General features: G+C 68.3%; 41 protein-coding genes, 5 tRNA genes and 1 pseudogene. 16 read left to right on the top strand and 31 right to left on the bottom strand.

Going from position 1 to position 53,460, the window contains the following annotated elements; genetic code table 11:
- Positions 1–222 precede the first annotated feature (222 nt).
- From TSH20_RS31550 to TSH20_RS31540, 3 genes are all read left to right on the top strand, one after another.
- The gene (locus TSH20_RS31550; RefSeq protein WP_109155673.1) at positions 223–1,917 is read left to right on the top strand and encodes a GMC family oxidoreductase; all 1,695 of its coding nucleotides are present in this window, start codon (positions 223–225) and stop codon (positions 1,915–1,917) included.
- Positions 1,918–1,967: 50 nt separating this feature from the next.
- Positions 1,968–2,558, top strand: a complete 591-nt coding sequence (locus TSH20_RS31545; RefSeq protein WP_109155667.1) for a mismatch-specific DNA-glycosylase — start codon at positions 1,968–1,970, stop codon at positions 2,556–2,558.
- 134 nt (positions 2,559–2,692) lie between these two features.
- On the top strand, positions 2,693–3,214 hold the full coding sequence (locus tag TSH20_RS31540; protein WP_199231863.1) for a hypothetical protein: 522 nt from the start codon (positions 2,693–2,695) through the stop codon (positions 3,212–3,214).
- 10 nt (positions 3,215–3,224) lie between these two features.
- Here the strand turns inward: TSH20_RS31540 and TSH20_RS31535 are convergent, their stop codons facing one another.
- Complete coding sequence (locus tag TSH20_RS31535; RefSeq protein WP_199231862.1) at positions 3,225–5,480, bottom strand: xanthine dehydrogenase family protein molybdopterin-binding subunit; 2,256 nt, start codon at positions 5,478–5,480, stop codon at positions 3,225–3,227.
- 3 nt (positions 5,481–5,483) lie between these two features.
- Positions 5,484–5,945, bottom strand: a complete 462-nt coding sequence (locus TSH20_RS31530) for a (2Fe-2S)-binding protein (RefSeq protein ID WP_109155666.1) — start codon at positions 5,943–5,945, stop codon at positions 5,484–5,486.
- A 187-nt stretch (positions 5,946–6,132) separates the two neighbouring features.
- On the opposite strand from TSH20_RS31530, the gene TSH20_RS31525 reads away from it, so the two are divergent.
- Entirely contained in the window at positions 6,133–7,047 is a 915-nt protein-coding gene (locus tag TSH20_RS31525; protein ID WP_109155665.1) for a LysR family transcriptional regulator, read from the top strand.
- Positions 7,048–7,104: 57 nt separating this feature from the next.
- Here the strand turns inward: TSH20_RS31525 and TSH20_RS31520 are convergent, their stop codons facing one another.
- Genes TSH20_RS31520 through TSH20_RS31510 form a run of 3 tightly spaced genes read right to left on the bottom strand, consistent with a single transcriptional unit; the run spans position 7,105 to position 9,830 of the window.
- On the bottom strand, positions 7,105–7,941 hold the full coding sequence (locus tag TSH20_RS31520; RefSeq protein WP_109155671.1) for an ABC transporter ATP-binding protein: 837 nt from the start codon (positions 7,939–7,941) through the stop codon (positions 7,105–7,107).
- 25 nt (positions 7,942–7,966) lie between these two features.
- The gene (locus TSH20_RS31515; protein ID WP_109155664.1) at positions 7,967–8,800 is read right to left on the bottom strand and encodes an ABC transporter permease; all 834 of its coding nucleotides are present in this window, start codon (positions 8,798–8,800) and stop codon (positions 7,967–7,969) included.
- A gap of 28 nt (positions 8,801–8,828) precedes the next feature.
- Entirely contained in the window at positions 8,829–9,830 is a 1,002-nt protein-coding gene (locus TSH20_RS31510) for an ABC transporter substrate-binding protein (protein ID WP_109155663.1), read from the bottom strand.
- 328 nt (positions 9,831–10,158) lie between these two features.
- On the opposite strand from TSH20_RS31510, the gene TSH20_RS31505 reads away from it, so the two are divergent.
- Positions 10,159–11,025, top strand: coding sequence for a 3-hydroxybutyryl-CoA dehydrogenase (locus TSH20_RS31505; RefSeq protein WP_199230878.1), 867 nt, complete (start codon positions 10,159–10,161; stop codon positions 11,023–11,025).
- Positions 11,026–11,166: 141 nt separating this feature from the next.
- On the opposite strand, the gene TSH20_RS31500 is transcribed toward TSH20_RS31505, so the two are convergent.
- Genes TSH20_RS31500 through TSH20_RS31470 form a run of 7 tightly spaced genes read right to left on the bottom strand, consistent with a single transcriptional unit; the run spans position 11,167 to position 19,089 of the window.
- Positions 11,167–12,276, bottom strand: coding sequence for a glycosyltransferase (locus TSH20_RS31500; protein ID WP_109155662.1), 1,110 nt, complete (start codon positions 12,274–12,276; stop codon positions 11,167–11,169).
- Positions 12,273–13,367, bottom strand: a complete 1,095-nt coding sequence (locus TSH20_RS31495; protein WP_109155661.1) for a glycosyltransferase — start codon at positions 13,365–13,367, stop codon at positions 12,273–12,275. The genes TSH20_RS31500 and TSH20_RS31495 overlap by 4 nt, the downstream gene beginning before the upstream one ends.
- Positions 13,364–14,488 carry a glycosyltransferase gene (locus TSH20_RS31490; RefSeq protein WP_109155660.1) on the bottom strand — a complete coding sequence of 375 codons (1,125 nt, stop codon included), beginning with the start codon at positions 14,486–14,488 and terminating at the stop codon, positions 13,364–13,366. Before TSH20_RS31490 ends, TSH20_RS31495 begins: the two co-directional genes overlap by 4 nt.
- On the bottom strand, positions 14,485–15,636 hold the full coding sequence (locus TSH20_RS31485; protein ID WP_109155659.1) for a glycosyltransferase family 4 protein: 1,152 nt from the start codon (positions 15,634–15,636) through the stop codon (positions 14,485–14,487). The genes TSH20_RS31490 and TSH20_RS31485 overlap by 4 nt, the downstream gene beginning before the upstream one ends.
- Positions 15,621–16,913, bottom strand: coding sequence for a TIGR04295 family B12-binding domain-containing radical SAM protein (locus TSH20_RS31480; protein ID WP_109155658.1), 1,293 nt, complete (start codon positions 16,911–16,913; stop codon positions 15,621–15,623). The genes TSH20_RS31485 and TSH20_RS31480 overlap by 16 nt, the downstream gene beginning before the upstream one ends.
- Complete coding sequence (locus tag TSH20_RS31475) at positions 16,913–17,980, bottom strand: SDR family NAD(P)-dependent oxidoreductase (protein WP_109155657.1); 1,068 nt, start codon at positions 17,978–17,980, stop codon at positions 16,913–16,915. Before TSH20_RS31475 ends, TSH20_RS31480 begins: the two co-directional genes overlap by 1 nt.
- Positions 17,977–19,089 carry an SDR family NAD(P)-dependent oxidoreductase gene (locus TSH20_RS31470; protein ID WP_109155656.1) on the bottom strand — a complete coding sequence of 371 codons (1,113 nt, stop codon included), beginning with the start codon at positions 19,087–19,089 and terminating at the stop codon, positions 17,977–17,979. Before TSH20_RS31470 ends, TSH20_RS31475 begins: the two co-directional genes overlap by 4 nt.
- A gap of 439 nt (positions 19,090–19,528) precedes the next feature.
- Here TSH20_RS31470 and TSH20_RS31465 point away from each other — a divergent pair, with 439 nt between their 5' ends.
- The 6 genes from TSH20_RS31465 to TSH20_RS31440 all read left to right on the top strand — a co-directional run bounded on the left by TSH20_RS31465 (position 19,529) and on the right by TSH20_RS31440 (position 25,535).
- Positions 19,529–20,533 carry a myo-inositol-1-phosphate synthase gene (locus TSH20_RS31465; protein ID WP_247871115.1) on the top strand — a complete coding sequence of 335 codons (1,005 nt, stop codon included), beginning with the start codon at positions 19,529–19,531 and terminating at the stop codon, positions 20,531–20,533.
- An 8-nt stretch (positions 20,534–20,541) separates the two neighbouring features.
- Positions 20,542–21,150 (top strand): histidine phosphatase family protein, encoded by a 609-nt coding sequence (locus tag TSH20_RS31460; protein ID WP_109155670.1) that lies wholly within the window; start codon positions 20,542–20,544, stop codon positions 21,148–21,150.
- Positions 21,147–21,932 carry a TIGR04290 family methyltransferase gene (locus TSH20_RS31455; RefSeq protein ID WP_109155654.1) on the top strand — a complete coding sequence of 262 codons (786 nt, stop codon included), beginning with the start codon at positions 21,147–21,149 and terminating at the stop codon, positions 21,930–21,932. The genes TSH20_RS31460 and TSH20_RS31455 overlap by 4 nt, the downstream gene beginning before the upstream one ends.
- Positions 21,929–22,858 carry a beta-xylosidase gene (locus tag TSH20_RS31450; RefSeq protein WP_109155653.1) on the top strand — a complete coding sequence of 310 codons (930 nt, stop codon included), beginning with the start codon at positions 21,929–21,931 and terminating at the stop codon, positions 22,856–22,858. The genes TSH20_RS31455 and TSH20_RS31450 overlap by 4 nt, the downstream gene beginning before the upstream one ends.
- A gap of 100 nt (positions 22,859–22,958) precedes the next feature.
- A complete protein-coding gene (locus TSH20_RS31445) occupies positions 22,959–24,362 on the top strand; it encodes an alginate export family protein (protein WP_109155652.1) in 1,404 nt (467 codons plus the stop codon).
- 90 nt (positions 24,363–24,452) lie between these two features.
- A complete protein-coding gene (locus tag TSH20_RS31440; protein WP_109155651.1) occupies positions 24,453–25,535 on the top strand; it encodes a potassium channel protein in 1,083 nt (360 codons plus the stop codon).
- A 101-nt stretch (positions 25,536–25,636) separates the two neighbouring features.
- Here TSH20_RS31440 and TSH20_RS31430 read toward each other — a convergent pair whose 3' ends face one another.
- Complete coding sequence (locus TSH20_RS31430; RefSeq protein WP_109155650.1) at positions 25,637–26,716, bottom strand: saccharopine dehydrogenase C-terminal domain-containing protein; 1,080 nt, start codon at positions 26,714–26,716, stop codon at positions 25,637–25,639.
- 240 nt (positions 26,717–26,956) lie between these two features.
- Here TSH20_RS31430 and TSH20_RS31425 point away from each other — a divergent pair, with 240 nt between their 5' ends.
- Complete coding sequence (locus tag TSH20_RS31425) at positions 26,957–27,745, top strand: NlpC/P60 family protein (protein WP_109155669.1); 789 nt, start codon at positions 26,957–26,959, stop codon at positions 27,743–27,745.
- Here the strand turns inward: TSH20_RS31425 and cobA are convergent.
- The 4 genes from cobA to nirB form a co-directional block, all read right to left on the bottom strand.
- Positions 27,641–28,435, bottom strand: coding sequence for a uroporphyrinogen-III C-methyltransferase (cobA, locus tag TSH20_RS31420; RefSeq protein ID WP_109155649.1), 795 nt, complete (start codon positions 28,433–28,435; stop codon positions 27,641–27,643). The two genes, TSH20_RS31425 and cobA, sit on opposite strands and share 105 nt — an antisense overlap.
- Before the next feature lie 166 nt (positions 28,436–28,601).
- Complete coding sequence (locus TSH20_RS31415) at positions 28,602–31,310, bottom strand: nitrate reductase (protein ID WP_109155648.1); 2,709 nt, start codon at positions 31,308–31,310, stop codon at positions 28,602–28,604.
- Positions 31,303–31,680 carry a nitrite reductase small subunit NirD gene (gene nirD, locus TSH20_RS31410; RefSeq protein ID WP_109155647.1) on the bottom strand — a complete coding sequence of 126 codons (378 nt, stop codon included), beginning with the start codon at positions 31,678–31,680 and terminating at the stop codon, positions 31,303–31,305. The genes TSH20_RS31415 and nirD overlap by 8 nt, the downstream gene beginning before the upstream one ends.
- A gap of 5 nt (positions 31,681–31,685) precedes the next feature.
- The gene (nirB, locus tag TSH20_RS31405; RefSeq protein ID WP_199231864.1) at positions 31,686–34,193 is read right to left on the bottom strand and encodes a nitrite reductase large subunit NirB; all 2,508 of its coding nucleotides are present in this window, start codon (positions 34,191–34,193) and stop codon (positions 31,686–31,688) included.
- Between the two features lie 808 nt (positions 34,194–35,001).
- Between nirB and TSH20_RS31400 the strand changes: the two genes are divergently transcribed.
- The 4 genes from TSH20_RS31400 (at position 35,002) to TSH20_RS31385 (ending at position 40,256) form a co-directional block, all read left to right on the top strand.
- Positions 35,002–36,396, top strand: a complete 1,395-nt coding sequence (locus TSH20_RS31400) for a CmpA/NrtA family ABC transporter substrate-binding protein (protein WP_109155645.1) — start codon at positions 35,002–35,004, stop codon at positions 36,394–36,396.
- A gap of 162 nt (positions 36,397–36,558) precedes the next feature.
- Positions 36,559–37,641, top strand: a complete 1,083-nt coding sequence (locus tag TSH20_RS31395; RefSeq protein ID WP_109155644.1) for an ABC transporter permease — start codon at positions 36,559–36,561, stop codon at positions 37,639–37,641.
- 13 nt (positions 37,642–37,654) lie between these two features.
- Complete coding sequence (locus TSH20_RS31390) at positions 37,655–39,319, top strand: nitrate ABC transporter ATP-binding protein (RefSeq protein WP_109155643.1); 1,665 nt, start codon at positions 37,655–37,657, stop codon at positions 39,317–39,319.
- A 100-nt stretch (positions 39,320–39,419) separates the two neighbouring features.
- Positions 39,420–40,256, top strand: a complete 837-nt coding sequence (locus TSH20_RS31385; protein ID WP_109155642.1) for an aldo/keto reductase — start codon at positions 39,420–39,422, stop codon at positions 40,254–40,256.
- A gap of 18 nt (positions 40,257–40,274) precedes the next feature.
- On the opposite strand, the gene TSH20_RS31380 is transcribed toward TSH20_RS31385, so the two are convergent.
- From TSH20_RS31380 to TSH20_RS31310, 14 genes and pseudogenes are all read right to left on the bottom strand, one after another.
- Positions 40,275–42,821: a multicopper oxidase domain-containing protein gene (locus TSH20_RS31380; protein WP_109155641.1), complete on the bottom strand. Its 2,547-nt coding sequence runs from the start codon at positions 42,819–42,821 to the stop codon at positions 40,275–40,277.
- Between the two features lie 517 nt (positions 42,822–43,338).
- Positions 43,339–43,413 (bottom strand) — tRNA-Val (locus TSH20_RS31375).
- A gap of 29 nt (positions 43,414–43,442) precedes the next feature.
- Positions 43,443–43,517 (bottom strand) — tRNA-Gly (locus TSH20_RS31370).
- A 4-nt stretch (positions 43,518–43,521) separates the two neighbouring features.
- Positions 43,522–43,598, bottom strand: a tRNA-Asp gene (locus TSH20_RS31365).
- Positions 43,599–43,671: 73 nt separating this feature from the next.
- Positions 43,672–43,747, bottom strand: a tRNA-Ala gene (locus tag TSH20_RS31360).
- A gap of 38 nt (positions 43,748–43,785) precedes the next feature.
- Positions 43,786–43,872, bottom strand: a tRNA-Leu gene (locus TSH20_RS31355).
- A 74-nt stretch (positions 43,873–43,946) separates the two neighbouring features.
- Positions 43,947–45,563, bottom strand: coding sequence for a phospholipase D-like domain-containing protein (locus tag TSH20_RS31350; RefSeq protein WP_199231861.1), 1,617 nt, complete (start codon positions 45,561–45,563; stop codon positions 43,947–43,949).
- 110 nt (positions 45,564–45,673) lie between these two features.
- Complete coding sequence (locus TSH20_RS31345; RefSeq protein WP_109155640.1) at positions 45,674–46,720, bottom strand: aldose epimerase family protein; 1,047 nt, start codon at positions 46,718–46,720, stop codon at positions 45,674–45,676.
- Positions 46,720–47,706 (bottom strand): galactofuranose ABC transporter, permease protein YjfF, encoded by a 987-nt coding sequence (yjfF, locus tag TSH20_RS31340; protein ID WP_085091061.1) that lies wholly within the window; start codon positions 47,704–47,706, stop codon positions 46,720–46,722. The genes TSH20_RS31345 and yjfF overlap by 1 nt, the downstream gene beginning before the upstream one ends.
- A complete protein-coding gene (locus tag TSH20_RS31335) occupies positions 47,703–48,746 on the bottom strand; it encodes an ABC transporter permease (RefSeq protein ID WP_109155639.1) in 1,044 nt (347 codons plus the stop codon). The genes yjfF and TSH20_RS31335 overlap by 4 nt, the downstream gene beginning before the upstream one ends.
- Positions 48,743–50,326 carry a galactofuranose ABC transporter, ATP-binding protein YtfR gene (gene ytfR, locus TSH20_RS31330; protein WP_109155638.1) on the bottom strand — a complete coding sequence of 528 codons (1,584 nt, stop codon included), beginning with the start codon at positions 50,324–50,326 and terminating at the stop codon, positions 48,743–48,745. Before ytfR ends, TSH20_RS31335 begins: the two co-directional genes overlap by 4 nt.
- A gap of 221 nt (positions 50,327–50,547) precedes the next feature.
- On the bottom strand, positions 50,548–51,519 hold the full coding sequence (gene ytfQ / locus TSH20_RS31320; RefSeq protein WP_109155636.1) for a galactofuranose ABC transporter, galactofuranose-binding protein YtfQ: 972 nt from the start codon (positions 51,517–51,519) through the stop codon (positions 50,548–50,550).
- A gap of 420 nt (positions 51,520–51,939) precedes the next feature.
- A complete protein-coding gene (locus TSH20_RS31315; protein ID WP_109155635.1) occupies positions 51,940–53,094 on the bottom strand; it encodes a porin in 1,155 nt (384 codons plus the stop codon).
- Positions 53,095–53,272: 178 nt separating this feature from the next.
- Positions 53,273–53,460, bottom strand: a pseudogene (locus TSH20_RS31310) (aldehyde dehydrogenase (NADP(+))); the annotation flags it as partial.

Raw genomic sequence — 53,460 nt, 5'->3', positions numbered from 1 at the left:
GTCGAGCGCGGCGGTCGTTCCCTTCCACCCGGCAGACTGGCCGGCCCCCCCCACCCATCCCCCACCCATCCGGACCACCCCGTCCGGTTCGTCCGGGGTGCCGCGCTTGTGTGCCGATTCGGCCAATGGGGACGCGCCGGGGGTATAGCCGAAAGAGCACTCGGCCTAGGCCGCGCGTCCGGGGCAAGAAGGGTGGTCTATGACCCCTGTTTGGAGGCCCGCTTGCTTCGTGACGCCCGCCATGTCCTGAACGGCACGCACATCGACTGCGATCTGTGCGTGATCGGTGGCGGTGCCGCCGGCCTGACCATCGCGCGCGAACTGGCGGGCGGCAGCTTGAGCGTCGTCCTGCTGGAAGGCGGTGGGCTGGAGGTCGACGGCATCTCCCAGGCGCTGTACGCCGGCCGCAACGTCGGCCTGCCCTACGAACGGCTGACCACCGCGCGCAGCCGCTATCTGGGCGGCAGCACCAATTGCTGGGGCGGCTTTTCCCGTCCGCTGGAGCCGGGCGATTTCGCCGAGCGCCCCTGGATGCCCGGCAGCGGCTGGCCGATCCCGCGCGACACGCTGATGCCCTATTACGAGCGCTCCCACGACGTGCTCGGCCTCGGTCCCTTCCAGTACGACAACGATTTCTGGATGGAGCGGGTCGGCGGGCCGAAAACGGCGCTGATCCCGCTGGAAAACGACGGCAATGGCGGCAGCGATTTCGAGAACCGCGTCGCCCAGCTCAGCCCGCCGATCCGCATGGGCGAGGCCTATCGCGCCGAGATCGGGCGGGCGGCCAACATCACCGCCTTCCTCAACGCCAACGTCACCGGGCTGGACACCAACCCGACCGCCACCGCGGTGGAACGGGTGCAGGTCCGCACGCTGGCCGGCCCCAGCTTCACCGTCGGCGCCCGGCTGTTCGTGCTGGGCTGCGGCGGGATCGAGAATGCGCGCATCCTGCTGCTGTCCAACAAGGTGCAGGCTGCGGGGCTGGGCAACGGCAACGATCTGGTCGGCCGCTATTTCGCCGACCACCCGCGCTTCAAGACCTCGCCGATCCGCCTGACCCGGCAGGGGCAGCACCGCACGCTCTACGACGTCAGCCTGTGCCTCGCCCGGCGGCGGCTGCGCCGGCCCCATCCGTCGATCGCGCTGGCGCTGTCGCCGACGGCGGAGCTTCAGGAACGGCACGGGCTGCCCAACTCGCGCACATATCTCGTCGCCTCCTACCATTCCGGGGCGCTGGACGCCTTCAAGGCGATGCGCGACCTGCGGCTCCTGCCCTCGCGCCACAGCTGCCGCCGCTTCGGCGTGTCGGAGGACGAGGCGGCGAGCCTGCTTCGCAATGCCGGCCCGCGCATCCTGCGCAGCCTGCCGCAGCTGACCCATGCGCTGTTCGACAGCACCATCGACCCCGGCTGGCTGTCTCGCCGCTTCACCCTGGAAACGGTGCTGGAGCCGGTGCCCAACCCCGACAGCCGGGTGACGCTGGACCACGCCACCGACCCGTTCGGTTGCAACCTGCCGCGGGTGGACTGGCGCCTGACCGATCAGGACCGCCGGGGCGCCACCGAGACCCAGCGCCTGCTGCGCGAGGACCTGCTGCACCGCGGCCTGATCACCGTGGAGGACGGGGGCGAGGCGTCGGCCGAGGCGACGATGGCCGATGTCGGCTGGTGCTGGCACCATATGGGCACCACCCGCATGCATGAATCGCCGCGCCACGGCGTGGTCGATCCGGACGGCCGGGTCCATGGCGTCGGCAATCTCTATGTCGCCGGCAGCTCCGTCTTCCCGACCATGGGGGCGGACCATCCGACCATGACCATCGTCGCGCTCGCCCTGCGGATGACCGACCGCATCCTCGCCCTGCTGCAGGACGAACGCAGCAGTCCGCCCGCTCCCGCGGTCGCCGCCTCGCTTTGAGCGGGGCGGCGGCATCCTATATTCCTCTCCTTCGCGGAGAGGATTTCACCATGGATCTGTTCGACGATGTCCCGGCCCCACGTCCGGAGGGGTTGCCGCTGCCGGACGGTCCGCTGCCGGACATCGTGGCGCCGGGTTTGGACTGCCTGTTCGTCGGCTTCAATCCCGGTTTGCGGTCGGGGGCGCTCGGCCATCATTACGCCGGGCGCGGCAATCAGTTCTGGCGCCTGCTGGCCGAGGCCGGCCTGACCCCGCGCCTCTACCGGCCGGAGGAGGACGTGACCCTGCCGGCCATCGGGCTCGGCTCCACCAACCTCGTCGCCCGCGCCACCGCCAGCGCCGCAGAGCTGTCGCGGGCGGAACTGCGCGGCGGGGTGCCCCGGCTGGCGCGGATCGTCGCCTTCGTCCGGCCGCGGGTGCTGGCCTATACCGGCAAGGGCGTCTATCTGGCGGCGACCGGCCTGCCCGACGCCCCCTGGGGCGTGCAGGACTGCGGCCTGTTCGACGGCGTTGCCGACGTGGTGGTGCCCTCCCCCAGCGGCCTCGCCCGCCTGCCCTTCGAGGAAAAGCTGCGCTGGTTCCGCGAGGTGCGGGCCGAGATCGGGCGGCGGCGTCCCGGCTCCTTTGCAATTCCTGGCTAGGCGGTAGAGATAACGATCCGGACGGGGAATGCCGGCAGGCGGTGGGGGAACGCGGGTGGCAATCCCCCTGCCCTGGCGGTTCGCCGGGAAAGGCTGGGGGCATCGGCACCGCCTTGAGCGATGCTGTGCCCCGCATGACCGCCATACACCGCCACAGCACCCGCCACGACCCACTGCCCGCGCCGGAGACCGACATGGTCGCCCGGCAGCTACGCCGCCGTCATTGGGCAGTGCTGGCGCTGGCCGTCCTGCTGCTGGCCGGAGTGCTGCGCGCCGCCTTCTACCTCACGGCGCTGACGCCTACCCTGACGGCGACCGGCACGGCGACCGCAGTAACGGACCCCTGGGGACCGCAACTTCCCCGGCCGTCTATTCCGGTCGTCCAATCCTTGCGGCTCGCCCGGCTTCTGCGCATCGAGCCTCCGCGCAAAAAAGAACCGGCGGAGACATCCGTCCCCACCGGTCCGATGCAGGTCGATCCCGCGGTGAGGCTGCTGGTGGACCAGGGGTGGCCCCGCCGCCGGGCGGTAGCGATTCCCGCCACCGCCCGGACTGCCAGCATAGGGGCGGTCAGCATCGCACCGCCCCCGCAACTGACCTCGGCCCAATCGGTCCCCGCCCAATTGACGGCGGAGACCAAGTCGGCCTCACCCTAGCCGCCCCTACTCAGCTGACGATGCCGCCACGGCTGAAGGGCAGCGTCTGCAGCGGCTGTCCGGTCACCGAGAAGACGGCGTTCGCCACCGCCGGCGCCACGGTCGGGACGCCGGGTTCGCCGGCGCCGGTCGGCCGTTCGTGCGACGGCACGATGTGGACCTCCACCACCGGCATGTCCGACATCCGCATCGGCAGATAGCTGTCGAAGTTGGCCTGATCCACCTTGCCGTCGGTCATGGTGATCTCGTCGCGCAGCGCATGGCCGATGCCCCAGCCGGCACCGCCCTCCATCTGCGCCTTGACGATGTCGGGGTTGACGACCTCGCCGCAATCGACGGCGACGACGACGCGGTCGACCTTGATCTGCCCCTTGGCGTCGACCGACACGTCGGCGACATGGGCGACATAGGTGTTGAAGCTTTCATGCACGGCGACGCCGCGGCCCTTGCCCTGCGGCAGCGGCTGTCCCCAGCCGGCCTTCTCCGCCGCCAGCTTCAGCACGCCGGCCAGACGCGGATGGTCCTTCAGCATCTCCATGCGGAAGGCCACCGGGTCCTTGCCGGCCGCCTTGGCGAGGCGGTCGATCATCACCTCCTTGGCATAAGCCGTGTGGGTGTGCCCGACCGAACGCCACCACAGCGTCGTGACCGGCGAGGCGACGGTGTGCGCGTCGACCGCGAGGTTCGCCACCGGATAGGCCATGTCCGAGGCGCCCTCGACCATCGTCGCATCGACGCCGTTCTTGACCATCACCGCCTCGAACGGCGTGCCGGCCATGAAGCTCTGGCCGACGATGCGCTGCTTCCAGCCGACCAGATCGCCCTTGGCATCGACCGCCGCCGTGACCCGGTGCAGGACCAGCGGACGGTAACGGCCACCCTTGATGTCGTCCTCCCGCGTCCAGACCAGATGCACCGGAGCCTTGGGATAGGCCTTGGCGATGGTGACCGCCTCGGCGATGTAGTCGGCGCTGGGGGTGGCGCGCCGGCCGAAGCTGCCGCCGGCCCACTGGGTCTCGATCTTCACCTGCTCCGGCTTGCAGCCCAGGATGTGGGCGGCGACCATCTGCTCGACCGTCTGGAACTGCGACCCGGCCCAGATGGTGCAGCCACCCTCCGGGTCCAGCGCCACCACGGCGTTCAGCGGCTCCATCGGCGCATGGGCGAGGTAGGGGAAGACGAACTCGCCTTCCACTACATGGCCGCCCTTGGCCTTGGCGTCGGCGATCGCCTTCTCCGCATCGCCCTTGGCGGCGGCGACGTCACCCGGCTTCTCCGCCGCCTTGCGGTAGTCGGCCAGCATCGCGTCGGTGCCGCGCGTCTCGGCCTTGGCGTCGTCCCAGGCGACCGTCAGCGCCTCGCGGCCCTTGATGGCGGCCCAGGTGTTCTTGGCGATCACCGCGACGCCGACCGGCAGGGTCAGCACCTCGATGACGCCCGGCACCTTGCGGGCGGCGGCGTCATCGACGCTCTTCACCGTACCGCCGAAGCGCGGGCTGCGGGCCAGCACCGCCGTCACCTGACCGGGACGGCGGATGTCCATGGCGAAGATGGCGGTGCCGTTGGTCTTGCTGACATGGTCCAGACGATGCAGGTCCGGATTGCCGATCAGCACATAGTCCTTCTGGTCCTTCAGCTTGACCTGCTGCGGCACCGGCAGCTTCGCCGCCTCTTCCGCCAGTTCGCCGAAGGTCAGGCTGCGGTTGCTGGCGGCATGGCGGACCACGCCCTTCGACACCGTCACCTCGCCGGCCGGCACGTTCCAGCGCGCGGCTGCGGCGGCGACCAGCATGGCGCGGGCGGCGGCGCCGGCCATGCGCAGCTCGTCCCAGCTGTTGGCGACGGCGGTGGAGCCGCCGGTGCCCTGCACGCCGAAGAAGTGGTTGGCATACAGCTTCTGGTTGGCCGGAGCGAAGGCGCCGCGCACCTGGGACCAGTCGGCGTCAAGCTCCTCCGCCGCGATGGTGGCGAGGCCGGTGACGATGCCCTGGCCCTTGTCCAGATGCTTGGCCAGCACGGTGACCGTGTTGTCCGGCGCGACGATGATGAAGGCGTGCGGGCGCGGGTCGGCGGGCCCGACGATCTTCGGCGCGGCTTCGGCGGCCAGCGCCGGCATGGGCAGATGCGCGCCGATGACCAGCGCGCCGGCCCCGACGCCGATGGCCTTCAGGAAGCCGCGGCGCGAGGGGGCCGGCAGCGGACCGGGAGCGAAACCGGACTCCGGAAACCCATGCTCGGCGGCGTGACGGATCAGATGATGCAGCATGGATCAGGCCCTCATCGTCTGGGCGGCATCCTTGATCGCCGCGCGGATGCGGACATAGGTGGCGCAGCGGCAGACATTGCCGTCCATCGCCGAGTCGATGTCCTGGTCGGTGGGGTTCTGGTTGTCGGTCAGCAGCGCGATGGCGCTCATGATCTGGCCCGACTGGCAATAGCCGCACTGGACGACGTCCAGCTTCTGCCATGCCGCCTGGACGGCCTGGGCGGCCTTGCCCTTCACGCCCTCGATGGTGGTGATCTTGCTGTCCGGCGTCAGCATGCTGACGGGGGTCTGGCAGGCGCGGGTCGGCGTGCCGTCGACATGGACGGTGCAGGCGCCGCACTGGGCGATGCCGCAACCGAACTTGGTGCCGGTCATGTTCAGCTCGTCCCGCAGAACCCACAGGAGCGGCATGTCCTCCGGAACGTCGACCTGACGCTCCTCGCCGTTGACGTTGATGCGAACCATGGCTCTTGCCTCTTTCTCCCTGAACGGAACCGCCGGCTTTTTGGGGGCGACGACAGGTCCGCTGCCCGGCTATGGGCGTTGGCTAGGAATTGAAAGTTTTTTGATTGTCGGCTGCTGGGTCAGCTCTGCCTCGACAGAATACACCGTCCAGTGCACAATGAAGTAGGTGGCTTTGGTTCATATCGTCATGAAGGCAATTCATAACCCTGCGCTCGACCTCAACCTCATCAAGGTGTTCGACGCGCTCTTGGAGACCCGCAACGTCTCCCGCGCCGCCGACGCGCTGGGTGTCAGCCAGTCGGCGGTCAGCCACGCGCTGGCCCGGCTGCGCACGCTGGTCGGCGACCCGCTGTTCGTGCGCACCGGCAACCGGATGGAGCCGACGCCGCGCGCCCAGCGTCTGGCCGAACCGCTGCGCGACCTGCTGGTGGGGGCCGCCCGCGCCCTGTCGGCGGAGGAGGATTTCGATCCCCAGCGGGAGGAGCGGAACTTCACCATCTCCACCTCCGATTCGATGCAGGCGGTGCTGCTGACCGGCATCCTGCGCGATGCGGTGGAGGGCAACCAGCGCGTCACGGTCTCGCTGCTCAGCCTCGATCCCGACGCCATGCTGAACGCGCTGGACGACGGCACGCTGGACCTCGCCATCGGCTATCTGCCGGAGCTGCGGCGCTGGCACGACCGGCAGGTGCTGTACCGGGAAACCCATGTCTGCCTGTTCAACCCGGCGCTCGTGCCCGTCACCCCGCCGATCGGGCTGGAGGATTACACCCGCTATCCGCACCTGATGCCGTCGTTGCGCGGCGGCCTGACCAGCTTCATCGACGACGAACTGGCGGCGCTGGGCACAAGGCGGCGCGTCGCCGCATCCACCACCCAGTTCCTGGCGATCCCGATGATCCTGACCCAGGCGCCGATGCTGACCTCGCTGCCCGCCCGGCTGGCCCAGTTGTGCGCCGATGCGCTGGGGCTCGCCACCAGCCCGCTGCCCTTCGACGTCGGCGACTACGAGGTGTCGATGATCTGGCACCGCCGCAACACCGGCTCCCCCTCCCACGGCTGGCTGCGGCAACGGATGGCCGAGGAAGCGGCGAAGCTCTGACATGAAAAGGGCGCCCACATCGGGGCGCCCCTCCTTTGCCGTCCTGTCCGCCGTCCCTCAATCCGCCGTAATCGACCGGATCTCGTCCTGGCTGAAGCGCTGCTGCTCCTCCATCACCATCTGGGACAGCTCGCGCTTCAGGCGGTTGAACTCCGGGGCGGAGCCGTCGCGGGGACGCGGCATGTCGACCAGCACGTCGCGCTTTATGGTGCCCGGCCGGTAGGTCATCACGATGATGCGGTCGGCCAGATAGATGCTCTCCTCAATGGAGTGGGTGACGAACAGGATGGTCTTGCCGACCTCCTCCCAGATGCGCAGCAACTCGTCCTGAAGGGTGCGGCGGGTCAGGGCGTCGAGCGCGCCGAACGGCTCGTCCATCAGCAGGATCGGGCTGTCGAGCGCCAGTACGCGGGCGATGGCGACGCGCTGGCGCATGCCGCCCGACAGATCCTTGGGGAAGCGGTTGCGGAAGTCCTGCAGGTGCAGCTTCTGCAGCAGCCACTCCACCCGCTCCGCGATCTCGGCCTTGGACATCCCCTTGATCTCCAGGCCGAAGGCGACGTTCTGCGCCACCGTCATCCAGGGAAACAGGGCATATTCCTGGAACACCATGCCGCGGTCGGGACCGGGTTCGGTGATGGTGCGGCCATCGACGGTGACGGTGCCCTTCGTCGGCGGCTGGAACCCGGCCACCGCGTTCAGCAGCGTGGACTTGCCGCAGCCCGACGGCCCCAGCAGGCAGACGAACTCGCCCTTGCGGATGTCGAGATCGATGTTCTGCAGGGCGACGATCTTCTGCGCACCGACGGAGAAGGTCTTCTCCACCCCGCGCACCTGGATCTGCACGGGCGCGGCGTCGGGAACGGGCGTGGTGTCGGCAACGGTCTTCAGCATGGACATCATCTCCAGTCCCTCCCCATCAATTCTCAAGCCCGCGGTGCCAGCGCAGAAGGTGGTTGTTCAGGCGGTTCATGCCGATGTCGATGGCGAGACCCAGCAGGCCGATGGTGAACATCCCGGCGATGATCTTGTCGGACCACATGAACTCGCGCGCTTCCAGGATGCGGAAGCCGAGGCCGGAGTTGACGGCGATCATCTCCGACACGATGACGACGATGAAGGCGGTGCCGATGCCGATCCGGGCGCCGGCCAGGATATAGGGGGTGGCGGCCGGCAGGATGACGCGGACGAACATGGTCAGCCGGCCGGCGCCCAGATTGCGGGCGGCGCGCAGATAGATGCCGTCGACATGGCGCACCCCGGCGATGGTGTTCATCAGCACCGGGAAGAAGGCGCCGATGGCGATCAGAAAGATTGCCGGCGGGTTGCCCAGCCCGAACCACAGGATCGACAGCGGGATGTAGGCGATGGGCGGGATCGGCCGCAGCACCTGCATCAGCGGATCGAACAGCGCGTAGATGCGCGGGTTGGCGCCCATGGCGAGACCCAGCGGAAGGGCCAGCCCGGCGCCGACGGCGAAGCCCAGCACCACGCGGTACAGGCTGGACCAGGCGTCGAACAGCATCTCGCCCGACAGCGCCCACAGGATCCAGCTGGATTGCGCCGGATCATAGGGCTCGGTCGGCAGCAGATAGGCCCACCAGCGCTCCACCACCGCGACGGGCGACGGCAGAACCACTTGATTGATCAGGCCGGAACTGGACAGGGCCTGCCACAGCGCGATGGCGAGGACCGGAACCAGGGCGCCGCGCGCGACGGCGGCGGGCGAGAAACGGGGCTTGGCTTGGGACATCGGGCGTCCTCCTTCCGCTGGGTGTGGCTCAGTTCGCCTTCACGGTGCCGGCATCAGCCGCCTTGGTGGTGGCCTTCGCCTTCTCCAGCAGGTCCAGCTTCACCCAATCCTCGGCCTTCGGCGGGGTGTCCATGCGGCCGACGCCGAACTTCTGCATCATGTCGGTCGTGACCTGCACGTGATGGACCGAGATGTCGTAGCTATAGGGCGAGTTGCCGATGGCGTCCTTGAAGTCCTGGCTGCTCAGCTGACCCTTGAACATCTTCTCGCGGACATAGGTCTCGGCCAGATCGGGGTTGGCGATGAAGGTCGCCGTCGCCTCGACGAAGCAGCGGACCAGCCGCTGGGCGACGTCCGGCTTCTTCTTGTAGAAATCCTCGGTGACCACCAGCGACCGCACCGGCTCGCCCAGCTCGGTGTCGTAGGGCTTCACCACCTCGACGCCGAAGCCCTTGTTGATGGCTTGGCTCGACTGCGGTTCGGACTGCGACATGGCGTCGATGCTGCCGGCCAGCAGGGCCTGATTCATGTCGGCGTAGGCCATGTAGACGATCTGCACGTCCTTGCCCGGACGGTCGGACCAGCTCAGCCCATGCTTCGACAGCTCGGCCAGCAGGATCAGCTCCTGGGCGCCGCCGCGCGGGGTAGCGACCTTCTTGCCCTTCAGGTCGGCGATGCTCTTGATGCCGGCGTCCGGTTTGGCGACGATGCGGGCGCCACCCTTGGCGAAGCCGGCCACCGCATAGATCGGCACGCCGGACGCGCGGCCGGCGATGGCGGCGTCGACGGCGCTGGCGGCGACGTCGATCTCGCCCGCCACGATGGCCGGCAGGATGTCGATGCCCTTGGCGAAGACCCGCTCCTCGATCTTCAGGTCGTACTTGCCGGCGATCTCCTTCATGTAGGAAACCGCGCCGTAATGGGCGAATTTCAGGTTGCCGAGTCGGACCAGATCGGCGGCCGAGGCGGCCTGGGTGGCGAGCGCGGCAGCGGCGAAGGCGGTGGCGGCAAGCAGGGTCTTCCTGAGCATCTGGTCTCTCCCATGGGGCTTGGTCCGCGACCCGTCGCCGCGGTTGACCAGGAAGAGAGCAAGCGGCGTGCCATAATCAGTTCGCTGCGCAAACAGTTGAAAAGCCTGGACCCGGCCTTTCCGGTCACAGCTTCTTTCGGCGGAAATCCGCCGTCGCGGCTCCAGCAGTCGGCGGATTTCCGCCGATGGCAGGGCTGCGGCAGGTCGCCGCGCCAGGTGGAAGCCCGCCTTGCCGCATACGACAAGTCATCGCAGCGCAACGAAAAAACGTGTAGAAGATGCTGCATCTGCGAACCAACGCACGCGCTCAACGATAGGGACAAGAAACATGGCCGAGAGCATGGGAATCGAGACCATCGGCGTCATCGGCGCCGGACAGATGGGTAACGGCATCGCCCAGGTCTGCGCCGTCGCCGGCCTGACGGTGGTGATGACCGACATCTCCGAAGCAGCGGTGCAGCGCGGCCTGTCGACCGTTGCCGGCAGCCTGGACCGTCTGGTCAAGAAGGAGAAGATGACCGCCGCCGACCGCGAAGCGGCCCTGGCGCGCATCACCGCCACCACCGACAAGTCGAAGCTGGCTGCTTGCGATCTGGTGATCGAGGCCGCGACCGAGAACGAGGACCTGAAGGTCAAGATCCTGAAGGATCTCTGCGCGACCCTGAAGCCGGAGGCGCTGGTCGCCACCAACACCTCGTCGATCTCCATCACCAAGCTGGCGACGGCCACCGACCGTCCGGACCGCTTCATCGGCCTGCACTTCTTCAACCCGGTGCCGCTGATGGCGCTGTTGGAGATCATCCGCGGCATCCAGACCAGCGACGACACCCACGCCAAGGCGATGGCCTTCGCCAAGCGCGTCGGCAAGTCGCCGATCACCGCGAAGAACAGCCCCGGCTTCGCCGTCAACCGCATCCTCTGCCCGATGATCAACGAGGCGATCTTCGCGCTGCAGGAAGGCATCGCCACGGCCGAGGACATCGACGCCGGCATGAAGGCCGGCTGCAACCACCCGATCGGCCCGTTGGCGCTCGCCGATCTGATCGGTCTGGACACCATGCTGTCGGTGATGGAGGTCTTCTATGAAGGCTTCAACGATCCGAAGTACCGCCCGGCCCCGCTGCTGAAGGAGATGGTCGACGCCGGCTTCCTCGGCCGCAAGACCGGCCGCGGCTTCTACGACTACAGCAAGTGAGCTAAGGGGGTGGGGGAAGTTAGACCCCCACCCTAACCCTCCCCCGCTCTCAGCGGACCTACGGTCCGCCTGTCGCGTCAGCACAAAGCGAAGCTTTGTGCGAGAGCTTCGCAGGGGAGGGGACTGCCGCCACTGTTCCGCTCAAGCGCCTGCCCCCTCCCCCGCCCAGCGGGGGAGGGTTGGGGTGGGGGCACGCCCGCGCTCCATCGCCGCGACCAGTTCGCGCTCCAGCGTCTCGGCCCGGTGCGCCGCCGTGTGCGCGGCCAGGATGCGCCGACGCGCCTGCTCGCCGATCTCGCCCTCCGCCGCCGGGCGGCGCAGCACCTCCAGCACCTCGCCGGCGCTTTCGGCCAGGATGATCTCCCGCCCCGGCTCCAGCAGCGTGTCGATGCCGTCCCAGATGTCGGAGATGATCGGCGTGGCGCAGGCTGCCGCTTCGAACAGGCGGACGCTGGGGCTGTAGCCGGCGCGGATCATGTCCTCGCGCGTCACGTTCAGCGTGAAGCGGCTCGCCGCGTAGAAGGCCGGGTGGTCGGCCGGCGGCACATGGTGCAGCCGCTCCACATTCGCGGGCCAGACGATGTCGTCGGGATACTGCGGCCCGGCCACGACGAAGCGCAGCTCCGGCGCCCGGCGTGCCGGCTCCAGCAGCAGGCGGTCCAGCGTCGGCTGGCGGTCGATGCTGTAGGTGCCGAGATAGCTGAGGTCCCAACGCTTGGACACCGGCATCGGCGCATAGGCCTCCGCATCCACCGAGCAATAAAGCGCCCGCGCCGCCGGCGAGCCGTACCGCTCCATCAGCCGGTCGAGCGTCGGCCCGCCGGTGAAGGAGAAATACACATCAAAGCCGGGGATGACCTCCGGGGCGAGATACTCGTAGTCGCCGCGCTCCAGCTTCGCCAGCGTCACCGGCGTGTCGATGTCGTAGAAGGCCACCACGCCCCGCGCCGTCTCCTGCGCCCAGCGTCCGACCGCGACACCTTCCGGCACGTAAGATCCCACCAGCACCGCATCCGCCCCGGCGACCGCAGCGGTGAAGCGCTTCAGATCCTCAAGGTCGGTGTAGAAGGCCAGTTCGCACCAGCCCGGATTCGGCAGGTCGCGGTTGTCGGCGTACCAGGGAACGTCCCGCTCCAGGAACAGGATCTCGTGCCCGCGCGCCGCGAAGGATTTCAGCAGCGCGCGGAAGGTGGTGGCGTGGCCGTTGCCCCAGGAGGAGGACAGGCTGAGCCCCAAAACGACCAGCTTCATGCCGCGCTCCGTTCCCGGCGGGCGGCCAGCGCGCCGCGCAACAGCTGGTCCACCTCGACCGCCCGGCGGGCATAGGTGTGGCCGGCCAGGATGCGGCGCCGCGCCGCCTCGCCGATGGCGCGGGAGCGTTCCGGCGTCAGGGCGCGCAGATGCTCGGTCACGTCCTGCCCGTCGCGGGCGACCAGCACCTCCTCATCCGGGGCCAGGAACAGTTCCACCCCCTCCCAGGCGTCGGTGATCAGGCAGGCACCGGCGCCGGCCGCCTCGAACACGCGGGTGGCGGGGGAGAAGCCGACCTCCGCCATGCTGTCGCGTGCGATGTTCAGCACCGCCTTGGCCGAGGTGTTGAAGGCGTTGTGGTCGGCGGTGCCGACATGGCCGATGTGGGTGACGTTGGCCGGCAGCCCCTTGGTCTCCCAGCCGCTGCCGCCGATGATGTAGCGGGCGTCATGATTGCGCGCCGCCGGCTCCAGGAAGAAGCGTTCCACCCGCGCCTCGCGGTCGGGCAGCCGGTTGCCGAGGAAGTTCAGGTCGGCGCGGAAGCGGTCCTGCGGCGGCACCGGATGGTGGGTCGACGGGTCCAGTGCGTTGTAGACCGGCCGGCAGACCGGCGCCCCCATCGCCTCATAGGCCGTCACCACCGGCGGCCCGCCGCCATAGGTCAGCACGAAGTCCAGCTCCGGCAGGCGGCGGCGCAGCACATGGTCGGGCGCCTGCCGCAGCTCCGCCAGCGTCGCCGGGGCGTCCACGTCCCAATAGATGCGCAGCGCCTGCGGGTTGGCGGCATCCATCACGCCGTCCAGCAGTTCGTCGTCGAAGACGCCGACGCCATTCGCCTTCACCACCACGTCGGCCTTCACCGCTTCGGCGATCACCGCACGGCAGGCCTCGGGCGTGGCGTCATAGACGACGACCTTGGCGTAGTCCGGCGGCTCGATGTCGCGGTGCTTCTGGCGGTCGAAGGCGTCCGGCTCGTAAAAGGTGATGTCCCAGCCATGCTTGGCCAGTTCGCTCAGCATGCCGCGGTAATAGGTGGCCGCGCCGTTCCAGTATGAGGACAGCAGGCTGGACCCGTAAAAGGCCATCTTCATCGGGCGGACTCCTCAAGGACCGGTTCTTTTTCATTGCCGCGCAGGCTGCCGACGATGGTCAGCAGCTCATCGACGCGGTGGGCGCAGGTGTGGCGGGCGCGGATCGTCTCCAGCCCGTTGCGGATCAGCTCGGCGCGCAGCCCCTCGTCCCGGTCGATGGCACGCAGGTGGGCGGCCAGCTCCTCGCCGTAGCGGGCGAACAGGAAATCGCGGCCGGGGCGGAACAGCCCTTCCGAATCGCTCCACGGCGCGCTGACCAAGGGGATGCCGCAGGCCAGCGCCTCGAACACGCGGATGGTCGGGATGCCCGGCAGCATGTCGACATAGAAGCGGCGCGGCACATGGACGGTGACGCGGTGGCGGGCGAAGATCTCCGGCGCCCGCGCGTTCGGCAGCCAGCCCTTGTAGGCGATGCCGTAGCGCTTCAGCGTTGCCAGCGCGGCGGCCGGATAGCGCACGCCGTAGATCTCCAGCGGCAACCCGGCGTCCCTGGCCGGCGCGAAGAGGAAGCGTTCAAGCTCCTCCGTCCGCTCGCCGTCGCCCCAATTGCCGATCCACACCGCGCCGCTGCGCGGCCCTTCTTCGGCCGGCGGGTGGAACAGCCGGATGTCGGCGGCTTCGTGCCAGACGAAGACGCGGCCTTCCCAGCCCCAGCGGCGGTAGACCGCCGCCAGTGTCTCGCCGAAGGCCAGCACGCCGTCATAGCCGGACAGGTCGAAGGCGTTGATCGCCTTGGGATCGCTGACCGCGCGGTGATGGGTGTCGTGGAACAGCAGGGTGAAGCGCCCGCCGCGCTTGCGCGCTTCGCCGACGGCCGCGACCAGGGCCGGGTCGTTCCATTCATGGACGATCACCAGATCGGCGCCGTCGCAAGCCGCCTCCACGTCGAAGCCCTTCGGCATGGTGCGCGAGGACAGCTCCGGATACAGCGTGCGATAGGCGTCCAGCCCCGCCTCGCCATGGTCGGCAAGCAGGTTCTGCAGGCTCCAGGCCCCTTCCGGTTCCAGCACCTGCACGTCATGGCCGCGGGCGATCAGGTCGCGCAGGACACCGCGCAGGAAATGGGCGTTGCCGTGGTTCCAGCAGGAGGCCAGCGAATGGGTGAAATAGACGATCCTCACGCGATCACCTCCGAACGCACGGGATGCGTCACCGACCGATAGACGTCGAGCATCCCGGCGGTGAGCCGGTCCATGTCATAGCGGGCGGAGCGGCGGCGGGCGGCGGTGCCGAGCCGCCGGGCCTCCAGCGGGTCGTCGAGCAGCCGGCGCAGGGTCGCGGCCAGCGCCTTGGCATCGCCCGGATCGGTGAAGATGGCGGCGCCGTCCCATAATTCGCGGAAGCTGGCGATGTCCGACAGCACCAGCGCGCAGCCGGCCTGCGCCGCCTCCAGCACCGTCAGCCCGAACGGCTCGTAGAGCGGCAGGGAGGCGAAGACCGGCGCCCGTGCCATCCATCCGGCGACCGACGCGCCGTCCAGCCGCCCCAGCGCCCGCGCGTGCTCCAGCCCCACCCGATGCCCGGTCGGGCTTTCCAGCGGCCCGGCGGCGAAGACCGGCACATCCAGCAGCTTCGCCGCCGCGTCCAGCAGCGCGACGTTCTTGCCGCAATCCCACAGCCGCCCGGCGGTGAAGACGAAGCGTTCCCGCCCCATCGCGGCCCGCCGCGGTCCGGCCTTGCGGGCATAGCGCCCGTTGCGCACCACCACCGGCGCCGCCACGCCATACAAGGCGGCGGTCGCTTCGGCAAAGGCGGCACTGGGCGCCACCAGCACGTCGCAGGCCTGATAGCCGCGGCGCAGCAGCTCCGTCCGCCAGCGGAAATCCTCCGGCATCCCGCCGCCGCGCACCGCCACCCACCAGCTCGCCATGCAGGAATGGCAGACGCCGACGACCGGCATGGTGAAGCCGGCGTCGGCGGCCAGCGCCGGACTGTTCAGATGCACCACGTCGGGACCGAGCCGCGCGGCCAGATCGCCCAGCGCCTCCGCCGTGCGGCGCACGGCCGCCTCGTCGGGAGCGGTCCAGTCCAGGGCCAAGCCGGTGTCGATCAGTTCCAGCCCGTCCACCGCCGCGGCGGCGGCGATCTGGTCGGGGTGGGGCGACGGCCCCAGCACCGCCAGCGTCACCCGCGTCCCCTGCCCTGCCAGTTCACGCGCCAGATCCAGCGCATAGGTCCACACCCCGCCGACACTGTCGGCCGTCATCAGCACGTATGGGGGTTCTGCAGGCAGCGGTTTCTTCTGGGCACCAGTCAGCGGCAGGAGCATGCCGCCTCCAGTTCCGTCAGCGGCAAGGGCTCGTCCTCCTGGATGTCGCTCAGGTGTTCGAACTGGCCAAGGTAATGCTCGTGTGCCCGCTCCCACGCCCGGTCGTCCGGCTCGCCCCACAGGCGGCGGTAGTCCGGCGAGGCCGGATAGGGGTAGAGCGGCACCGGGTCGTTGGCCCACACCCCGGCGGCAAGCAGCTTCTCCCGCCAGGTCCTGACCATGTCGGCGTCGTCGCCGGCCACGGCGATCAAATTGGCCTGGACGAAGGGCACGCTGCGCCGGGCATGGATCAGCCGGTCGGCCAGATCGTCGGTGCTCATCCGGCATTTCTTGTCGAGCGAGGCGCGGCCTTCCTCGGTCAGGCTTTCCACCCCGGCCTCGATCGACACGCAGCCGGCCGCGCCCAGGAGGTCGAGCATGTCCGGCTTCCACAGATCGATGCGCGTCTGCACGCCGAACTGGATCGGCCGCTCCACCAGCGCTTCCAACAGGTCGCGCCGGGGCAGGAAGATCTCGTCGATGAAATAGACGTAGCGGACGCCGGCCGCGATCAGCCCGTCGATCTCCTCCAGGATGAGGACGGTGTCGCGCCGCCGGTACTGGTCGCGGAAATCGATCTTGGCGCAGAAGCTGCAGTTGTAGGGGCAGCCGCGCGACGCCTCCACCTCCGCCCCCGGCCCGACCGGCTCGGTGCCATAGCGGTGGTGGTGGTGCGGATGGCGCTGCAGCCACTCCGCCGGCCAGGATAGCGCCGGCAGATCGGTGAAGCGCGCCGCGTGCGGCCCGCCGGTCACCACCAGATCGCCGTCGCGGCGGAAGGCCAGCGCTGGTATGTCGTCCAGCGCCCCGCCGTCAGCCAGTTTGGCGACGATCTCCTCGCACTCCCCGCGCACCACCAGATCGACGCCGAGCTTGCTCAGCGTCGGAGCCGGGGTGGTGGAGCCGTGCGGCCCAACCGCGACGGTCCGCCCGCCCCGGCCGTCGAGCGCCGCCAGGAACTCGCGCGGCACCCGCAGCTCCGGCTGGGCGCAGCGCCAGAACAGGTAGGTCGGCGCCGTGGTCAGCACGGTCATGGTGGGGGCGAAGGCGGCGACCCGCTCCGCCATCTCCGCGTTCGACAGGCCGTCCAGCGCGCCGTCGAGCATCAGCACCTCGTGCCCGCCCTGCTCCAGCAGCGCTTTGCTGTATCCCAGCTCCAGCGGCAGATGCGCTTCGCGGCATCCGAAATAGATGCTGTGGTCGAAGCTCCAGGCCGGGTTGACCAGCGCGACCCTCATCAGGCCGCCTCCACCGACGGGGTGGCTTCGGGCAGGCCGCTCTTCTCCGCCCGCAGCCATTCGGCCAGCAGAGCCACGCCGCGCTTCCACTCCGTCGGCGCGGCCAGTCCCAGCGCGTCGCGCACCGCGCGGGTGTCCGACACGTAATAGCGCTGGTCGCCCGCTCGCCAGTCGCCGTAGCTGACCTCCACCTTGCGGCCCATCAGATATTCGATGTGCGCGATCAACTGGCGCAGGCTGATGGCGTTGGCCGCCCCGCCGCCCAGGTTGAAGGCGCGGCCCTTCACCTGCTCGATCCGCTCCCAGGCGGAGACATAGGCCTGCACCGTGTCGGCGGCGAACAGCACGTCGCGCACCTGCCGGCCGTCGCCGTAGATGGTGATCGGCTCGCCGTTCAGGGCGCGGATCAGGAAATGGGCGACCCAGCCCTGATCCTCCGTTCCCATCTGGCGCGGGCCGTAGATGCAGCTCATCCGCAGCACGGCGGTCGGCAGGTCGAAGCTGCGGGCGTAATCCAGCACATACTGGTCCGCCGCCCCTTTCGAGCAGCCATAGGGCGTGTGGAAGTCGAGCGGACGCGCCTCCGACACGCCATGCGCGCGGATCGCCGGATCCACCGGCGCATAGGCGTCGTTCACCAGTTCCAGGGGCACGTCGGCGAGGTCGCCATAGACCTTGTTGGTGCTGGCGAAGATCACCGGCGTGCGCCTGCCGGTTCGGCGAACCGCCTCCAGCAGGGAGAGCGTGCCGCGGATGTTCACCTCGAAATCATCGACCGGGTCGACCATGCTGGTGGTCACCGCGACCTGGGCGGCCAGATGGAACACCGCCTTGGCGTCCTTCGCGGCATCGGACAGCGCCTGTTCGTCGCGCAGGTCGGCGGTGACGGCGCTGATGCGCGACGGGTGGCGGGCCTTCAGCCAGCGCAGGTTCCGCTCCACCCCCGGACGGCGCAGCGCGTCGAAGATCAGCACGTCATGCCCGTCCGACGCCAGCCGGTCGGCAAGGTTCGATCCGATGAAACCGGCACCGCCGGTGATCAGAACCGGGTTCTTGGTTGCGCTCATGCCACCAGACCCCGCTCTTCCAGTTCGCGGCGGGCGTCGGCGACGCGGTCCTGCGCCTCCTGCCGGGCGACCCACTCGGCCAGTTCGGCCAGCCCTTCGGAGAAATCCTCCTTCCGGTCATAGCCCAGCACGGTGCGCGCCTTGGTCAGATCGGGAATGTTGTGGCGGATGTCGCCGGCGCGCGCCTTGCCGGTGATGTCCGGCGCCAGGTCCGGCCGGCCCATCGAGGCGGCCTGCATCAGCGCCACCTCCTCCACCGTGCGCTCCTCGCCGGAGCCGATGTTGAAGACCTCGCCGTTGGCCGCCGGGTTGTCCAGCGCCAGCAGGAAGGCGCGGGCGACGTCGCGGACATGCACGAAGTCGCGGCGCTGCTGCCCATCCTCGAAGATCATCGGGCGCTGGCGATTGGCGATGCGGGAGGCGAAGATCGCCAGCACACCGGTGTAGGGGTTCGACAGCGCCTGCCCCGGCCCATAGGCGTTCCACAGCCGTAGCGCCGATCCCTCCATCCCATACTGCGCGGTCAGCGTCAGGGTCAGCCGTTCCTGCACGTACTTGCCGATGGCATAAACCGACTTCAGCGCCGGGCGCTTGCTTTCCGGGGTGCGCACCGGCACCAGCGGCCGGCCCTGCTGGTCCAGCGGATCCCAGGTCCCATCCGGATTGCGGGCGCCGCGGACGACGTCCTCCATCAGCGTGCCGTCGGCGGTGCGGTACAGCCCCTCGCCATAGATGCTCATCGACGAAGCGACGACCACCCGGCGCACCGGCTTATCGATCAGGCGCTGGAACAGCACGGCGGTGCCATAGTCGTTCACCGAGGTGTAGCGGTCGACCGCATACATGCTCTGGCCGACGCCGACCTCCGCGGCGAGGTGGATCACCGAATCGACGCCTTCCAGCGCCTGGGCCACCATCGCCTCGTCGCGCACGTCGCCGACCAGCAGCTCCACGTCGGGGTCCAGTTCATCGGGGCGCTGCTGCGTCGGGTGCACCTGTTCGATCAGGCTGTCCAGAACCCGGACACGGTCGCCGCGGGCAAGCAGGGCCTTGGCGACGTGGCGGCCGATGAAGCCGGCTCCGCCAGTGACGAGAACGGTCTCTCCCACAAGTCCCTCCGAGGAATTTCAAACATTCTTGACGTTGACGTGCGGAAACAAGGGGCAGGGCCTGCGGACATCGACACCGCGAGCCCCCCGCTCGTCCCCGCAAGTTGCCCAGGGCACCCTGTGCGGTTTTATTTCAGGACCGGCTCGCAACTCATTGTCGGAGTCACGTCGGCCGTACTGTCGACGTTAACACCGGCGTGAAAAATTGCGCACCTCGTCCAAAAGGCTTGCTACCAACGACCGATCTTCCGATGACTCCTTTTAAAGTCTACAAATATCCGCGCTCCGTGAAATGACGTGCATTTAAGGACGGGAGATCTCAGTGACTGGGAAAAAGCTCCGGGTAGCAATCGCTGGTGTCGGGAATTGTGCATCATCTTTTGTACAAGGGATATGCTATTATGCTGACGCCAAAGCCAATGAGCCGCCCCCGGGGCTTATGACTGTCGACATCGGCGGTTATCACGTTGGAGACATCGAGATTTCTGCGGCCTTCGATGTTGCAGCCTCAAAAGTGGGATCTGATGTCGGAGAGGCTATTTTCGCACCTCCTAATAATACTTTCCGCTTCGCCAAGCCGCCGCGCTTCGGCGTGCAGGTCGACCGTGGGCCGACGCTGGACGGCATAGGAAAATACCTCGCCGGAGACATCACCGAATCGGAGCAGCGGCCGGTGAACGTGGCGGAAACGCTGCGCCGCACCGGCACCGACATCCTGGTGTCCTACCTGCCGGTCGGGTCGCAGCAGGCCACGGAATTCTATGCCGAACAGGCGCTGGAGGCCGGCTGCGCCTTCGTCAACTGCATACCCGTCTTCATCGCTTCCAACCCCGTCTGGGCACGGCGCTTCGCCGAACGCGGGCTGCCGATCATCGGCGACGACATCAAGAGCCAGGTCGGCGCCACCATCGTCCACCGCATGCTGGCCAACCTGTTCCGCGAGCGCGGCGTGCGGCTGGACCGAACCTACCAGCTGAATTTCGGCGGCAACACCGACTTCAAGAACATGCTGGAACGCGAGCGTCTGGAATCGAAGAAGATCTCCAAGACCCAGGCGGTCACCAGCCAGCTGGACGTGCCGCTCGATCCGGATGACGTGCATGTCGGCCCCAGCGACCATGTGCCGTGGCTGACCGACCGCAAATGGGCGCATATCCGGCTCGAAGGCACGACCTTCGGCGGCGTGCCGCTGAATGTGGAGCTGAAGCTGGAGGTGTGGGACAGCCCGAACTCCGCCGGCATCGTCATCGACGCGGTGCGCTGCGCCAAGCTGGCGCTCGACCGCGGCATCGCCGGCCCGCTGGTCGGCCCGTCCAGCTACTTCATGAAGTCGCCACCGGAACAGTTCACCGATCACGAGGCGCGGGAGCGCACGCTGCGCTTCATCGCCGGCGAGCCGCCTATGGATTTCCCGCGGGAGCCCAAGCCGACCCGCCTGATGTGAGCGGCGGCATGGAAACCATCTTCATCCTGATCCGCCACGGCTCGCATGACCGGCTGGGCTCGGTCCTGTGCGGCCGCATGGCCGGCGTGACGCTCAGCGCCCAGGGCCGGGCGGAGGCCGACACGCTGGCCGACCGCCTGTCGGGACAACGCCTGGCCGCCGTGCTGTCCAGCCCGCTGGAACGCGCGGTCGAGACCGCCACCCCCATCGCCGAACGGCAGTCCCTTCCCCTGACCATCGAACCGACGCTGAACGAACTCGACCTCGGCGCCTGGAGCGGCAAGCGGTTCGAGGAACTGCACGGCGACCCCGCCTGGGACCTGTGGAACCGGGCGCGCAGCCATGGCCGCCCCACCCCCGGCGACACGCCCGGCGAGTCGATGGCGGAGGCGCAGACCCGGATCGCGGCGCTGCTCGACCGGCTGCGCCGCGCCAACCCCGGCGGCACGCTGGCCCTGGTCAGTCACGGCGACATCATCAAGGCGGCGCTGGCCCACGCCATGGGCCTGCCGCTGGATTTTTACGGACGATTCGAAATCAGCCCGGCTTCCCGCAGCGTCCTGATCGCCGGCGATTGGGGGCTGAAGGTCCACAGCATCAACGAGGGTGCGGCATGACGAGCCTGACGGCCGACCAGATCCGCGAACGGGTGACAGAACTCGGCGACTGGTTCCACAACATCGACCTCAACGGCGTGCGCACGGCGCCCAACCATTTCCTCAACGACTACCCGAACGTGAAGTGGAAACGCTTCGAGCATGCGGTGCCGAAGGATCTGACCGGCCGCACCGTGCTCGACATCGGCTGCAACGGCGGCTTCTACTCGATCGAGATGAAGCGCCGCGGTGCAGACCGGGTGGTCGCCATCGACTTCGACGACCGCTATCTGGCCCAGGCGAAATTCGCCGCCGAGGTGACCGGCCAGGACATCGAATTCCACAAGATGTCGGTCTACGACGTCGCCAAGCTCGGCGAGAGCTTCGACGTCGTGCTGTTCATGGGCGTGCTCTATCACCTGCGCCATCCGCTGCTGGCGCTGGACCTGATCCACGACCATGTCGCCAAGGACCTGATGATCTTCCAGTCGATGCAGCGCGGCTCGGCCGAGGTGGCGCCGGTGCGCGCCGACTACGACTTCTTCGAACAGGATCACTTCGACGATCCCGGCTATCCGAAGCTGCATTTCATCGAACACGACTACGCCCGCGACTGGACCAACTGGTGGGCGCCCAACGCCGCCTGCGCCGAGGCCATGCTGCGCAGCGCCGGCTTCGCCATCACCGAACATCCGGAACGCGAGGTCTATGTCTGCCGCCGTGTCGACCGCCCGACCGAGGCCGGGGCCGTCTATCCCGCCCAGCCGAAAGAAGACGCCGTGAAGAAAGGGACCGAGGGATGATCGAAGCCGCCAAGATCTGGAACGAGCCCAACAACAAGTCGCACTGGGACCCCAACCTCGACCCCGAATGGGACCTGTTCGCCCGCATGACCATCCTGGCCGGGCAGGCGATCCGGGCGGAGAACTCCACCATCACCCGCGTGCTGGGCGGCATGTCCCCCATCGACCCGTCCTTCGTCCGCCGGCTCGACGAGCGCGGCGTGCTGGAGGAGGTGGACGTGGTGGCGGTCCACGGCTTCCCGCTCGACTGGAATCTCTGGCAGATCCACGAGTGGCCGAACAAGATCGACGAGATCCGCGCCGTCACGGACAAGCCGATCTGGGTGACCGAGGCCGGCGTCTCCTCCTTCGGCGCCGAAGAGGTGCAGGCCTGGGGCGTCAAGCGCACCGCCGAGCTGCTGATCGGCAAGGTGCCGCGCATCCACTGGTACAGCCTGTACGACCTGCCCAGCCACTGGGAGGCCACCACCCGCCACAAGGAGGCGGAGGGGTCGTCCTACTACCGCCATTTCCACATGGGGCTTCTGCGCGCCGACGGCACGCCGAAACCGGCGGTGGAGGCCTTCGCCCCCTATGCCGGCCAGATGGGCATCTGCCAGTGGTTCCATTACGAGGATCACCGGCTTGACGAGGCGGTGGCGTGGCTGAAGCGGCTGGGTGTCCGCCACCTGCGCACCGGCCTGTCCTGGGCCGACAGCTTCCGCCCCAATGCGCTGGATTGGTTCGACCGCCAGATGGAGGCGCTGGCCGATTTCGACGTCACCGTCACCTTCTGCTTCACCCCGGAACACCGCGGCGTCGAACCCCACCACACCAGCCCGCCCCAGGTGGCCGAGGAGTTCGCCGAGTTCTGCGCCGCGATGATCCGCCGCTACGGCACCACGCGGACGGCCGATTCGGCAGCGTCGATGGCGGCAGTGGGGTAAGCCGCGCGCAGAACCGGCAAAAGCGGTTCGGAAGGAGCAATCACGCCGCCGGGCATCTCCCTAGGATCGGTGCAGTCCAGCGCCCTAACGGAGATGCCCCATGTCGGCCCGCCTTCGCGCGGCGGCGGTTGCCCTTTTGCTGTGGATCGGTCCGGCCTATGCGGCCCAATCGACAAATCCACCGCCGCTGACCAACACCCGCTTCGACGAGGATTACCGCTACCTGCTCTCGCCCGTGGCCCGCTCCGGCGCCTTTTGGGAGCGGTTCAAGGCCATCCCGGTCACCGGCGACGGCACCGCCTCGCTCTCCACCGGCCTGGAGCTTCGCCTGCGCGGCGAAGCCATCCGCAACAGCAGCTGGGGCCAGGACGAGCCGCGCAACGACGCCTACGGCCTGTGGCGCGCCCTGCCCTATGCCGACCTGCGCGTCGGCCAGAGCTTTCGCCTGTTCGGCCAGCTCATCATGGCCGGCACGGCGGGCAAGCTGGATCCGCTGGCGCCGCCGGACGCCGACCGCATCGACCTGATGCAGGGCTTCGCCGACCTGAACGCCCCGCTCGGGGATGCCCAGGGCACGCTGCGCGTCGGCCGCCAGATGCTGGCCTATGGGTCGGAACGGCTGATCTCCATCCGCTATGGCGCCAACGTGCCCCGCTCCTTTGACGCGGTGAAGGGGATCGTCAGCGCCGGCCCGTGGCGCATCGACGCCTTCCTAGGCCGCCCGGTCCAGCCGACGCCGGAGCTGTTCGACGACGGCCGCGACGCCAAACGCACCGCTTGGGCGCTTTATGCCACGCGGCCACTTGATTTCGGTTGGACCGACAGCGCCGGCCTGGACGCCTACTACATCGGCTACCGCAACCGCAGCGCCAGCTTCGACTCAGGACGCGCCAGCGAACTGCGCCACACCATCGGCCTGCGCAGCTTCGGCAAGGCCGCCGGCTGGGATTGGAACTGGGAGGCGATGGGCCAGTTCGGCCGCTTCGGCAGCGGGTCCATCCGTGCCTGGTCGCTCGCCACCGACAGCGGCTATCGCTTCACCACGCTGCCGTTGCAGCCCCGCCTCAGCCTGAAGGCCAACATCGCCAGCGGCGACGGCGATCCGCGCGACGACCGGCTGGAGACCTTCAACCCCCTGTTCCCGCGCGCCAAATATTTCGGCGAGCTGACGCCGATCGGTCCCTATAACCTGATGAACCTGCACCCGACGCTCGACCTCGCCCTGACCGACGAGTTCAGCCTGTCCGCCTCCGCCATCGCCTATTGGCGCGAAAGCCTGGATGACGGGGTGTACGACCTGACCGGCGGCCTGCTGCGCTCCGGCGCCGCGTCACGGGCGCGCTATGTCGGCACCCAGGGCGAACTGGTGCTGTCCTACAGCTCCGGCCGCTCCTTCGAGGGGCTGGTCTCCTATTCGCTGTTCCGCCCCGGTCCCTTCCTGAAGGACAGCGGCCCGGCCAAGACCATCCATTTCGCCGGCATGGAGGCGGTCTTCAAATTTTAAAGGCGCGGCTCCCGCGACCCGAACGCGGTTTCGCGCGTTCAGACTATCGGGCGGAAGGCCTGAACGGACGAACAGCGGAAACAGGGCGCGGTGGAGCGGCGAATACAGGACAGAAGACGAGGCAAGCCGTCCCTGAAGAAGGGGCGGCTGCTCCATGTCCGCTCCGGCCTGTCGGCGGAAAAGACCCTGCTGCTGCGCATCGGGATCGTCGCGGTCCTGATCGCGCTGGTCATCGCGGTGTTCTGGTTCGACCGTGACGGACTGAAGGACCAGATCGACGGCACCATCAGCTTTCCCGACATCCTCTATTTCGCCATGATCACGGTGACCACCGTCGGCTATGGCGACATCGTGCCGGTCAGCCACTCCGCCCGCCTGATCGACGCCTTCGCCGTCACCCCCATCCGCATCTTCATCTGGTTCATCTTTCTCGGCACCGCCTACGAGCTGGTGGTGCAGAGGATCGTGGAGGAATTCCGATTGAGCCGCATTCAGAAGCAGTTGCAGGGCCACATCGTGCTGTGCGGCTTCGGGCACAGCGGATTCATCGCGGCGCAGGAGACCGTCTCGAAGGGCCATCCCGCCGACCACATCGTCGTCATCGACGATTCGGAGGACCGCATCCAGCTGGCCGCCGACGCCGGCTTCATCGGCCTTCTCGGCGACGGCACCAGCGAGGAGACGCTGACCAAGGCCTGCGTCGGCAAAGCCAAGGCGGTGATCGTCAGCACCGGGCGCGACGACACCACCATCCTGGTGATCCTGACCGTGCGCCACCTGTCCGCCGCCACCAAGATCGTGGCGAACATCAGGCAGGAGGAGAACATCAAGCTCGCCAACCTCAGCGGCGCCGATCTGGTGGTGTCGCCGCCGAAGATCGGCGGCTACCTGATGGCCGATGCGGTGGAGACGCGCCACGCCACCCCCTTCCTCTGCGACCTGATGTCGACCGGCGGCCAGATGGTGCTCAGCGAACGCCGCGCGGAAACGGACGAGGTCGGCCTGACCATGGCGGAGGTCACCGCCGGCATGGTCGTCCAGGTCCACAGCCACGGCCGCGACATACCCTTCACCGAACGCAACCGCTACATCATCCAGGCGCAGGACACGCTGCTGATCATCAGCCCACCGGGCGAGAGAAACATCCCCTCTCCCCCCCGGGGAGAGGGTTAGGGTGAGGGGGTCGCGCGGCGAGGATTCTCGGGATGGTCACGCAGTGCATCCCCCTCACCCCGACCCTCTCCCCGGGGGGAGAGGGGGACATCCCCACACGCTCAGCCCTTGTAATGCCGCCCGAAGCGGTTGTTCAGGAAGGCGTCCAGCGGCACCTGTTCCTGGCGGATGAAGCCGGCCTGCGGGATGGAGCCCTCGCGCAGCAGGTCCAGCACGGCGCAGATGCCGGCGGCAGTGGTGACCTGGATGGCGCTCCAGGTGCGGCCGGCGATCTGCTTGCTGTAGATCTTGGTGGCGAAGGTCTCCTGCCGCAGTTCGCCCTCCTGCACGCCGGTGGCGGTCGCCAGCACCAGAACCACGTCCTGCAGAGTCAGCGGCACCGCCGTCTCCAGCACGTCCTTCAGCAGATGGCGCCGCTCGCCCAGCCGCAGGTCGCGGATCAGCAGGCGGACGATGTCGCGGTGGCCAGGATAGCGCACGGTCTTGTAATCGAGGTTCCGCACCTTGCCGGCCAGCGTCTCGCACAGCGACCCCAGCCCGCCCGAGGTGTTGAAGGCCTCGTAATCGACGCCGTCCAGTGCGAAGCGCTCGTCGCCCTCCAGCGGCATCACCTCGTGCGGGCGGCCGTCGACGATGGCCTCGCACGGGTTGCAGTATTCGTTGATGAGCCCGTCGGTGCTCCAGGTCAGATTGTACTTCAGGGCGTTGGTCGGGTACTGCGGCAGGGCGCCGACCCTAAGGTGCAGGTTGTGCAGCTCGTCGAAGCGGCGGGCGAGGTCATGACCGACGATGGAAATGAAGCCCGGCGCCAGACCGCATTGCGGGATCAGCGCGCTGTTGGCGGTCTCCGCCAGCGACTTCACCTTGCGGGTGGCGGCGACATCCTCGGTCAGGTCCAGGTAATGGGCGCCGGCCGCGACGGCGGCGGTGGCGATGGCCGGGGTCAGGGTGAAGGGGCAGGCGCTCAACACCGCATGCTGGCCTTCCATGGCGGCGCGCAGCGACGCGGGATCCTCCACATCGACGCGCATCACCCGCAACCCGGCATGCTCGGCGCGGTACAGCAGCGCCTCGTCCCGGTCACCGATGGTGACGGCGAAATCGTCGGTCTCGGACAGCAGCGTGCCGATCATCGACCCGATCTTGCCGGCCCCCAGAACCAGAACCTTCATCGTTGCCATCTCTCGCGCTCCTCTGTTCAGCCGTATCCGTGTTGGCGAGCCAAGCTGACGATTTGGCTCGCACACAAAAGGTGCCGGCGGATGTGGCCGAGCTGAACCGGGCAATGCGCCGGTGAGGCGGGAGATTTCCGTCGGAATGACGGATACTCCGTTGAAATGACGGATGCGCTTTATCCCTCGCGCAGCGTCGGCACCGGCGCTAAGGTCGCAGCCGGTTTTCACGAAGTCCGGCCCGCACCCATGACCACGCGCCAACTGACCGCCCCGCACGCCGTCCTGCTGGAGGAGCCGCAACAGGGCGTCCCTCAGACCAGCGAGATGATCTGCGGCGAACGCTTCCGCATTCTGGAGGAGCGCGACGGCTGGCTGCGGGCGGAGAACGCCTTCGACGGCCATGTCGGCTGGCTGCCGCCGGGCACCGCGCATCGGGAGCCGGTGGCCCCCACCCACCGCGTGCGGGCTCTGCGCGCCGACCTGCATCCCGGCCCGACGCACCGGGCGCCGCCGGTGGCGACGCTCAGCTTCGGGTCGCTGGTGACGCTGGACGGCCGGGCCGAGAATGGCTGGGTCGGCACCGACGACGGGCTTTGGCTGTTCGCGGGCTGGCTGGAGCCGGTGGACGCCCCTCCCGCGACCGACCATCTCGCCACCGCCCTGCGCTTCCTGGAGACACCCTATGTCTGGGGCGGACGCAGCAGCTTCGGCATCGATTGTTCCGGGCTGGCGCTGACCGCCATGGCGGCGGCCGGCGTGGTCTCCCACCACAGCAGCGGCATGCAGCGCAAGGACGAGCGGCTGGGGGCGTGGGTGTCCGACGATGGCCGCGACGTGGAGTATCAGCGTGGCGACATCGTCTTCTTCCCCGGCCATGTCGGGCTAATGGTGGACGGGGCGAACCTGCTGCACGCCACCGTCTTCACCATGTCAGTCGTGATCGAGCCGCTGAGCGAAGTCGCCAAACGCGCGGAGATCAATGGAGTCCGCCGTCCCGGCCAGGGCGTCCGCCGCCCCGACCTGACGCGGGCGTAGCGCCTCGCCCACCAGCAGCAGGGTCGGCCCCTTGCCGGCGGCCACCCCTTGCTCCGCCATGGCGCCGAGCGTCGTCCAATAGCGGCGCTCGTCGGGCCGGCAGCCGTTTTCCACCGCCAGAACCGGCGTGTTGGCCGGCAGCCCGGCCCCGGTCAGGCCCTGGCCGACCGCGCGCGCCTGCTCGCGTCCCATATAGATCGCCAGCGTGCCCTGCGGATCGGCCAACCGTGCCCAGTCGGGCTCGAACCGCTCGCCGTCGCGGCCATGGGCGGTGACGAAAGTGACGGCGCGCGACACCCCGCGCCGGGTCAGCGACAGCCCCGTCGAGGCCGCACAGCCGAGCGCCGCGGTGATGCCGGGGACCACGCGAACCGGAATGCCGAGGCTGTCGAGATGCTCGATCTCCTCGCCCGCCCGACCGAACACCATCGGATCGCCGCCCTTCAGCCGCACCACCCGCTTGCCGCGCCGGGCATGGAAGGCGATCAGCGCGTTGATCTCCCCTTGCGGCAGCGAATGCCGGCCGGAGCGTTTGCCGACGCAGATGCGCTCTGCCTTCGGGTTGGCGAGGTCGAGGATGCCGTCGCCGACCAGCGCGTCGTAGAGCACGACCTCGGCGGCGGCAAGTGCCTTCACCGCCGCGACGGTCAGCAGGTCGGGATCGCCGGGGCCGGCGCCGACGAGCGCCACTTGCCCCCACCTATCCTCCCCCGCTGGGCGGGGGAGGGACTGCCGCAGCTTTCCCGCCTTAGTACCGATCCCCTCCCCTGCGAAGCGGGGGAGGGTCAGGGTGGGGGCACCGCCGCCGGCGCCCGCGACACGCGGGACCAAGAGGCGCACCAACGCCGCGAGACCATCACGCCACTTCGCGCTGATGAGCATGACGAAGCACCTCCTTGAGTTCTGGCACGCAGGAACCACAATTCGTCCCGGCCTTCAACGCCGCACCGATCTCCGCCACGCTGGTCAGCCGCCGGTCGCGGATGGCGCCGGCCAGCCGGTTGATGCCGACGCTGAAGCAGGCGCAAACGATCCGCCCCTCATCCGCGGCAGCTCCCGGTGCCCGTCCGGCGAGCAGCCCGGCCCGCGCGCCGTCGTCCAGACCGTCGGCCTCCAAGAGCCCGGCCAGCCAGCCGCGCGGCGGCAGGCGCCCGTCGGCGGCGACGAACAGGCAGGCGTCCAGCCGGTCCCCGTCCATCCAGGCCATCCGCAGACCGCCGCGCGCGTGGTCACGGAACTCCACCACCGCCTCGGCCGGGTCGAGACCGGGCAGCCACGCCGCAACATCGGGGATCGCCCCCGTCCCGGCCATCTCCACCAGATGTCCGCCGCTCACCGCCCGCCGCGCCCAATAGCCGCCATGCCCAGGCTCAACCGGCCGGCGGGTCAGCAGGAAGGCGGTCCAGTGCGGCCGCCAGGGCTCCACCGTCGCCGGCATCCGCTTCAGATCCGGCTGGCCGGAGACCGGGTCCACCGCCTCGTCGTCGATCAGCCGGCCGATGACACAGGCGCCGGTGAAGCGGTCGGTCCAATGCATCGGCAGGAAGATCGTGCCTTCGCTTTGGGCATCGGTGACGCGGACCCGCGCCAGCGCCTCCCCCGCCGCCGTGGCGATGCGAGCCAGCCCGCCATCGTCCACGCCCCGCGCCGCCGCATCCGCCGGGTGAATGTCCAGCCGCGGTTCCGGCACATGGGCCGACAGCCGCGCCGACAGTCCGGTGCGCGTCATCGTGTGCCACTGGTCGCGCAGCCGCCCCGTGTTCAGCAGCAAAGCGCCTTCCGGCACCGCACGCGGCATCGGCTTCGCCGTCACCGCCAGCATCCGCGCCCGCCCGTCGGCGGTGAAGAATCGGCCGTCGCCGAACAGCCGCTTCTGCGGCTCGCCCCCGGCGCGCCAGGGCCAGGGGAAGGGCGCCAGGGCGTCGTAACCGGCATCATCCAGTCCGCTCAGCGCCCCGATGTCGAAGGCCCGCGAACCGCCATTCTCGAAATCCGACAGCGCCGCATGCTCGCGGAACACCGCGGCGGCGGTCTCATACGGAAAAGCATCGGCGAAGCCCATCCGCCGCGCGACCTGCGTCACGATCCACCAATCGGCCCGCGCCTCCCCCTCGCCATCCTTGAAGGCCCGCTGCCGCGAGATGGTGCGGTCGGAGTTGGTGACGGTGCCGTCCTTCTCGCTCCAGCCCTTGGCCGGCAGGCGAATATGGGCGAAGCGGCCGGTGTCGGTGTCGCGGATGCAGTCGGAGACCACCACGGTTTCACACTTCGCCAGCGCCCGGCGGACCCGCCCGGCGTCGGGCATGCTGACCGCCGGGTTGGTCGCCATGATCCACACAGCCTTGACCGAGCCGGCCTCGATGGCGCGGAACAGATCCACCGCCTTCAGCCCCGGCTTGTCCGCTATGCGCGGCGCGCTCCAGAAACGGCCGACCCGCTCCACCTCCTCCGCCGTGAAGCCCATATGCGCCGCCAGCTGGTTCGCCAGCCCGCCGACCTCGCGCCCGCCCATGGCGTTCGGCTGCCCGGTGACGGAGAAGGGACCGCAACCCGGCCGGCCGATGCGCCCGGTCAGGAAATGCACGTTCAGGATGGCGTTGACGGTGTCGCTGCCTTGGGACGACTGGTTGACGCCTTGCGAATAGACCGTCACCACCCGTTCCGTCGCCGCGAACTCGGCATAGAAGGCGGCGACCTCTGCCTCGGCCAGCCCGCAACGGCGGGCCACCGTCTCGATATCGGCCGCATCAGCGCGGGCGGCGGCCAGCGCCTCCTCCACCCCCTCGGCATGGGCGGCGACGAAGCCGGCATCGCGATGGCCACGGCTGTCCAAATAGGCCAGCAACCCGTTGAACAGCAGCGCATCTGTGCCGGCGTTCAGCGCCAGATGACGGTCGGCGGCATCGACGCAATCGGTCCGCCGCGGATCGACCACGACGATGCGCGTGCCGCGCTCCGCCCTCGCCGCCAGCAGCCGCTGGTTCAGCACCGGGTGGCACCAGGCGAGGTTCGACCCCACCAGCACCACCAGATCGGTGCACTCGAAATCCTCGTAGCTCCCCGGCACCGCATCGGCGCCCAGCCCGCGCTTGTGCCCGACCACCGACGAGGCCATGCACAGCCGCGAGTTGGTGTCGATGTTCGCCGAGCCGATGAAGCCCTTCATCAGCTTGTTGGCGACGTAATAATCCTCGGTCAGCAGCTGGCCGGAGACGTAGAAGGCGACCGAGTCCGGCCCATGCTTGGCGATGGTGTCGGAAAAGCGCCGAGCCACCTCGTCCAGCGCCTCGTCCCACGACACCCGGCAATACCCATTTTCTGGGCCGCCGATCTCCGGTTGGAGCAGCCGCCCCTCCGGCACCAGCGTGTCGGCCAGCGCCGATCCCTTGGAACAGAGCCGTCCCCGGTTCGCCGGATGGTCGGCATCGCCGCGTACGGTGACGGCGCCATCGGCCGCCACCCGCGCGATCACCCCGCACCCGACCCCGCAATAGGGACAGGTGGTCTTCACCTCCCGTTTCGGCCCGGAGGACGGCCCCCCAATAGGATCGGGTCCATCAAACATGGCCGCAGGCCTTGCGGCAGCCGCCGCGAGACAGCTTGGCCTCGCCGAGCGCGATGGCAACGCTGCGCCCCTCGACCCGCACCGGAACATGGCCGGTGCGGCCCTCGTCGGGGGCGACGGCCTCGCCGGTCGCCAGCTCGATCACCCAGTTGTGCAGCGGGCAGGTGACGCGGCGGCCATGGACGATGCCCTGGGACAGCGGCCCCTGCTTATGCGGGCAGGCATCCTCCAACGCGAAGACCTCGTCGGCCGCCGTGCGGAACAGGGCGATGTCGCCGCCGGGCGTGCGGACGACGCGCGAGCCCAGCACCGGGATGTCGTCGATGTTGCCGACCTGGGTCCAGACGGTTTCCATGATGATGCTGTCCATGATCCTTACCCCACTTCGGCGAGCAGATTGAATTCGTGACGGTCGACGCCCTTGGCGGCGCGCTCCGCCCAGGGGTCGTCCTGCGAGAAGGTCTGCGAGAACAGGAAACGCGCGTTCAACGCCCGCCGCCGCTCCGGATCATCGACCAGCGCCGCCTTGATGTGGTCCAGACCGACCCGCTCCACCCACGGCGCGGTGCGCTCCAGATAGCGGGCCTCTTCGCGGTACAGCTGCATGAAGGCGCCGGTGTACTCCAGCACCTCCTCCTCGGTCGCCACGCGGACCAGCAGGTCGCAGGCCCGGACATGCAGGCCGCCGTTGCCGCCGACATGCAGTTCATAGCCGCTGTCGATGCAGACGACGCCCAGATCCTTGATGGTCGCCTCGGCGCAGTTGCGCGGGCAGCCGGACACCGCCAGCTTGACCTTGTGCGGGGTCCAGGTGCCCCAGGTCATGCGTTCCAGCTTCACGCCCAGCCCGGTCGAGTCCTGCGTGCCGAAGCGGCACCATTCCGACCCGACGCAGGTCTTCACCGTGCGCAGACCCTTGGCATAGGCATGGCCGGACACCATCCCGGCGGCGTTCAGATCGGCCCAGACCGCCGGCAGATCCTCCTTCTTCACGCCGAACAGGTCGATGCGCTGGCCGCCGGTGACCTTCACGGTCGGGATGTTGAACTTGTCCACCACGTCGGCGATGGCGCGCAGCTCGGCGGCGTTGGTCAGGCCGCCCCACATGCGCGGCACGACCGAATAGGTGCCGTCCTTTTGGATGTTGGCGTGGGCGCGCTCGTTGATGTAGCGGGACTGATAGTCGTCCCGGTACTCGCCGGGCCACGCGCACAGCAGGTAGTAGTTCAGCGCCGGCCGGCAGGACGCGCAGCCGTCGGGCGTCGTCCATTCCATCGCCTGGAACACCTCGGCCATGGTCTTCAGCCCGTGCTCCACGATGGCCGCCCGCACCGCGTCATGGGTGTGGTGGGTGCATTTGCACATCGGCTTGACCTTGGGCGCGGCCGTGAAGCCGTCGCCCAGCGTCACCGCCAGCAGCCGTTCCACCGTGCCGGAGCAGCCGCCGCAGGAGGCCGAGGCCTTGGTGTGCGCCTTCACCTCGTCCAGGCTGGTCAGGCCCTTTTCGGTGATCGCCTTGACGATGGTGCCCTTGCACACGCCGTTGCAGCCGCAAATCTCGGCGCTGTCGGGCAATGCTGCGATGGCGGCGTTCGGGTCGCCCGCATCGGCACCGCCGAAGCCCTGCCCGAAGATCATGGTGTCGCGCTCAGCCGACACGTCGGCGCCGTCCTTCAGCAGCGAGAAGTACCAGGCGCCGTCCTTGGTGTCGCCATACAGCACGGCGCCCAGCAGCTTGCCGTCCTTCAGCACCAGCCGCTTGTAGACGCCGCGCGCCGCGTCGCGGAACACGATGTCCTCGGTCCCCTCCCCGCCCGAGAAATCGCCGGCGGAGAACACGTCGACGCCGGTGACCTTCAGCTTGGTCGAGGTGACGGAGCCGGTGTAGGCCGCACCCTCCCCGCCCGCGAGGTCGTGGGCCAGCACCTTCGCCATCTCGAACAGCGGGGCGACGAGGCCCCAGGTGACGCCGCGATGCTCGACGCATTCGCCGACCGCATAGATCGACGGATCGCTGGTGCGCATCTGGTCATCCACCCGGATGCCGCGCCCGCACTCCAGACCGGCCGCCTTGCCCAGCGCCATGTTCGGGCGGATGCCCACCGCCATGACGACGATGTCGGCCGGCAGCTCGCGACCGTCCTTCAGCCGCACCGCGCGGACCCACTCGTCGCCAACAATCTCTGCCGTGTCGGCGCCGGTCAGCACCTCGATGCCGCGGCGCTCCAGCTCGCGCTGCAGCAGCATGCCGGCCGACGGGTCGAGCTGGCGCTCCATCAGCGTCGGCATCAGGTGGACGACGGTAACCTCCATGCCCTTGACCCGCAGGCCGTTGGCTGCCTCCAGACCCAGCAGGCCGCCGCCGATCACAACGGCGCGCCCGCCCTTCGCCGCCGCCGCCAGCATGGCGTCCACGTCCGCCAGATCGCGGAAGCCGATGACGCCCGGCAGGGTCGATCCCGGCACCGGGATGATGAAGGGCATCGACCCGGTGGCGATCAGCAGCTTGTCATAGGGAACGACGCGGCCGGACTGCGAGACCACCGTCTTGGCCGCGCGGTCGATGCCCTCCACCGGCTCGCCGGTCAGCAGGGTGATGCCGTTGGCGTCGTACCACTCGCGGCTGTTCAGCACGATCTGGTCGAAGGTCTTCTCTCCCGCCAGCACCGGCGACAGCATGATGCGGTTGTAGTTCGGATGCGGCTCGGCCCCGAAGACGGTGACGTCAAAGCGGCCCGGCGCCTTGGCCAGCAGCTCTTCCACCGTCTTCATGCCGGCCATGCCGTTGCCGACCACCACCAGCCGCTCCCTGGCCGGGCCGGCACTGCGCAGTTCGGCCTCGTTCAGTTCAACGACGGGCCCGTTGTTCGATGAGAGATGCATGTCCATGGCGCGTCTGCCTCGTCAATCGTGTCCGGCCTGCCGCAAAGTCAGGCACGGGGCCAAAAAGAAAGGCGTCCGAACGGGCCGTCTCCCTGCCCCGCGAGTGGATCGCGAAGGAGGGTGCAGACCTGTTCGGACGCCGTTGTCCGGGCGGTTCGTCGTCGAACCAGAGCCAATTCCGCACGTCGTCGCACGGCTTCGGCCGATGTCGCGGGTTTCGGCGACGTTGCCGGCACCCGCTGCTGTCTCGCCACTCCCTTCGCAATCCGTGTGCCAATCGCCCCGCCAGCAGGTCGGCGCAGGAAAACTCCAGGGAATCCGCGGAGTCCTGCCCGGATCCGCACCCAAGACCTAGGTGCCTGTTTTTGGATCATCCATAGGTGCTGCACAAAGGATGACCATGCGGGCTTGTGTGCGCCGCAAAAATCGGCAGGCACACCGCGGCCCTGTCAGGTGCTTCATACCTTCCGCCGGGTCATAGCCAGCAAAATCAACCTCTGCGGCTCGATTTCCGGCAAAACCCATCCTTTGGCATGAGGCTTGCGTAGAGGGAGGCCAGAGACGCGCCAACGACGGTGCGTGCATCCCAAGCGTCCAATGATGGGCCAGCCCCCGGCAGTGTTGCCGATCCCGGTATCGACACGCTTTTCCGGTCGATCCCGCTGGACGCTTTCGACGGCCAAGGTGCGCAAGAGCCATCTGCCCGAAAAACAGCCAGTCCGGGACCTGCCCAGAAAATCGCCAAGGTTCGAGACCGGTGTCGCCCCACCCGGCCGCTGGCCCGGATTTCAGAGATGGAGCAACCGACGTGGCTCATACCTCCCGCACCACCTTCCGCCAGCTTCTCGCATCCGCTGCTGCGGTTGTCGCCCTGACCGCAGGCGTCTCTGCCTATGCCGCCCCGCTCGACGTGGAGAAGGAGCAGCTGAAACTCGGCTTCATCAAGCTGACCGACATGGCGCCGCTCGCCATCGCCGTCGAGAAAGGCTTCTTCGAGGATGAAGGACTTTCCGTCACGCTGGAGCCGCAGGCGAACTGGAAGGTCCTGCTCGACCGCGTGATTTCCGGCGAACTGGACGGCGCCCACATGCTGGCCGGCCAGCCGCTGGGCGCCACCATCGGCTTCGGCACCAAAGCGCACATCGTCACCGCCTTCTCCATGGACCTGAACGGCAACGGCATCACGCTGTCGAACGATGTCTGGCAGAAGATGAAGGCCAACGTGCCGAAGGGTGCCGACGGCAAGCCGGTCCACCCGATCAAGGCCGACGCGCTGAAGCCGGTGATCGCCCAGTACAAGGCGGAGGGCAAGCCCTTCAACATGGGCATGGTCTTCCCGGTCTCGACCCACAATTACGAACTGCGCTACTGGCTGGCCGCCGGCGGGATCAGCCCCGGCTTCTACAGCCCGACCGACGTGTCGGGCCAGATCGGCGCCGACGCGCTGCTGTCCGTCACGCCGCCGCCGCAGATGCCGGCGACGCTGGAGGCCGGCACCATCTACGGCTACAGCGTCGGCGAGCCGTGGAACCAGCAGGCCGTGGTCAAGGGCATCGGCGTCCCCGTTATCACCGACACCGAAATCTGGAAGAACAATCCGGAGAAGGTCTTCGGCGTCACCGACGATTGGGCGAAGAAGAACCCCAAGACCCATCTGGCCGTCGTCAAGGCGCTGATCCGTGCCGCCCAATGGCTGGACGAGAACAACAACGCCAACCGCGCCGAAGCGGTGAAGATCCTGGCCAAGTCCGAATATGTCGGTGCCGACGCCAAGGTCATCGCCAACTCGATGACCGGCACCTTCGAGTATGAGAAGGGCGACAAGCGCGACGTTCCCGACTTCAACGTCTTCTTCCGCTACAACGCGACCTACCCCTTCTATTCCGACGCCGTCTGGTACCTGACCCAGATGCGCCGCTGGGGCCAGATCGCCGAGGCCAAGCCCGACAGCTGGTACGACCAGACCGCGCGCAACGTCTACAAGCCGGACATCTACCTGCAGGCCGCCAAGCTGCTGGTCGAGGAAGGCAAGGCGAAGGAAGCCGACTTCCCGTGGAAGAGCGACGGCTACAAGCCGGTCGACAACGGCTTCATCGACGGCATCCCGTATGACGGCCACAAGCCCAACGACTACCTCGCCAAGCAGCCCATCGGCCTGAAGGGCGACCAGAAGGTCGAAGGCGGTCAGGTGGTGGGGGGCTGAGCGCCCGCAGCACTTCCACCCGCCAAATCCCCCTCTCCCCCCCGGGGAGAGGGTCGGGGTGAGGGGGATCCGCTTCGAGGATCTCTTCGGCTGCGCCGAACCCCCTCATCCTAACCTTCTCCCCAGGGGGGAGAAGGGACCTTGCCGAAGGGACACCCCGCCATGACCAGCCTGACCGACAGCACCGCCTCCGACCTCGCCCGCGCCCAGCGCAAGGCGCGGCGCGCCCACGCCCTCAACCGCATCGCCGCCGTCCTGACCACCGTCGGGCTGGGCTGGCTGGCGCCGCTGCTGCGGCTTGCCGCCGGCGAGAACCCGCGCCAGCAGGGCATCGAGCTGTGGCGCCAGATGGGCGTCCCGCTGACCGCCATCCTGCTGTTCCTCGCCGCCTGGGGCTGGGCCGCGCCGCAGGTCCACACCAGCCTCGGCGCCATCCCCGGCCCGGCCCAGGTGTGGGAGCAGGCGACCAACCTCTACGCCGACCACAAGGCCGAGCGCGCCAAGGAAGCCGCCTTCTACGAACGCCAGGAAAAGCGCAACGCCGAAAAGCTGGCGAAGAACCCGGCGGCGGAGGTGAAGACCCTGCCCTATGCCGGCAAGCCGACCTACCTCGACCAGATCGTCACCAGCCTGAAGACCGTCTTCACCGGCTTCCTGCTCGGCGCCCTGGTCGCGGTTCCGCTGGGTGTCGCGAGCGGCCTGTCGCCGACCGTCAACGCCGCGATCAACCCGCTGATCCAGATCTTCAAGCCGGTGTCGCCGCTGGCTTGGCTGCCGCTGGTCACCATGGTGGTCAGCGCCACCGTGTCGGGCAACGACCCGCTGTTCGAGAAGTCCTTCCTGACCTCCGCCATCACCGTCACGCTCTGCTCGCTGTGGCCGACGCTGATCAACACCGCGGTCGGCGTGTCCTCAATCGACCGCGACCTGATGAATGTCGGCAAGGTGCTTCAGCTCTCCGGCTTCACCATGGTCCGTCGCCTCGTGCTGCCGTCGGCCCTGCCCTACATCTTCACCGGCCTGCGGCTGTCGCTGGGCGTGGGCTGGATGGTGCTGATCGCGGCGGAAATGCTGGCCCAGAACCCCGGCCTCGGCAAGTTCGTCTGGGACGAGTTCCAGAACGGCTCCTCCAACTCGCTCGCCAAGATCATGGTCGCCGTCTTCACCATCGGCCTGATCGGCTTCCTGCTCGACCGCGTGATGCTGGCGCTGCAGTCCGCCGTCAGCCACAGCCCCGCCCGCTAAGGAGACCTCGGCCATGGCGATCCTGGACCTGAAGGGCGTGTCGAAGTCCTACGGCGGCAACACCGTTCTCCACAACATCGACCTGTCGATCGAGGAGGGCGAGTTCGTCGCCATCGTCGGCTTCTCCGGCTCCGGCAAGTCGACGCTGATCAACCTGATCGCCGGTCTGGCGATGCCGGACGCCGGCGAGGTGCTCTATCGCGGCAAGCCGGTGACCGGCCCCGGACCGGAGCGCGGTCTGGTCTTCCAGTCCTACTCTCTGATGCCCTGGCTCAGCGTGAAGGAGAATGTCGCGCTGGCGGTCGACGCCGTCCACACGGCCAAGCCGTCGGCCGAGCGCGGCGTGCTGACCCGCCGGGCGGTGGAGACGGTCGGCCTCGGCCACGCCACCGACCGCCGGCCCAAGGAGCTGTCGGGCGGCATGCGCCAGCGCGTCGGCTTCGCCCGCGCGCTGGCCATGAGCCCGGAGATGCTGCTGCTGGACGAGCCGCTGTCGGCGCTCGACGCCCTGACCCGCGCCAAGCTGCAGGACGAGATCGAGGCGATCTGGCGCAAGGACCGCAAGACCGTCATCCTCATCACCAACGATGTGGACGAGGCGATCCTGCTGGCCGACCGCATCATCCCGCTGACCCCAGGCCCGAACGCCACGCTCGGCCCCGCCTTCACCGTCGATCTGCCGCGTCCCCGCGACCGCACCGCCGTCAACCATGACGAGGATTTCAAGCGCTTGCGCGCCGAGGTCACCGCCTATCTGATGGAGGTCGGCGTCGCCCGCGGCACCGGCGGTGACGACGATCTCGTCCTGCCCGATGTGAAGCCGATCACCGCCTCGCCCCCGCCCAAGGCCTATATCGAGGCGATGGGCGGGCGCGGGATGGAGGACCGCTATCTCGAATTCACCCGCCTGACCAAGACCTTCGCCACGCCAAAGGGTCCGCTGACCGTGGTGGACGGCTTCGATTTGAAGATGCGCAAGGGCGAGTTCGTCTCGCTGATCGGCCATTCCGGCTGCGGCAAGTCCACCGTGCTGTCGATGGTGGCGGGTCTCGCCGACGTGACCAGCGGCGGCATCGTGCTGGACGGCAAGGAGGTGGACGGCGCCGGCCCCGACCGCGCCGTGGTGTTCCAGGCCCCCAGCCTGTTCCCCTGGCTGACCGCCTATGAAAACGTCATGCTCGGCGTCGACCGCGTCTTTCCCCATGCGAACAAGGGCGAGCGCGCCGACATCGCCCGCTACTACCTCGCCCGCGTCGGGCTGGGCGACAGCATGGACCGCAAGGCGTCGGAGCTGTCCAACGGCATGAAGCAGCGCGTCGGCATCGCCCGCGCCTTCGCCCTGTCGCCCAAGCTGCTGCTGCTGGACGAGCCCTTCGGCATGCTCGACAGCCTGACCCGCTGGGAGCTGCAGGAAGTGCTGATGGAGGTGTGGGCGCGCACCAAGGTCACGGCGGTCTGCGTCACCCACGACGTGGACGAGGCGCTGCTGCTGGCCGACCGGGTGGTGATGATGACCAACGGCCCGAACGCCAAGATCGGTCACATCCTGACGGTGGACATCCCCCACCCGCGCACCCGTCAGGCTTTGCTGGAGCATCCTCGCTATTACGACTACCGGGAAGAGCTGCTGAACTTCCTGGAAGGCGGCCATGCCGGGGTGCCGAAAAAGGCGGCCTGACCGCTTTCACTCCCCGGAAAGCCCACCGAAGATCCATCGACAAGCTGGCCCCGCAGGACCAGCTTGTTGTCTTTCGGCAAGACAGACGGGAGAGACGGAGATGAAGCGCGTGACCCTGCCCGACGGCACCGAGGTCCCCGCTCTCGGCCAGGGCACCTGGATGATGGCGGAAGGGCGCGGCGACCGCGCCGCCGAGATCGCCGCGCTGCGGGCCGGCATCGACCGCGGTATGACCCTGATCGACACCGCCGAGATGTATGGCGACGGCGCGTCGGAGGAGCTGGTGGGCGAGGCCATCGCCGGCCGCCGCGACCGCCTGTTCATCGTCACCAAGGTCCTGCCCAGCAACGCGTCCCGCATCGGCACGGTGAAGGCCTGCGAGCGCAGCCTGAAGCGGCTGGGGATCGACCGCATCGACCTCTACCTGCTGCACTGGCGCGGCGGCGTGCCGCTGGAGGAGACGGTGGAGGCGTTCCAATCGCTGATCCAGGCCGGCAAGATCGCCCGCTGGGGCGTGTCGAACTTCGACGTGGACGATCTGGAGGAACTGGCGGAGATCACCGACCTGCAGGGCTGCGCCGCCAATCAGGTGCTCTACAACCCCGAACACCGCGGCATCGAGTACGACCTGCTGCCCTTCCAGCACACCGCGCGCATGCCGCTGATGGCCTATTCCCCCATCGGCCAGGGCGGCCGCCTGCTGCGCTCCCCCGCCCTGTTGGCAGTGGCGAAGCGCCACGACGCCACCCCGGCGCAGGTGGCGATTGCCTGGGCTTTGCGGCAGCAGGGCGTGATCGCGATTCCCAAGGCGGGAACGACGGAGCACGCGCTCCAGAACGCCGAGGCCGTGAAGCTGACCCTGACCGCCGAGGACATCGCGGAGATCGACAAGGCCTTCCCGCCGCCAAAGCGCAAGCAGCCGTTGGCGATGATTTGAGGAGCGCCGGCCTCCGGATCATACGAACTGGAAAGCGCTGCCGAGCAGACCGTCCTTCGACACCCCCAGTAGCGTGATGGAACTCGCCGAACCGCTGACGGGGTCGGAGAAGCTGATCACCGCGTTGCCGGACACCGTCGTCGTATGCGCGAGCAGCGAATCGGGTCCGGCATCGAAGCTGGCGAAGATGCGGTTGTCGAATTCCAGCCGGTCGGCACCGGGATCGAAGCCGCGGATGACGTCGTTGCCGAAGTCGATCGTGTTCCTCCCCACCTCGCGGTAATAGAGGAAGCTGTCGGCACCAAGTCCTCCGGTCAGGTCGTCGTCGCCAATGCCGCCCCACAGCGTGTCGTTTCCCGCCCCGCCGTCGATCGTGTCGTTCCCGGCGCCGCCGATCAGGAAATTGGCGTTGAGATCGCCGGTAATGCCGTCGTTCCCGGCGCCGCCCTGCACGTTCTCGATGGCCACCAGGGTATCGCGGCCGATGTCGGCGCCCGACGCCGTTCCGGTGGCGAGGTTCACCGTCACCGCCGTCTGGATCGCGCCGAGGTCATAGCTGTCCGAACCGGCACCGCCGTCGTAGCGGTCGTTGCCGTCGCCGGCCGTGGCGATGATGCGGTCGTCGCCGGCCATGGCGAACACCCGGTCGTCGCCCCGGCCCGCGGTGATGGCGTCGATGTCGGCCGTTCCGTCCAGCTTGTCCGGCCGGTTGGTCCCCTGCACCGTGTTGATGGTCTGGAACGGCCGCATCATCTCGTTGTCCTCGTGCGACAGGATGTGGCAGTGCCAGACATACTTGCCGGGCAGTTCGAAGGTCTGGATGATGCGCAGCATCTCGTTGGGGGCGACCCAGACGGTGTCCTGGCTTCCGGTGTCCTCCGGGCGCAGAGGAACGAAGGAGGACGGGTCGTAGTCGTTGCCGAGATAGCCGTCGCCGTTGAGGTCGGTGTCCGCCATCCGGTACTTGCCCAGCACCTGGAACTGGACCTGATGCAGGTGGATGGGGTGGGCGTCGGCGGTGTTGTTGAAGATCTCCCACACCTCGGTGGAGCCGCGCAGCGGGTCTTCGGTGATGGCGTCGTCCCACATGCGGGCGCCGAATTTGACCGGCCGCCCAGCGATGTCGGTGGTGTCCTCGGCCGCTCCCAGCATCGGCATGATATGGCCGTCCGGGGTTTCGCTCTCGAACAGGCCGAGCTTGCGAACGGGGGTCTTGGCGAGGTCGACCGACGCGGCGAGGTCCCGGTAATTGGAATTGAGCAGCGTTCCGTCCTGCACGGTGGCCAGGGGAGCCGGGGCGTTGCCGGTGACCTGGAAGCGCATCACCTCGCCCACCGATGTGCCCTGGGCGGAGACGGCGTCGTCCCCCAGGATGGTGGTGCCGTCGGCGTTCAGCCCCTTGAACGGCGTCCAGGCCGGGCCGAAATTCTCCAGGGTGACCGCCTCGCCGGGCGCCAGCTTGGAAAAGTCCATCACGACGTCGACGCGGTCGCCGGGCGCGAGGACGAACTGTTCGTTGGCGGTATGCAGACCGTCGCCGTTGTCGATGGTGATGGCCCGCGGCAGCAGTCCGCCGTCGGTGCCGGTCAGGGTCATCTTCACGTTCGGATTGTTGAGCTGCAGCGTGTAGAAGCGTGAATCCGACCCGTTCAGCAGGTGGAAGGTGTAGGTGGTGCGGTCGACGTCCAGCTTCGGCCAGGCCTTGCCGTTGACCAGCAGGAAGTCGCCGAAGAACTCGGGCGTGGCGAAGGGATAGCCGTGACTTCCGGGGAACTCCTGGCCGACCGTGCTGCCGGTGCCGGGAATCGGGTCGTCCGCCGCATTGCCGGGACGGTAGAGCTGCCCATCGGTGGTGAAAGCCCGGTCCTGGATCGCAGCACCGAATTCGTGGGCGGCATCGGGCAGGACGGTGGGCCTCGGGTTGGCGCGGCGCGAATTGCCGATACCGGGAAGATTTCCCATCAGTTGGTTGATGGTGTCGTCCCGCAGCAGGTAGAAGCCGGCCAACCCCATGTAAACGTTGAGACGTGTCAGGCCGAGCGCATGGTCGTGATACCACAGCGTGGCGCCGGGCTGGCTGTTGTCGTAGGTGTAGACGCCGCTGTCCTGCCCCTGCGTAATGAACGCACCGGGCAAGCCGTCATAGGCCGACTGCGTGTGCCCGCCGTGCAGGTGGGTGACGATCGGCACCTGACCGCCGGCATAGTTGACGTCCGCCCAGCGCAGCGAACTGTCAAGCGGTATGTAGGCGGGATAGCCGGTGGCCGGCAGCTCGTTACGCCACGTCACCTTGATGGGCGTGCCCGACGACGCGACGATGGTCGGTCCGGGATAGGATGGGGTGAAAGTGACCGGCCTGCCGTTGATGCTCTCCACCCCGTAGCCCCAGACCGTGGTGGCCGGACCGAGCGACACGCCGTTGCTATCGTACAGGCCCAGGTCCTGCTGGACCTGCCCGACACCGAAGACGTAGCTGCCGCCCCGTGTGGCGTCCACCACCGTCGGCACCGCGAAGTTATTGATGAACTTGGGCTGGCTGTTCGCATCAAGGAGCTGTACGGCCATCACCACCTCCCGTTTATTGAAGCTGCGCGTTTCCCCGCCCGGCGCACGGGGTGCGCCGGCTGTGTGGCTTTCCTGGCTGGTCGGAAGTGCGTTGCCCGAAAGGCGGCCCAAAGGACGCCCCAAAGGCCGCTCAAAAGATTCACGCGACGAAGGATAGACTTACCGTTTGTCGCTGCTTTGGAGCGCAGCGCCGGTTTGCAATTTGTGAGAGGAACTATTTCCGAAGACTAATATTAGCGATGTGCATGGACAATTGTGAAAGAAGAGGTAATGCCAGGAATGGTCAGCGAAATCGGAAGCCGCAGCCATGCGCTACAGACGAATCCTTGGCAACCGGTACCGGTGCACCGCCACGGCGTGAACCGGTGCAAACAGGGCGGCGTCTCTAATCAGAATGTACGGTCCGGCTATCCGAAGCCGGGGGGCACCCCGCTTCAGCACCGTCTCGCGACGGCAGCAAACGATGGTCCCAAAATGGCGAAGGCCGCCAACCCGTTCCGGTTGGCGGCCTTCAGAATGGTGGTCCCGACTGGGATTGAACCAGTGACCCCTACGATGTCAACGTAGTGCTCTCCCGCTGAGCTACGAGACCACGGGAACCCAAAACTGTCGCTCCAGTAATGGAGCGGGCGAAGGGATTCGAACCCTCGACCCCAACCTTGGCAAGGTTGTGCTCTACCCCTGAGCTACGCCCGCAAAGTGGCGCGAGTGACGGGACTTGAACCCGCGGCCTCCGGCGTGACAGGCCGGCGCTCTAACCAACTGAGCTACACCCGCGCTGAGGAGCGGCGCCTTATACAAGGCTTCACCCCGACAGACAAGACCTAAAACAAACCCAAACCTTCAGAAGTGGTGGAGCCAAGGAGGATCGAACTCCTGACCTCTACAATGCCATTGTAGCGCTCTCCCAGCTGAGCTATGGCCCCACTATACTTCTGCTACCCTTCACCAACACTTGGAGTGTTGGTGCGCTTGGAGGGACTCGAACCCCCACGGCCTTTCAGCCACTAGGACCTGAACCTAGCGCGTCTACCAATTCCGCCACAAGCGCTTTCCCCGCACCGCGTTGGGCGCCGCGGGGAGCGCTTATGTAGCGGGATGGATCGCGGCCCGCAAGCGGAGAATTCACACTCCGCGAAAATTTTTCCCAAGCCCGTTCCGGCGGGCCAGAAGGGCCAGTCCGACCCCAACCGCTGCCCCCGCGGCGACCCCGACCCCGACGCGCCATGCCGCCCGGTTGACGTCCCCGAACGCCGTCGCACCGCGCAGGATCGTCTCGGCCATCGGCTCCGGCCGGTCGGGGTCGAGCAGGCGCTCGTCCACCAGTCGGCGCTCCGCCTCGTTCAGCGGCTCCGGTTCCAGCGGGCGGAGCGAGCGGCCGGCCGGGCGCATCAGCCGGTCCACCATGGCGGTCAGCGACCCGGTCTCCTCCTCCGTCCGCTCCACCTCCTCCACTTCGACCCCCAGATGCTCCGCCATCAGGCGGGTGCGGACGGAGCGGATGGCGCGGCACACCTCCGGCCGCTCGCCCTGCGCGACCTCGATGGCGAGGTCGCATTCGGTGTCCAGCCCTTGGGAGCGGTTGTTGATGTTGGACGACCCCACCCGCAGCAGCCGGTCGTCGACCACCAGCACCTTGGCATGGACATAGATGCCCTTTCCGCCCTCGGTCACCGGCGAGAGGATGCGGAAACGCCCGTGCGGATCCTGCTCGCGCAGGCGCTGGACCAGCAGCGAGCGGGCGCTGCCCATCGCCTCCTCCTCCACCCAGCCGGGGGTGCGTTCGGGGTTGACCACCACCACCTCCGGCCCGTCGGGTTCCGACAGCCGGGCGGTGATGGCGCCGACGATCTTCTGCGAGGCGAAGTACTGGCTTTCCAGATAGATGAAATCGCGTGCGGCGGCGACGGCAGCCAGATACAGCGCCTCGATCTCGCGGGCACCGCCCTGGGGTTGGTCCGTCATCGGATCGGTGCGGGCAATGGCGACGGGGATGTCGCGGAAGTCCGGCGTCAGGTCCTCGGGCCAGTGCGCCTTGGTCGGCGGCGGCGGGGCCAGCTCCTCGCCGGTCGCGCGCCGCCAGCGCTCGCGTGCCAGGTCGCCCAGCGCCCGCGCGGCCTCCCCGTCGACCGCCGTCGTCACATCGTGGAAGGGGCCGTATGGCTCGCCGCTCGGCCGCACCCGGCGCGGGTCGCCGTCGCGGTGGTCGGGCGTGTCCCAGCGGTCGGTCGTCATGTCGATGCCGCCGCAGAAGGCGAGCGCATCGTCGATGATGGCGATCTTCTGGTGGTGGCAGGCGCCCGGCGGGTGGGCGGAATCGAGGCGGAAGCGCAGGCGCCGGCTGGTCATCCAGTCCAGCAGCACCAGCGGGGTCCCGCCGCGGAACGGCATCTTCAGGATCGACAGATCCCATTTCAGCACATTGATGGTCAGTTCCGGCCGCACCCGGACGATCCAGCTCAGGAAATCGCCCAGCTCGTTCGGCACGCCCGACATCGGGTCGTCGGGCTCCAGCTTGATCCGGGTGTCGAAATCCCAGCCGATCAGCATCACCGTGTGGCGGGCATTGAGGATGGCCGCCTTGATCCGAGCGAAATAGGCAGCGGCGTCGATGATGACCGCCACCCGATCCGCCTTTTCGATCCGCCAGCAGGTCCGGCCGGGCACCAGAACCGGGTGGGCCGGGGTCTGGCCAGCCTGATATGCGGACTCTGGACGGGCGGCGTCCGGCATCGCAGCCATGTCGAGCTTTCCTTCCGGCGTTGTGGAGCGGCATCGCGGGACCGGCAGCGGAACCGCTGCCATGCCCTTCGATGAACCCCGCAATCCGGCGGACGGTTCCCCGATTCCGTTCAGTCCGCCCTGAATCGCAGCCGCATCCGATGGCGGTAGGTTTCGCCGGGATCGAGCCGCGCCGACGGGAAATGGCCGATGTTCGGGCTGTTGGGAAACCGCTGACTCTCCAGCGCCAGCCCGGCGAAGCGTCGGTAGGGTTGTCCGCCCTTCCCCACGATTTTTTCGCTGAGATAGCCGCCGCTGTAGACCTGCAAGCCCGGCTGGTCGGTCGCCAGTTCCATCCGCCGGCCGGATGCCGGATGCTCCAGCACCGCCACCGGCCGCAGTTCCCCCACCGGCCCCTCAAGGCACCAGTTGTGGTCGAAGCCGAAGCCACCGACCGCCTCCAGCGCCTCGCCCAGTTCCACCCCGCCGCGCCCCATATCACCACGCAGGTCGAAGGCCGTGCCGCCCACCGGCCGCACCTCCCCCGTCGGGATCAGGTCGGCACCGACCGGCGTGGTGAAGCCGCCCCGCACCGTCAGCCGATGGTCGCGCAGATCGCCGGAGGCATGGCCCCCGAGGTTCCAGTAGCTGTGATGGACGATGTTGACGATGGTCGGCCGGTCGGTCGTCGCCGTCATCCGGATGTCCAGCACCCCGTCATCGCTCAACTGGTAGCGCGTGCTCGCCGTCAGCGTCCCCGGATAGCCCTGGTCGCCATCCGGCGACTCATGCGTGAAAGTGACCGCGTTCTCAGCCTCATCGACCTTGGCGTCCCAGATCCGCCGGTCGAAGCCCTCCGGCCCGCCATGAAGCTGGTTCGGCGGCTCGTTGACGGCCAACTCGTGGCGCACCCCGTCCAGCGTGAAGGCCGCCCCGCCGATGCGGTTGCCGTACCGGCCGCAGGTGGCGCCGAAATAGGCGTCGCTCGCCAGGTAATCGGCAACCCGGTCGAAGCCCAGCACCACGTCGTCGCTGCTCCCGTCGCGGCCGGGCACCAGCATCCGCACCAGCCGGGCGCCATGGGCGATGACGGTCGCCTCCAGCCCGCCGGCGGAAAGGGTGAACCCCTCCACCGGCCGCCCCTCGACGGTATCGAACAGGAAACTCTCGATGGGCATCACGCCTCCGCCGGTTCGCCGCCGCGGCCGGCCCAGACCGTCAGCAGCCCCTTCTGCAACAGGATGAAGACGAACAGCAGCACGCCGATGGCGATCTTGGTCCACCAGCTGCTCAAGGTTCCGTCGAAGGTGATGTAGGTCTGGATCAGCCCCTGGATCAGCACCCCGACGAAGGTGCCGACGACATAGCCATAGCCGCCGGTCAGCTGGGTGCCGCCGATCACCACCGCGGTGATGGTGTCCAGCTCCACCCCTGTCGCCGCCAGCGAATAGCCGGCCCCAGTGTAGAGCGAGAAGACGATCCCCGCCAACCCGGCCAGCAGCCCCGACAGCGCGTAGACCGCCACCGTGGTCCGCCCGACCGGCACGCCCATCAGCTCCGCCGACTGCCGGTTGCCGCCCAGCGCGTAGAGGTTGGCGCCGAAGCGGGTCCAGTGCGCCAGCACCACCGCCGCGACCACCACCCCCAGCATCAGCATCGCCGGCAGGCTGAGCTTGCCGCCGGCGCCGAAGCGCAGCGCGATGTCGTTCAGCTCGCCATAGAGCGGATGGTTGATCGGCACCGAATCGGTGGTCAGGACGAAGCCCAGGCCGCGGGCGATGAACATGCCGGCCAGCGTGACGATGAAGGGCGGCATCTGGAAGACATGGATCACCCCGCCCATCGCCGCGCCGAAGCCGCCGGCGGCGATCAGCGCGACGGCGAAGGCGGCCAGCGGGTGCCAGCCGCCATGCTCGATCAGCACGGCCAGCAGCACGGTGGTGAAGCCGATCACCGCTCCCACCGACAAATCGATCCCGCCGGACAGGATGACGAAGGTCATGCCGACCGCGGTAATGCCGAGAAAGGCATTGTCGGTCAAAAGGTTGCCCACCACCCGCCAGGAGGCGAAGTTGGGGAACTGCGCCGCGCACAGCAGGAACCCGACCACCAGCACGGCGGTGGTGACGATCAGGGGAAGGAACCGCTGGAGTGCACTGGTCATGGCTTAGCCCCTCCGCTGGTCGGCGCCACCGGCGGCTTGACCCTGCCCAGCGGCCGGGCGCCCTTGGGTCGCGGCAGGAACAGGGTCAGCGTCGGCGATTGCAGCAGCAGGACGACCAGCAGGACGCCCGCCTTGACGATCAGGTTGAATTCCGGCTTGAAGCCGCTCAGCAGGATGCCGGTGTTCATCGCCTGGATGATCAGCGCGCCCACCACCGACAGCACCAGCCCGAAGCGCCCGCCCAGCAGCGACGTGCCGCCGACCACCACCGCCAGGATGGCGTCCAGCTCCAGCCACAGCCCGGCATTGTTGGCGTCGGCGCCGCGGATGTCGGCGGTGACGATCAGCCCGGCGACCGCGGCGCACAGGCCGCACCAGACATAGACGGCGACCAGCACCACCGGCGTGTTGACGCCGGCCCCGGCGCTGGACAGCCGGTTGATGCCGACCGCCTCGATCATCAGCCCCAGCGCGGTCGCCCGCACCAGCAGCGCCGTCACCGCCAGCAGCGCGACGGTGATGACCACCGGCATCGGTACGGTCAGGAAGGACCCGCCGCCGATGAAGGCCAGCGCCGGGCTGGTGAAGGTGACGATCTGCCCCTCCGTCACCAGCTGGGCGATTCCGCGCCCGGCGACCATCAGGATCAGGGTGGCGATGATCGGCTGGATGCGCAGCACCGCCACCAGCAGCCCGTTCCACAGCCCGCACAGCAGGCCTGCCGCCAGCGACGCCGCCAGCACCGCCGGCAGGCCCCAGCCCGCCCCGGTCATGGTGGCCGCGATGGCGCCGGAGATCGCCATGACCGCACCCACCGACAGGTCGACGCCGCGCGTGGCGATGACCATCGTCATGCCGATGGCGAGCAGCGCCACCGGCGCGCCGCGGTTCAGCACGTCGATCAGGCTGCCGAACAGCCGGCCGTCCTGCAGGCGGATCGCGAAGAAATCCGGGAACAGCAGCCAGTTGGCCAGCAGCACGGCGACCAGCGCGCCATATTGCGGCAGGTTGCGCGACGGGCCGGGAGCGGACAGCGTCATTGCCGCACCTCCACACTCGGCGTCTCCGACGCGATGGCATTTGGCGTCTCCGACGCGATGGCGGCGACGATGCGCTCCACGCTGACCTCCCCTCCCCTCAGTTCCGCCACATGGCGGCGGTCGCGCAGCACGACGACGCGGCGGCTGTAGGCGACGATCTCCTCAAGCTCCGACGAGACGACCAGCAGCGCCATGCCGTCGGCGCACAGCCGCTCGATCAGGCGGATGATCTCGGCATGCGCGCCGACGTCGATGCCGCGCGTCGGCTCGTCGAGGATCAGCAGCCGCGGCTCGGTCGCCAGCCAGCGCGCCAGCAGCGCCTTCTGCTGGTTGCCGCCCGAGAGCAGCTGGATCGGCCGTTCGGCGTCGGGCGTGCGGATGTCGAGCAGGCGGATGAAGCGGTCGGCGATCTCCTCCTGCCGGCGGCGCGGGATCGGCTTCAGCCAGCCCTGCCGCGCCTGCAGCGCCAGGATGATGTTCTCCCGCACCGACAGCTCGCCGACGATGCCCTCCTTCTTGCGGTCCTCCGGGCAGAAGCCGAAGCCGAGCCGCACGGCGTCGCGCGGCCCCTTCAGCCGCACCGCACGGCCATCGACCGTCGCCTCGCCCCGGTCGGCGCGGTCCATGCCGAAGACCAGCCGCACCGTTTCTGTGCGGCCGGAGCCCAGCAAGCCGGCCAGCGCCACCACTTCGCCCGGCCGGATGTCGAGGTCGAAGGGCTCGACGCTGCGCGACTTGCCGAACCCTTTGAAGCTGGCCAGCGGCGGACGGCTGTCCACCTCCGCCGGGCCGAGGTCGATGCGGTGCGCCGCCGCCTCCAGCTCCCGCCCCAGCATCATGGCGACCAGATCCAGGCGCGGCAGCTCGGCCGTCCGCCGCTCGCCCACCAGCCGGCCGTTGCGCAGCACGGTGATGCGGTCGCAGACCTCATAGACCTGATCGAGGAAATGGGTGACGAAGACGATGCCGATCCCGCGCGACCGCAGGGTCCGCATCACCTTGAACAGCACCGCCACCTCCTGCGCGTCCAGGCTGGCGGTGGGCTCGTCGAGGATCAGCACCTTGGCCGACATGTCGACCGCGCGGGCGATGGCGATGATCTGCTGGGTCGCCACCGAAAAGCGGCCGAGCGGCGCCGTCACGTCGATCGACAGGCCGTAGGGCATCAGAATGGCCCGCGCCCGCCGCCGCATGGCGCCACGGTCGACCAGACCCCAGCGCATCGGCTGGCGCCCCAGGAACAGGTTCTCCGCCACCGACAGGTTGGGCAGCAGGTTCACCTCCTGATAGACGGTGCCGATGTGCAGGCGCTGCGCCTCCTCCACCCCGCGCGGCGCGATCTCCCGTCCCTCAAGCGCCACGCTGCCGCCGTCGCGCTGGTAGACGCCGGTCAGCGTCTTGATGAGCGTCGATTTGCCGGCGCCATTCTCGCCCAGCAGGGCATGGATTTCGCCATGGCGCAGGGTGAAATCGACGCCGTCGAGCGCCTGAACGCCGAGAAAGGCCTTGGACAGCCCGCGGATCGCCAGCAGCGGCGACGTGGAAGGCGCGGTACGGGGGGGAGCGGTGGATGCCGTCATGGCGGACCTCGCCGGAAGCGCGGAGAAACAATGTGGGCGGTAGAAATGCCCTCTCCCGTCCCGGGAGAGGGAGGGACCCGCCGAAGGCGGGAGGGTGAGGGGTGATCCAAGGAACCGGAAGCGCTTGGCTTCGTGCCCAACCCCTCACCCTTCCCACCGCTTCGCGGCGGGCCCCTTCCCTCTCCCGGGACGGGAGAGGGACCTTGCAAACCTCACCCCGATCAATAAGCGTCCTTGCGGCGCTCATACTCTTCCTTGGCGGTGTCGGGCGTGAACAGCTTCGATTCCGTCTGGATCCACTTCGGCGGCATCTTGCCGTCCTTCTTGTAGGCGATCAGCGCGTCGAAGGCCGGGCCGGCCATGTTCGGCGTCAGCTCCACCGTGGCGTTCGCCTCGCCTTCCGACATCGCCTTGAAGATGTCGGGCACGCCGTCGATGGACACGACCAGGATGTCCTGGCCGGGCTTCAGGCCGGCTTCCTTGATCGCCTGGATGGCGCCGACGGCCATGTCGTCGTTGTGGGCATAGACGGCGCAGATGCCCTTGCCGCCATTCTCGGCCTTGATGAAGCTCTCCATCACCTCCTTGCCCTTGGCGCGGGTGAAGTCGCCGGACTGGGTGCGGATGATCTTCATCCCCGGATTCTTGGCGACGATCTCGTCGAAGCCCTTCTTGCGGTTGATGGCCGGCGAGGAGCCGACGGTGCCCTGCAGCTCCACCACCGCGCATTTGCCGCCGGTCTTCTTGGCCAGCCATTCGCCGGCCACCCGGCCTTCATGCACGGTGTCGGAGGTGACGGCGGTCATGTACAGGCTCTGGTCCTTGGTCTCGATCTGCCGGTCGAGCAGCATGACCGGGATCTTCGCCTCCTTGGCCTCCTTCAACACCGAATCCCAGCCGGTCGCCACCACCGGCGCGATGAAGATCGCATCGACGCCCTGGGCGACGAAGGACCGCACGGCCTTGATCTGGTTCTCCTGCTTCTGCTGGGCGTCGGAGATCTTGAGGTCGATCCCGCGCTTCTCGGCTTCCGTCTTGGCGGTTTTCGTCTCGGCCGCGCGCCAGCCCGATTCCGATCCGATCTGCGAGAAGCCGACGACCAGCTTCTTGGCATCGGCGGCCTGGACGGCGCCCAACCCGATGAACAGCGCCGCGGCGGCGGTGGCGGCGGAGATCACCCATTTCCTGGACATCCGTTTCACTCCCTGAGGTTTTATGGCGAGGATTTATTGCGGTGCTTGCTGGATGGAGGCAGGCGACGGGACGGGCGCGGAATTTTCCTGATCGCAGCCCGGTCCGAAATTGTTCGTCATGCCTACTTTAAGTACACAGAACCATAACTGTCCAATACGATTCTCGACCTGAACGATGCCGAAAAGAATATGGCCGGCCCAAAACCAGGCGAAAAAGTCAGGTCGAAAAAACGGCCGGGCAGCGCAAGGCCGCCCGGCCGTAAGGTGACCCTGCTCCAGTCCGGAACAGGGCCGACGCACCCGAGGGAGAGCGCGCCGGGACGCAACCGCCGCGGCGGGATGGAGAGCAACACCGCGGGCGGCGCGAAGCCGAAAGAAAGGGCCAGGACGTCAACCGGCCGGTATCAGAGGGCGAGGCCCTTAGAAAGCGAGGTTCGCCTGGACCAGGAACATGTCGCCCTTGTCGCTGTTGGCGGCGACGTCGGAGCTGAGCTTGAAGTGGTTGTATTCCGGCCCGATGGCGAAGCCGGGGGCGACGACATACTTGGCGCCGACGGTGATCAGCTCGAACTTGGTCCGGCCGCGCACGGTCAGGTCGCCGGCGTCCTTGGCGTTCAGGTAACCGACGCCCAGCGTGGTGGGGCCGAAGGTGTACTGCGCGCCGGCCGTCCAGACGTCCTGCTTCTCGCGGCTGACGATGCCGGCGGTGCTGGACTTGGCATAGCCGCTGTCGCCCGACCAGGCATAGCTGCCGCCGACCTTCAGCCCGCCATAGGCCACGGTCAGGCCGGCGTGGGTGGAGGACAGATCGTCGAAGCTCGCCCCGGTGATGCTGGAGTCCTTGGCCTTGCCGCCCAGGTAGAACAGGCTGGCATTGACCGCGACGCCGCCGAAGTTGTTGGTGTAGGTGCCGCCGACCTCGTAGACGTCGCGATAGGCGCCGGTGCGGTTGGCCGAGGCCAGCGCGAACTTGGAGCGGTTGACGTCGGTGCCGCTGCTGTCCGACGACGGCTGGTAGGAGGCGCCGAGCTTGAAGCCGGCGATCTCCGGCGTCCAGTAGGTGGCGCGGGTGGCAGGGTTGCCGGAGATCAGGGCGCGGATGTTCCCGATGGTGACCGGCGAATTGGCCGCGCTGTTGCCGAGCCAGGACGGGAAGGAGCCGTCGACGCCGCCGGTGCCCCAGTCGGACGGGGCGATGATGCCGCTGTCGTCGGACGGGCCGTTCTCCACGCCCAGATGCAGGACGCCGAAGCTGCCGTTGACGAACAGGAAGGCGCGGTCATAGGTGGCGGTGCGGGCGTTGCTGGTGCCGTTCTCGGCCAGCAGGCGCAGGCGGGCGCCATATTCCAGCCCGTTGTCTGCCTTGGCCTTCGGCGTCACCAGCAGGCGCAGCCGGTTGCGGAACTCGGTGGAGCGCAGGCCGGCGTCACGGTCCTGGTCGACATAGCCGGCTTCGAAATAGGCGTCGCCGCCAATGACAACGTCGAACTTCGACTGGGCGGAGGCCGGGCCGGCCGCCATGACGGAGACGAGCGAAAGGGTGGCTGCGCCAAGCAGCAGAGCGGATCTCACCATCAGGGTTTCCTCTTAATGCGGTTTGTTCTTGCTTCGGTACCGTGTGCGGGAGCGGTGCTTCGGCCATGCGCGGACGCACGCCGTCCCCGGCCGCCGAACCCGGCACGCGGCCGGTTCCGACGGTTTGCTCTGCGTCAGCGCTCCCTCTGACGCAGCCGTTGCGGGTTGCTGGTGTCGGTCAGTCCTGTCCGAGTTTTCCGTCGATGCGCCGCCACAGCCCCAGCGGGTTGCCGTCGCGCAGGGCCTCCGGCAGCAGGTCGGGCGGCAAGTCCTGGTAACAGACCGGGCGCAGGAAGCGGCGGATCGCCAGCGTGCCGACCGAGGTGCTGCGCGGGTCCGAGGTCGCCGGGAACGGGCCGCCATGCA

It is taken from the genome of Azospirillum sp. TSH20, from assembly GCF_003115935.1.
Lineage (GTDB): Bacteria > Pseudomonadota > Alphaproteobacteria > Azospirillales > Azospirillaceae > Azospirillum.
Note: the sequence above shows the minus strand (reverse complement) of the source record. Positions and strands in the feature narration are given on the sequence as shown.

What these genes read in the sequence shown, in the direction of transcription:
- TSH20_RS31545 (WP_109155667.1), top strand. Translation starts at nt 1,968, where the DNA reads ATGGATCTGTTCGACGATGTCCCGGCCCCACGTCCGGAGGGGTTGCCG.
- TSH20_RS31540 (WP_199231863.1), top strand. Translation starts at nt 2,693, where the DNA reads ATGACCGCCATACACCGCCACAGCACCCGCCACGACCCACTGCCCGCG.
- TSH20_RS31535 (WP_199231862.1), bottom strand. Translation starts at nt 5,480, where the DNA reads ATGCTGCATCATCTGATCCGTCACGCCGCCGAGCATGGGTTTCCGGAG.
- TSH20_RS31530 (WP_109155666.1), bottom strand. Translation starts at nt 5,945, where the DNA reads ATGGTTCGCATCAACGTCAACGGCGAGGAGCGTCAGGTCGACGTTCCG.
- TSH20_RS31525 (WP_109155665.1), top strand. Translation starts at nt 6,133, where the DNA reads ATGAAGGCAATTCATAACCCTGCGCTCGACCTCAACCTCATCAAGGTG.
- TSH20_RS31520 (WP_109155671.1), bottom strand. Translation starts at nt 7,941, where the DNA reads ATGCTGAAGACCGTTGCCGACACCACGCCCGTTCCCGACGCCGCGCCC.
- TSH20_RS31515 (WP_109155664.1), bottom strand. Translation starts at nt 8,800, where the DNA reads ATGTCCCAAGCCAAGCCCCGTTTCTCGCCCGCCGCCGTCGCGCGCGGC.
- TSH20_RS31510 (WP_109155663.1), bottom strand. Translation starts at nt 9,830, where the DNA reads ATGCTCAGGAAGACCCTGCTTGCCGCCACCGCCTTCGCCGCTGCCGCG.
- TSH20_RS31505 (WP_199230878.1), top strand. Translation starts at nt 10,159, where the DNA reads ATGGCCGAGAGCATGGGAATCGAGACCATCGGCGTCATCGGCGCCGGA.
- TSH20_RS31500 (WP_109155662.1), bottom strand. Translation starts at nt 12,276, where the DNA reads ATGAAGCTGGTCGTTTTGGGGCTCAGCCTGTCCTCCTCCTGGGGCAAC.
- TSH20_RS31495 (WP_109155661.1), bottom strand. Translation starts at nt 13,367, where the DNA reads ATGAAGATGGCCTTTTACGGGTCCAGCCTGCTGTCCTCATACTGGAAC.
- TSH20_RS31485 (WP_109155659.1), bottom strand. Translation starts at nt 15,636, where the DNA reads ATGCTCCTGCCGCTGACTGGTGCCCAGAAGAAACCGCTGCCTGCAGAA.
- TSH20_RS31480 (WP_109155658.1), bottom strand. Translation starts at nt 16,913, where the DNA reads ATGAGGGTCGCGCTGGTCAACCCGGCCTGGAGCTTCGACCACAGCATC.
- TSH20_RS31475 (WP_109155657.1), bottom strand. Translation starts at nt 17,980, where the DNA reads ATGAGCGCAACCAAGAACCCGGTTCTGATCACCGGCGGTGCCGGTTTC.
- TSH20_RS31465 (WP_247871115.1), top strand. Translation starts at nt 19,529, where the DNA reads ATGACTGTCGACATCGGCGGTTATCACGTTGGAGACATCGAGATTTCT.
- TSH20_RS31460 (WP_109155670.1), top strand. Translation starts at nt 20,542, where the DNA reads ATGGAAACCATCTTCATCCTGATCCGCCACGGCTCGCATGACCGGCTG.
- TSH20_RS31455 (WP_109155654.1), top strand. Translation starts at nt 21,147, where the DNA reads ATGACGAGCCTGACGGCCGACCAGATCCGCGAACGGGTGACAGAACTC.
- TSH20_RS31450 (WP_109155653.1), top strand. Translation starts at nt 21,929, where the DNA reads ATGATCGAAGCCGCCAAGATCTGGAACGAGCCCAACAACAAGTCGCAC.
- TSH20_RS31445 (WP_109155652.1), top strand. Translation starts at nt 22,959, where the DNA reads ATGTCGGCCCGCCTTCGCGCGGCGGCGGTTGCCCTTTTGCTGTGGATC.
- TSH20_RS31430 (WP_109155650.1), bottom strand. Translation starts at nt 26,716, where the DNA reads ATGGCAACGATGAAGGTTCTGGTTCTGGGGGCCGGCAAGATCGGGTCG.
- TSH20_RS31425 (WP_109155669.1), top strand. Translation starts at nt 26,957, where the DNA reads ATGACCACGCGCCAACTGACCGCCCCGCACGCCGTCCTGCTGGAGGAG.
- TSH20_RS31415 (WP_109155648.1), bottom strand. Translation starts at nt 31,310, where the DNA reads ATGTTTGATGGACCCGATCCTATTGGGGGGCCGTCCTCCGGGCCGAAA.
- nirD (WP_109155647.1), bottom strand. Translation starts at nt 31,680, where the DNA reads ATGGACAGCATCATCATGGAAACCGTCTGGACCCAGGTCGGCAACATC.
- nirB (WP_199231864.1), bottom strand. Translation starts at nt 34,193, where the DNA reads ATGCATCTCTCATCGAACAACGGGCCCGTCGTTGAACTGAACGAGGCC.
- TSH20_RS31395 (WP_109155644.1), top strand. Translation starts at nt 36,559, where the DNA reads ATGACCAGCCTGACCGACAGCACCGCCTCCGACCTCGCCCGCGCCCAG.
- TSH20_RS31390 (WP_109155643.1), top strand. Translation starts at nt 37,655, where the DNA reads ATGGCGATCCTGGACCTGAAGGGCGTGTCGAAGTCCTACGGCGGCAAC.
- TSH20_RS31385 (WP_109155642.1), top strand. Translation starts at nt 39,420, where the DNA reads ATGAAGCGCGTGACCCTGCCCGACGGCACCGAGGTCCCCGCTCTCGGC.
- TSH20_RS31380 (WP_109155641.1), bottom strand. Translation starts at nt 42,821, where the DNA reads ATGGCCGTACAGCTCCTTGATGCGAACAGCCAGCCCAAGTTCATCAAT.
- TSH20_RS31350 (WP_199231861.1), bottom strand. Translation starts at nt 45,563, where the DNA reads ATGGCTGCGATGCCGGACGCCGCCCGTCCAGAGTCCGCATATCAGGCT.
- TSH20_RS31345 (WP_109155640.1), bottom strand. Translation starts at nt 46,720, where the DNA reads ATGCCCATCGAGAGTTTCCTGTTCGATACCGTCGAGGGGCGGCCGGTG.
- yjfF (WP_085091061.1), bottom strand. Translation starts at nt 47,706, where the DNA reads ATGACCAGTGCACTCCAGCGGTTCCTTCCCCTGATCGTCACCACCGCC.
- TSH20_RS31335 (WP_109155639.1), bottom strand. Translation starts at nt 48,746, where the DNA reads ATGACGCTGTCCGCTCCCGGCCCGTCGCGCAACCTGCCGCAATATGGC.
- ytfR (WP_109155638.1), bottom strand. Translation starts at nt 50,326, where the DNA reads ATGACGGCATCCACCGCTCCCCCCCGTACCGCGCCTTCCACGTCGCCG.
- ytfQ (WP_109155636.1), bottom strand. Translation starts at nt 51,519, where the DNA reads ATGTCCAGGAAATGGGTGATCTCCGCCGCCACCGCCGCCGCGGCGCTG.
- TSH20_RS31315 (WP_109155635.1), bottom strand. Translation starts at nt 53,094, where the DNA reads ATGGTGAGATCCGCTCTGCTGCTTGGCGCAGCCACCCTTTCGCTCGTC.